Origin of the sequence: Rhodococcus sp. BP-316 (assembly GCF_019836105.1) — a bacterium.
Classification (GTDB): Bacteria; Actinomycetota; Actinomycetes; order Mycobacteriales; family Mycobacteriaceae; genus Rhodococcoides.
The window spans coordinates 230,687-287,582 of record NZ_JABUEE010000008.1; the positions used below are offsets into that span (position 1 = coordinate 230,687).

General features: G+C 68.6%; 52 protein-coding genes and 1 pseudogene (2 of these 53 cut by a window edge). 27 read left to right on the forward strand and 26 right to left on the reverse strand.

Annotation, left to right across the window (positions count from 1 at the left end; all coding sequences use genetic code 11):
- Positions 1 to 531: the 3' portion of an alpha/beta hydrolase gene (locus HQ312_RS16850; protein WP_222639424.1), read on the forward strand. It extends 81 nt beyond the left edge of the window; only the last 531 of its 612 coding nucleotides appear in the window; its start codon lies beyond the left edge, outside the window; its stop codon occupies positions 529 to 531.
- 2 nt (positions 532 to 533) lie between these two features.
- On the opposite strand, the gene HQ312_RS16855 is transcribed toward HQ312_RS16850, so the two are convergent.
- Both HQ312_RS16855 and HQ312_RS16860 read right to left on the reverse strand, forming a co-directional pair.
- Positions 534 to 2,108 carry a molybdopterin-dependent oxidoreductase gene (locus HQ312_RS16855; RefSeq protein ID WP_222639426.1) on the reverse strand — a complete coding sequence of 525 codons (1,575 nt, stop codon included), beginning with the start codon at positions 2,106 to 2,108 and terminating at the stop codon, positions 534 to 536.
- Positions 2,109 to 2,230: 122 nt separating this feature from the next.
- Positions 2,231 to 4,021, reverse strand: a complete 1,791-nt coding sequence (locus HQ312_RS16860; protein ID WP_027504699.1) for a long-chain fatty acid--CoA ligase — start codon at positions 4,019 to 4,021, stop codon at positions 2,231 to 2,233.
- A 146-nt stretch (positions 4,022 to 4,167) separates the two neighbouring features.
- On the opposite strand from HQ312_RS16860, the gene HQ312_RS16865 reads away from it, so the two are divergent.
- Positions 4,168 to 5,862 carry a DEAD/DEAH box helicase gene (locus tag HQ312_RS16865; protein WP_051613107.1) on the forward strand — a complete coding sequence of 565 codons (1,695 nt, stop codon included), beginning with the start codon at positions 4,168 to 4,170 and terminating at the stop codon, positions 5,860 to 5,862.
- Between the two features lie 42 nt (positions 5,863 to 5,904).
- On the opposite strand, the gene HQ312_RS16870 is transcribed toward HQ312_RS16865, so the two are convergent.
- Positions 5,905 to 7,191 carry an MFS transporter gene (locus tag HQ312_RS16870; protein ID WP_081821135.1) on the reverse strand — a complete coding sequence of 429 codons (1,287 nt, stop codon included), beginning with the start codon at positions 7,189 to 7,191 and terminating at the stop codon, positions 5,905 to 5,907.
- 431 nt (positions 7,192 to 7,622) lie between these two features.
- Here HQ312_RS16870 and HQ312_RS22250 point away from each other — a divergent pair, with 431 nt between their 5' ends.
- Complete coding sequence (locus tag HQ312_RS22250; protein ID WP_222639428.1) at positions 7,623 to 9,914, forward strand: bifunctional diguanylate cyclase/phosphodiesterase; 2,292 nt, start codon at positions 7,623 to 7,625, stop codon at positions 9,912 to 9,914.
- Between the two features lie 4 nt (positions 9,915 to 9,918).
- Here HQ312_RS22250 and HQ312_RS16880 read toward each other — a convergent pair whose 3' ends face one another.
- Positions 9,919 to 10,530 carry a histidine phosphatase family protein gene (locus HQ312_RS16880; RefSeq protein ID WP_056441939.1) on the reverse strand — a complete coding sequence of 204 codons (612 nt, stop codon included), beginning with the start codon at positions 10,528 to 10,530 and terminating at the stop codon, positions 9,919 to 9,921.
- Positions 10,531 to 10,628: 98 nt separating this feature from the next.
- On the opposite strand from HQ312_RS16880, the gene HQ312_RS16885 reads away from it, so the two are divergent.
- Positions 10,629 to 11,804 carry an acyl-CoA dehydrogenase family protein gene (locus tag HQ312_RS16885; protein ID WP_027504702.1) on the forward strand — a complete coding sequence of 392 codons (1,176 nt, stop codon included), beginning with the start codon at positions 10,629 to 10,631 and terminating at the stop codon, positions 11,802 to 11,804.
- 11 nt (positions 11,805 to 11,815) lie between these two features.
- The gene (locus tag HQ312_RS16890; RefSeq protein WP_222639430.1) at positions 11,816 to 12,946 is read left to right on the forward strand and encodes an acyl-CoA dehydrogenase family protein; all 1,131 of its coding nucleotides are present in this window, start codon (positions 11,816 to 11,818) and stop codon (positions 12,944 to 12,946) included.
- Positions 12,947 to 13,004: 58 nt separating this feature from the next.
- On the opposite strand, the gene HQ312_RS16895 is transcribed toward HQ312_RS16890, so the two are convergent.
- From HQ312_RS16895 to HQ312_RS16930, 8 genes are all read right to left on the reverse strand, one after another.
- Entirely contained in the window at positions 13,005 to 13,979 is a 975-nt protein-coding gene (locus HQ312_RS16895; protein WP_222639433.1) for a 2-hydroxyacid dehydrogenase, read from the reverse strand.
- The gene (locus HQ312_RS16900; RefSeq protein ID WP_222639589.1) at positions 13,976 to 15,289 is read right to left on the reverse strand and encodes an enolase C-terminal domain-like protein; all 1,314 of its coding nucleotides are present in this window, start codon (positions 15,287 to 15,289) and stop codon (positions 13,976 to 13,978) included. The genes HQ312_RS16895 and HQ312_RS16900 overlap by 4 nt, the downstream gene beginning before the upstream one ends.
- Before the next feature lie 268 nt (positions 15,290 to 15,557).
- On the reverse strand, positions 15,558 to 16,274 hold the full coding sequence (locus tag HQ312_RS16905; protein ID WP_222631617.1) for a sulfite exporter TauE/SafE family protein: 717 nt from the start codon (positions 16,272 to 16,274) through the stop codon (positions 15,558 to 15,560).
- 10 nt (positions 16,275 to 16,284) lie between these two features.
- Entirely contained in the window at positions 16,285 to 17,316 is a 1,032-nt protein-coding gene (locus HQ312_RS16910; RefSeq protein ID WP_308123919.1) for a dipeptide ABC transporter ATP-binding protein, read from the reverse strand.
- The gene (locus tag HQ312_RS16915) at positions 17,288 to 18,307 is read right to left on the reverse strand and encodes an ABC transporter ATP-binding protein (RefSeq protein WP_027504708.1); all 1,020 of its coding nucleotides are present in this window, start codon (positions 18,305 to 18,307) and stop codon (positions 17,288 to 17,290) included. The genes HQ312_RS16910 and HQ312_RS16915 overlap by 29 nt, the downstream gene beginning before the upstream one ends.
- Positions 18,304 to 19,287, reverse strand: coding sequence for an ABC transporter permease (locus HQ312_RS16920; protein WP_231476222.1), 984 nt, complete (start codon positions 19,285 to 19,287; stop codon positions 18,304 to 18,306). Before HQ312_RS16920 ends, HQ312_RS16915 begins: the two co-directional genes overlap by 4 nt.
- Before the next feature lie 11 nt (positions 19,288 to 19,298).
- Complete coding sequence (locus HQ312_RS16925; RefSeq protein ID WP_027504709.1) at positions 19,299 to 20,225, reverse strand: ABC transporter permease; 927 nt, start codon at positions 20,223 to 20,225, stop codon at positions 19,299 to 19,301.
- Positions 20,226 to 20,297: 72 nt separating this feature from the next.
- Entirely contained in the window at positions 20,298 to 21,845 is a 1,548-nt protein-coding gene (locus HQ312_RS16930) for an ABC transporter substrate-binding protein (protein WP_222639436.1), read from the reverse strand.
- Positions 21,846 to 22,215: 370 nt separating this feature from the next.
- On the opposite strand from HQ312_RS16930, the gene HQ312_RS16935 reads away from it, so the two are divergent.
- Both HQ312_RS16935 and HQ312_RS16940 read left to right on the forward strand, forming a co-directional pair.
- Positions 22,216 to 23,235, forward strand: coding sequence for a 2-hydroxyacid dehydrogenase (locus HQ312_RS16935; RefSeq protein ID WP_222639438.1), 1,020 nt, complete (start codon positions 22,216 to 22,218; stop codon positions 23,233 to 23,235).
- A complete protein-coding gene (locus tag HQ312_RS16940; protein ID WP_027504712.1) occupies positions 23,232 to 23,618 on the forward strand; it encodes a universal stress protein in 387 nt (128 codons plus the stop codon). Before HQ312_RS16935 ends, HQ312_RS16940 begins: the two co-directional genes overlap by 4 nt.
- A 31-nt stretch (positions 23,619 to 23,649) precedes the next feature.
- On the opposite strand, the gene HQ312_RS16945 is transcribed toward HQ312_RS16940, so the two are convergent.
- From HQ312_RS16945 to HQ312_RS16965, 5 genes are all read right to left on the reverse strand, one after another.
- Positions 23,650 to 24,543 (reverse strand): LysR substrate-binding domain-containing protein, encoded by an 894-nt coding sequence (locus tag HQ312_RS16945; protein ID WP_027504713.1) that lies wholly within the window; start codon positions 24,541 to 24,543, stop codon positions 23,650 to 23,652.
- 33 nt (positions 24,544 to 24,576) lie between these two features.
- Positions 24,577 to 25,839, reverse strand: a complete 1,263-nt coding sequence (locus tag HQ312_RS16950) for a glucarate dehydratase family protein (protein ID WP_222639440.1) — start codon at positions 25,837 to 25,839, stop codon at positions 24,577 to 24,579.
- A complete protein-coding gene (locus tag HQ312_RS16955; RefSeq protein WP_222631604.1) occupies positions 25,836 to 26,789 on the reverse strand; it encodes a 5-dehydro-4-deoxyglucarate dehydratase in 954 nt (317 codons plus the stop codon). The genes HQ312_RS16950 and HQ312_RS16955 overlap by 4 nt, the downstream gene beginning before the upstream one ends.
- Positions 26,790 to 26,853: 64 nt before the next feature.
- A complete protein-coding gene (locus tag HQ312_RS16960; protein ID WP_222639442.1) occupies positions 26,854 to 28,452 on the reverse strand; it encodes an aldehyde dehydrogenase (NADP(+)) in 1,599 nt (532 codons plus the stop codon).
- 184 nt (positions 28,453 to 28,636) lie between these two features.
- A complete protein-coding gene (locus HQ312_RS16965; protein ID WP_051613111.1) occupies positions 28,637 to 29,434 on the reverse strand; it encodes a TspO/MBR family protein in 798 nt (265 codons plus the stop codon).
- Between the two features lie 450 nt (positions 29,435 to 29,884).
- Between HQ312_RS16965 and HQ312_RS16970 the strand changes: the two genes are divergently transcribed.
- The 5 genes and pseudogenes from HQ312_RS16970 to HQ312_RS22325 form a co-directional block, all read left to right on the forward strand.
- Complete coding sequence (locus HQ312_RS16970; RefSeq protein WP_222639444.1) at positions 29,885 to 30,433, forward strand: alternate-type signal peptide domain-containing protein; 549 nt, start codon at positions 29,885 to 29,887, stop codon at positions 30,431 to 30,433.
- A gap of 63 nt (positions 30,434 to 30,496) precedes the next feature.
- Positions 30,497 to 31,048: a hypothetical protein gene (locus HQ312_RS16975; RefSeq protein WP_222639446.1), complete on the forward strand. Its 552-nt coding sequence runs from the start codon at positions 30,497 to 30,499 to the stop codon at positions 31,046 to 31,048.
- Entirely contained in the window at positions 31,045 to 31,602 is a 558-nt protein-coding gene (locus tag HQ312_RS16980) for a signal peptidase I (RefSeq protein WP_222639448.1), read from the forward strand. The genes HQ312_RS16975 and HQ312_RS16980 overlap by 4 nt, the downstream gene beginning before the upstream one ends.
- Entirely contained in the window at positions 31,599 to 32,150 is a 552-nt protein-coding gene (locus HQ312_RS16985) for a SipW-dependent-type signal peptide-containing protein (RefSeq protein WP_222639450.1), read from the forward strand. Before HQ312_RS16980 ends, HQ312_RS16985 begins: the two co-directional genes overlap by 4 nt.
- 85 nt (positions 32,151 to 32,235) lie before the next feature.
- A pseudogene (locus tag HQ312_RS22325) lies at positions 32,236 to 32,583 on the forward strand (signal peptidase I); the annotation flags it as partial.
- 533 nt (positions 32,584 to 33,116) lie between these two features.
- On the opposite strand, the gene HQ312_RS16990 reads toward HQ312_RS22325, so the two are convergent.
- On the reverse strand, positions 33,117 to 33,608 hold the full coding sequence (locus HQ312_RS16990) for a hypothetical protein (RefSeq protein ID WP_222639605.1): 492 nt from the start codon (positions 33,606 to 33,608) through the stop codon (positions 33,117 to 33,119).
- A gap of 200 nt (positions 33,609 to 33,808) precedes the next feature.
- Here HQ312_RS16990 and HQ312_RS16995 point away from each other — a divergent pair, with 200 nt between their 5' ends.
- From HQ312_RS16995 to HQ312_RS17005, 3 genes are all read left to right on the forward strand, one after another.
- Positions 33,809 to 34,315, forward strand: a complete 507-nt coding sequence (locus tag HQ312_RS16995; RefSeq protein ID WP_222639451.1) for a DUF664 domain-containing protein — start codon at positions 33,809 to 33,811, stop codon at positions 34,313 to 34,315.
- Between the two features lie 62 nt (positions 34,316 to 34,377).
- The gene (locus HQ312_RS17000) at positions 34,378 to 34,929 is read left to right on the forward strand and encodes a hypothetical protein (protein WP_222639453.1); all 552 of its coding nucleotides are present in this window, start codon (positions 34,378 to 34,380) and stop codon (positions 34,927 to 34,929) included.
- Between the two features lie 46 nt (positions 34,930 to 34,975).
- Complete coding sequence (locus HQ312_RS17005; RefSeq protein WP_222639455.1) at positions 34,976 to 35,443, forward strand: phosphoribosyltransferase; 468 nt, start codon at positions 34,976 to 34,978, stop codon at positions 35,441 to 35,443.
- Positions 35,444 to 35,453: 10 nt separating this feature from the next.
- On the opposite strand, the gene HQ312_RS17010 is transcribed toward HQ312_RS17005, so the two are convergent.
- Both HQ312_RS17010 and HQ312_RS17015 read right to left on the reverse strand, forming a co-directional pair.
- The gene (locus HQ312_RS17010; RefSeq protein WP_222639597.1) at positions 35,454 to 36,764 is read right to left on the reverse strand and encodes an MCE family protein; all 1,311 of its coding nucleotides are present in this window, start codon (positions 36,762 to 36,764) and stop codon (positions 35,454 to 35,456) included.
- A 66-nt stretch (positions 36,765 to 36,830) separates the two neighbouring features.
- A complete protein-coding gene (locus HQ312_RS17015) occupies positions 36,831 to 37,859 on the reverse strand; it encodes an NADPH:quinone reductase (protein ID WP_222639457.1) in 1,029 nt (342 codons plus the stop codon).
- A gap of 99 nt (positions 37,860 to 37,958) precedes the next feature.
- Here HQ312_RS17015 and HQ312_RS17020 point away from each other — a divergent pair, with 99 nt between their 5' ends.
- Genes HQ312_RS17020 through HQ312_RS17030 form a run of 3 tightly spaced genes read left to right on the forward strand, consistent with a single transcriptional unit; the run spans position 37,959 to position 41,383 of the window.
- On the forward strand, positions 37,959 to 39,605 hold the full coding sequence (locus HQ312_RS17020; RefSeq protein ID WP_222639459.1) for an alkaline phosphatase: 1,647 nt from the start codon (positions 37,959 to 37,961) through the stop codon (positions 39,603 to 39,605).
- 45 nt (positions 39,606 to 39,650) lie between these two features.
- Positions 39,651 to 40,499 (forward strand): rhodanese-related sulfurtransferase, encoded by an 849-nt coding sequence (locus HQ312_RS17025; protein WP_222639461.1) that lies wholly within the window; start codon positions 39,651 to 39,653, stop codon positions 40,497 to 40,499.
- The gene (locus HQ312_RS17030) at positions 40,496 to 41,383 is read left to right on the forward strand and encodes a pseudouridine synthase (RefSeq protein WP_222639463.1); all 888 of its coding nucleotides are present in this window, start codon (positions 40,496 to 40,498) and stop codon (positions 41,381 to 41,383) included. Before HQ312_RS17025 ends, HQ312_RS17030 begins: the two co-directional genes overlap by 4 nt.
- A 58-nt stretch (positions 41,384 to 41,441) precedes the next feature.
- Here HQ312_RS17030 and glsA read toward each other — a convergent pair whose 3' ends face one another.
- Complete coding sequence (gene glsA / locus HQ312_RS17035; RefSeq protein WP_222639464.1) at positions 41,442 to 42,635, reverse strand: glutaminase A; 1,194 nt, start codon at positions 42,633 to 42,635, stop codon at positions 41,442 to 41,444.
- A complete protein-coding gene (thiM, locus tag HQ312_RS17040) occupies positions 42,632 to 43,462 on the reverse strand; it encodes a hydroxyethylthiazole kinase (protein WP_222630550.1) in 831 nt (276 codons plus the stop codon). Before thiM ends, glsA begins: the two co-directional genes overlap by 4 nt.
- A 254-nt stretch (positions 43,463 to 43,716) precedes the next feature.
- Between thiM and HQ312_RS17045 the strand changes: the two genes are divergently transcribed.
- The 8 genes from HQ312_RS17045 (at position 43,717) to HQ312_RS17080 (ending at position 51,616) form a co-directional block, all read left to right on the forward strand.
- Positions 43,717 to 43,917 (forward strand): cold-shock protein, encoded by a 201-nt coding sequence (locus HQ312_RS17045; RefSeq protein WP_027504730.1) that lies wholly within the window; start codon positions 43,717 to 43,719, stop codon positions 43,915 to 43,917.
- A gap of 306 nt (positions 43,918 to 44,223) precedes the next feature.
- A complete protein-coding gene (locus HQ312_RS17050) occupies positions 44,224 to 45,168 on the forward strand; it encodes a BMP family protein (protein ID WP_231476226.1) in 945 nt (314 codons plus the stop codon).
- Between the two features lie 2 nt (positions 45,169 to 45,170).
- Positions 45,171 to 46,748 (forward strand): ABC transporter ATP-binding protein, encoded by a 1,578-nt coding sequence (locus tag HQ312_RS17055; protein WP_222639467.1) that lies wholly within the window; start codon positions 45,171 to 45,173, stop codon positions 46,746 to 46,748.
- Positions 46,745 to 47,944 carry an ABC transporter permease gene (locus HQ312_RS17060; protein WP_231476227.1) on the forward strand — a complete coding sequence of 400 codons (1,200 nt, stop codon included), beginning with the start codon at positions 46,745 to 46,747 and terminating at the stop codon, positions 47,942 to 47,944. Before HQ312_RS17055 ends, HQ312_RS17060 begins: the two co-directional genes overlap by 4 nt.
- Positions 47,944 to 49,209 (forward strand): ABC transporter permease, encoded by a 1,266-nt coding sequence (locus HQ312_RS17065; protein WP_222639469.1) that lies wholly within the window; start codon positions 47,944 to 47,946, stop codon positions 49,207 to 49,209. Before HQ312_RS17060 ends, HQ312_RS17065 begins: the two co-directional genes overlap by 1 nt.
- A 97-nt stretch (positions 49,210 to 49,306) precedes the next feature.
- Positions 49,307 to 49,954: an SDR family oxidoreductase gene (locus HQ312_RS17070; protein WP_027504733.1), complete on the forward strand. Its 648-nt coding sequence runs from the start codon at positions 49,307 to 49,309 to the stop codon at positions 49,952 to 49,954.
- Between the two features lie 39 nt (positions 49,955 to 49,993).
- Positions 49,994 to 50,857: an HAD hydrolase family protein gene (locus HQ312_RS17075; protein WP_308123920.1), complete on the forward strand. Its 864-nt coding sequence runs from the start codon at positions 49,994 to 49,996 to the stop codon at positions 50,855 to 50,857.
- A gap of 15 nt (positions 50,858 to 50,872) precedes the next feature.
- Complete coding sequence (locus HQ312_RS17080) at positions 50,873 to 51,616, forward strand: siderophore-interacting protein (RefSeq protein ID WP_222639472.1); 744 nt, start codon at positions 50,873 to 50,875, stop codon at positions 51,614 to 51,616.
- A 22-nt stretch (positions 51,617 to 51,638) separates the two neighbouring features.
- Here HQ312_RS17080 and HQ312_RS17085 read toward each other — a convergent pair whose 3' ends face one another.
- The 3 genes from HQ312_RS17085 to HQ312_RS17095 form a co-directional block, all read right to left on the reverse strand.
- Positions 51,639 to 52,199 (reverse strand): hypothetical protein, encoded by a 561-nt coding sequence (locus tag HQ312_RS17085; protein WP_051613116.1) that lies wholly within the window; start codon positions 52,197 to 52,199, stop codon positions 51,639 to 51,641.
- Between the two features lie 61 nt (positions 52,200 to 52,260).
- Entirely contained in the window at positions 52,261 to 53,097 is an 837-nt protein-coding gene (locus HQ312_RS17090; protein ID WP_222639474.1) for an ESX secretion-associated protein EspG, read from the reverse strand.
- On the reverse strand, positions 53,094 to 54,500 hold the full coding sequence (locus tag HQ312_RS17095) for a WXG100 family type VII secretion target (protein ID WP_222639476.1): 1,407 nt from the start codon (positions 54,498 to 54,500) through the stop codon (positions 53,094 to 53,096). Before HQ312_RS17095 ends, HQ312_RS17090 begins: the two co-directional genes overlap by 4 nt.
- Positions 54,501 to 54,655: 155 nt before the next feature.
- Between HQ312_RS17095 and HQ312_RS17100 the strand changes: the two genes are divergently transcribed.
- Positions 54,656 to 55,852: a metallophosphoesterase gene (locus HQ312_RS17100; protein WP_222630557.1), complete on the forward strand. Its 1,197-nt coding sequence runs from the start codon at positions 54,656 to 54,658 to the stop codon at positions 55,850 to 55,852.
- Here the strand turns inward: HQ312_RS17100 and HQ312_RS17105 are convergent.
- Positions 55,815 to 56,896 carry the 3' portion of a helix-turn-helix domain-containing protein gene (locus HQ312_RS17105; protein WP_222639479.1) on the reverse strand. Its footprint extends 235 nt past the window's final position, so the window shows 1,082 of its 1,317 coding nt (coding positions 236-1,317); its start codon lies beyond the right edge, outside the window — the gene reads right to left on this strand; it ends in the stop codon at positions 55,815 to 55,817. The two genes, HQ312_RS17100 and HQ312_RS17105, sit on opposite strands and share 38 nt — an antisense overlap.

Sequence of the window (56,896 nt, forward strand, 5' to 3'; positions counted from 1 at the left end):
TTCCTGCACGGGCGGGGACAGCACACCGGCCAGTACCACCGGTTCGGCGCTGCCCTGGCAGCACACGGCATCGCCACCTGGGGCCTCGACCACATCGGCCACGGCTTGTCCGAAGGAGAGGCGGCCGACGACGCCGCCTACCTCGACGCGCTGGCGGAGAACGCACGTCATCTCCTCGACGTCGTGGTCGAGGCCGGCCACCGACCTGCGGTGATGGGCCACTCGCTGGGGTCCGCGACCGCGGTGCGGATGCTCGCGACCGGCGGGGGCGCGCCCGCCGTGGTGCTGGTGGCGATGCCGCCGCGCGCGATCTCCCGCGAGGATCTGACGGCAGCGACCCGGTCGCCCACCCTGGCACTGCACGGTGTGGACGACCGCATGGTGCCGATCGACGGCGTCCGAGACCTCGTGCGCGGCATCCCGACGATCACCCTGCGCGAGTACGCCGACGCCGGACACGACCTGCTGCACGAGAAGATCCACCGCACCGTGACCGACGCGGCCGCGGACCACGTCCTCGCGAACGCCTGACGTCAGCTGACGATGATGGTGCGGGTGTGCCACCCGGTCGAACCACCGGGGATCGGCGGGGTGCGCTCCTCGACCTGCGTGTTCCCGTCCTGATCCGTCGCGCGGACCTGGATGTTGTGGTTGCCCGCAGTGGCGTCCCAGTCCCAGAACCACTGGCGCCAGGTGTCGATCGTGTACTGCTCGGCGAGCGTCGCCTCCTGCCACGGTCCGTTGTCGACACGGACCTCGACGCGCTCGATGCCACGCTGCTGCGCCCAGGCGGTACCTGCGACACGGACGGGACCGGGTGCGACGGGGGCGAAGGCGGCCGGCACGTCGATGCGTGACGCCGTCTTGATCGGTGCCTTGTCGCCCCAGCCGCGGTCGGTCCAGTAGGCCGTCGCCTCGTCGAAGCGCGTGAGTTCCCAGTCGACGACCCACTTGGTGGCGGAGACGAATCCGTACAGACCGGGCACGACCTGACGCACCGGGTAGCCGTGCTCGACGGGCAGCGGCTCGCCGTTCATCGACACCGCGAGCATCGCGTCGCGGCCGTCGGTGAGGGCCTCGACCGGCGAACCGATGGTCATGCCGTCGATGCTCGTGGACAGCAGCATGTCCGCGTCGGCCTGCACACCCACCTCGTCGAGGATGTCCTTGATGGGGAACCCGATCCAGGTCGCGTTGCCGGCGAGCGGTCCGCCGACCTCGTTGGACACGCACGTCAGCGTCACGACGCGCTCGATCGGAGTGCGAGCCATGAGGTCGTCCCAGCTCAGCGTCATCTCGCGGTCGACCTTGCCGTGGATCTTGAGCTGCCACTCGGCGGTGGTCAGCTGCGGGACCTGCAGAGCGGTGTCGATGCGGTAGAAGGTGTTGTTCGGCGTGACGAAGGTGGTCGCGCCCTCGACACCGATGTCGGTACCGGCCGGAATGGCGGCGGCTTTCTCGCCGGTTGCGACCGTGGGGAGGCGGAAGTTCTTGATGTCCTCGGCGACGCCGGCGACACGATCGCCGAGGTACCGGCCGACCGTGCCGGCTGCGACGGCCACCGCGGCGGCAGCGCCGAACAGGACGAGGAACTTGCGACGCGGCATGAACCCGTCGACCGTGCCCGCCGGCACCTCGAGCGCTCGCGTGAGGGCTTGCAGGACCGCGATGCCCAGGACGACGCCCACCACGGTGGGGATGACATCACTGAGCGAGGACGTCGGCCGCTGCAGCACCGCGTAGACGCCGACGGCACCGAGCACCAGCAGGATCACCGATCCGATGGGACGGGACGGGCGCTCGAGCAGGCCGGCGATGGCGGCGATGATCGCGATGCCGATGGACATGCCGACGAACAGGGCGGCCTTGTCGTTGGTGCCGAAGGTGTCGATCGCGAACTCGCGGGCGAACGCGGGCGTGCGGTCCACGGTGGTGGAGCCGACGGCGAAGAACGGTGACGACGCCGAGCTGAAGAGGAGCGAGAGGATCTCGCCCACGCCGAGCACGACGCCGGCGGCGACCACTCCGCTGAGCATGCGTGCGAAGGGGTGGACGCGCGTACGCGCGGAGTCACCCGAGGTCTGGCGTTCGGTGGTCGTCGTGGTCATGACTGCTATTCGTCACGATGGCAGTGTCGGCTTGCTCCGGTGGGCGTGTTGACGAGCCACAACGAGCGAGGCGCGCCCGTGAGGAGTTCTCACGGGCGCGCCTCGGGTGGGTCGGACGAGTGTCAGCCGCCGTAGATGTCGGCCACCTCGGTGGCGTGCGACTCCAGGATGACGTTGCGCTTGAGCTTCATGGTCGGCGTCAGTTCTCCCGACTCGATCGTGAAGTCACCGGGCAGGATCGTGTACTTCTTGATCTGCTCGGCCTTGGAGACCTTCGAGTTGGCCGTGTCGACGGCCTTGTCGATCTCGGCGATCAGGTCGGCGTTGGTCGTCAGATCACTCGCGGACGTGCTCTTGTCGAGACCGTGACGCTCGAGCCAGCCGGGCAGAGCCTCGGGATCCAGCGTGATGAGCGCCCCGATGAACGGCTTGGCGTCGCCCACGACGAGGCATTGGCTGACCAGCGGGTGCGACCGGATGGAGTCCTCGAGGCCGGCGGGCGCGACGTTCTTGCCACCTGCCGTCACGATGATCTCCTTCTTGCGACCGGTGATCGAGAGGAAGCCCTCGTCGTCGAGCGAGCCGAGGTCACCGGTGTGGAACCAGCCGTCGCGGATCGATTCCTCGGTGGCCTTCTCGTTGTGCCAGTACCCCGAGAACACGACGGGACCCTTCACCAGGATCTCGCCGTCCTCCGCGATCTTCACGGCGTGTCCCGCGAGCGGGCGGCCGACGGAACCGATGCGCTGCTTGTCGGTGGTGTTGACCGTGACGGCGGCGCTGGTCTCGGTGAGTCCGTAGCCTTCACGCACCGGAACGCCGATGCCGCGGAAGAAGTGGCCCAGTCGAGCGCCGAGGGGGCCGCCGCCGGACAGCGCACTGGTGCACCGTCCACCGAGCGCGGCGCGGAGCTTCGAGTAGACCAGCTTGTCGAACAGGGTGTGCTTCGCCTTGAGCACCAGGCCGGCGCCGCCCTTGTCCTGCGCGATGCTCCACTCGATCGCGACGTCCGCGGCCTGATCGAAGATCTTGCCCTTGCCGCCGTCGTGCGCCTTCTGCTTGGCCGAGTTGTAGACCTTCTCGAACACGCGGGGGACCGAGAGGATGAAGTCGGGCTGGAACTCGGCGAACTGCTCGACGAGCGTCGTGGTGTCGGACGTGTGCGCCACCGTGACCTTGGCCTCGAAGGCGCCGAACGACACCGCGCGAGCGAACACGTGCGCCATCGGGAGGAACAGCAGGGTGCGCTTGCCCTCGGTCATCTGGTCGTGCAGCGCCACCTGGGTGGCCGTCGTCTCGGCGTAGAAGTTCGAGTGCGTGAGCTGGACACCCTTCGGGCGGCCGGTGGTCCCCGAGGTGTAGATGAGCGTGGCGGCCGACGACGCGGACACCTGCTGACGACGGGCGTGCAGATCGTCGTCGGACACGGAGGCGCCGCGGGTGGTGAGCTCGTCGATCGCACCGCCGTCGAAGCTCAGCGTCTCGCGGAGATCCGCGGCGCTGTCGGTGACGTCCTTCATGCGGGTGAGGTGTTCGGAGGTCTCGACGACGAAGAGCTTGGTCGCGGAGTCCTCGAGGATCCACTGCGCCTGATCGGCTGCGGACGTCTCGTAGATGGACACGGTGCAGCCACCGGCGGTCCAGATCGCGTAGTCGAGCACGACCCACTCGTAGCGGGTGCCGGCCATGATGGCGACGCGGTCACCGAACTCGATGCCGGAGGCCATGAGGCCCTTGGCCACGCCCGCGACCTCGTCGGCGAACGTGCGCGCCGTGACGTCCTTCCACGAGCCGCCGACTCGCCGTTGGAACGCCACCCACTCCGGGGTCTCGCTCGCGTAGCGGAACACGGTGTCGGCCATCGAGACGTCGTCCGGGATCGTGTAGGACGCGGGTACCGAGTATTCGTGCACGGTGTCTGTACCTTCCAGTAGCAGCAGGTTTGTTGTGTATTGGATCACATGAAGCGATGCTGCGGTGATCGTAGTGCCGTATCCGCTTTGTCCTGTTCGAACAGTTGTCGTTCTGCAGGTGGTCGCTGGACTAGACTCTGGTGCACATGAGCACTTCCGAGTCGGAAACGGTGTCCACCGACACCCCCTCGTTCGTCGATCTCGGTATCGACGAGCGTGTGCTGAAGGCCCTCGCAGACGTCGGGTACGAGACGCCGTCGCCCATTCAGGCAGCCACCATCCCGCCGTTGATGGCCGGGAACGACGTCGTCGGCCTCGCGCAGACCGGCACCGGCAAGACCGCCGCGTTCGCCGTGCCGATCCTCTCGCGCCTCGACGTCGCCAACCGGGTGCCGCAGGCGCTGGTCCTCGCGCCCACCCGCGAGCTGGCCATCCAGGTGGCCGAGGCGTTCGGCAAGTACGCCACCCACATCGAGGGCCTGCACATCCTGCCCATCTACGGCGGGCAGGCGTACGGCATCCAACTCTCCGGTCTGCGGCGCGGCGCCCACATCGTCGTCGGCACGCCCGGTCGCGTCATCGACCACCTCGAGAAGGGCACGCTGGACCTGTCGCACCTCGAGTACCTCGTGCTCGACGAGGCCGACGAGATGCTGAAGATGGGATTCCAGGAGGACGTCGAGCGCATCCTCGCGGACACCCCCGAGTACAAGCAGGTGGCGCTGTTCTCGGCCACCATGCCGTCGGCGATCCGCAAGATCTCGCAGCAGTACCTGCACGATCCGGTCGAGATCACGGTGAAGACGAAGACGTCCACCGCCCCCAACATCACGCAGCGGTACGTGCAGGTGGCGCATCAGCGCAAGCTCGACGCGTTGACGCGGATCTTCGAGGTCGAGGACTTCGAGGCGATGATCATCTTCGTCCGCACCAAGCAGGCCACGGAGGAGCTCGCCGAGAAATTGCGGGCGCGGGGCTACTCGGCCGCCGCCATCAACGGTGACATCGTGCAGGCCCAGCGCGAGCGGACCATCGGTCAGCTCAAGAACGGTGCGCTCGACGTGCTCGTCGCCACCGACGTCGCGGCCCGCGGTCTCGACGTCGAGCGGATCTCGCACGTCGTCAACTACGACATCCCGCACGACACCGAGTCTTACGTGCACCGCATCGGGCGGACCGGTCGCGCCGGGCGCGCGGGCGAGGCGCTGCTGTTCGTCGCGCCGCGGGAGCGTCATCTGCTCAAGGCCATCGAGAAGGCGACGCGGCAGCCCATCACCGAGATGCAGCTGCCGAGCGTCGACGACGTCAACGCGCAGCGCGTGGCCAAGTTCGCCGACTCCATCACCCAGTCGCTGTCCTCGACGTCGCTCGGGCTGTTCCGTCGACTCATCGAGGACTACGAGCGCGAGCACGACGTGCCGCTCGCGGACATCGCCGCGGCGCTGGCGACGCAGTCGCGGGACGGCGACGCGTTTCTCATGTCGCCCGAGCCGCCGCCCCCGCCGCGGGAGAAGCGCGAGCGCCCCGAGCGCAAGTTCGACGATCGGGACGCACCGCCGTTGCGCAAGTCTCGCAAGGGCGATCAGGATCTGGCGGTGTACCGGATCAGCGTCGGCAAGCGGCACAAGGTGGCGCCCGGTGCCATCGTCGGTGCCATCGCCAACGAGGGCGGGCTGCGGCGCAGCGACTTCGGGCACATCAGCATCCGGCCGGATCACAGCCTGGTCGAGCTCCCGGCGGATCTCGCGGACGAGACGTTGGAAGCGTTGCGCCGCACCAGGATCAGCGGCGTGCTCATTCAGCTGCAGCGCGACGGCGGACCGCCCCGCGGCAAGCACTGACACCAGCGCACCCCCGCGAGATTCTCGCGGGGGTGCGGTGCATCAGCTCTTCTGCAACGCCGAGGGATGCGCGTCGGTGTCGACGCCGGGGACTCCGCGGCCGCGGATCGACGCGCCCGCCGTCTCGGCGACGAAGAGCAGTGCGATCAGTCCGACGACGCAGGCGCCCATCATGTAGAACGCCGGGACGAGATCGTTGCCGGTCCGTTCGACGAGCCACTCGTTGGCCGCCGGCGCCGTGCCACCGAACAACGAGGTCGACACGTTGTAGGCGATGGCGAAGCCGGCGAACCGGACGTGCGTCGGGAACATGGCCGGGAACGTCGCCGAGATGGTCGAGAGCTGCAGGACGTAGAGCAGGCCCAGCACGGTGAACGCGACGATGGCCCAGCCGAAGTTGACCGTCATCAGCATGTACATCGGGATCGCGAAGATCAGCAGTCCGACCATCGAGACGAGCCACAGTGGCTTGCGCCCCACCTTGTCCGACAGTGCTCCGGCGAACGGAATGACGAGCATCATGGCGAACTGCCCGATGACGACGAGGAACAGCGACGACGTGCTCGACAGGCCGATCCGGCTCTCCAGATAGGTCGGCATGTAGCTCAGCAGGGTGTAGTTGCAGACGTTGAGCGCGACGACGAGGCCCATAAGCGTGAGGATCGGTCGCCAGTAGGTGGCGATCAGTTCGCGGAACTGGGTGGACGTCTTGTGCTCCACCGCGTCCTCGTTCTCGAGTTCACGGAACACCGGGGTGTCCTCGAGCTTGGACCGCATGTAGAGCCCGATGAGCGCCAGCGGCCCGGCGACGAAGAACGGCAGGCGCCAGCCCCACGTGTCCATGAACGCGTCGGTGGAGAGCAGGTCGACGGCCAGCACCACGAGGGCGCCGAGGGAGAAGCCGCCGAGTGTGCCGAACTCGAGGAAGCTGCCGTAGAAGCCGCGCTTGCGGTCGGGGGAGTACTCGGCCATGAAGGTGGCTGCGCCGCCGTACTCACCGCCGGTGGAGAAGCCCTGGATCATCCGCAGGATCACCAGCAGAACCGGTGCCCAGAAGCCGATCGAGGCGTAACTCGGGATGACACCGATGAGGAAGGTCGCGGTGCCCATCAGGATGATGGTCAGTGCGAGGACGTGCTTGCGGCCGAGACGGTCCCCCAGTGGTCCCCAGACGAGGCCGCCGAGCGGACGCACGAGGAAGGACACCGCGAAGATGCCCAGCGTCAGCAGGGTGGCGGACTCGAGGTCGTCCGGGAAGAACGCGCGGGAGATGTACGTGGCCGTGTAGGCGTACACGCCGTAGTCGAACCACTCGGTCGCGTTGCCCATCGCCGAGGCGCCGATCGCGCGCCGGAGAACCCCGGGCGGAGCGTCCTTCAGCGCCGGTGTCGGGTTGTCGACAGAACCTGATTCGGAAGTACTCACTCACCCAGACCTACCGAAGTCGTGGCCGAACCTCAGCATCGAGAGGGGCGATCGGTCTCTTCGTTATCGAGTCGTTACGGCGCCCGGGTTGCCGCGACAGTGGCCGTTCGGCACCGGAAACCACCTCTCACCTGGTCCTCGCACGGACCGTCGTCGTCAGTGTCGCGGCGCGGGAGCGGCGGCATCCGATCTCGGGCACTGTCGGCAGCCTCGGCGCCGTCCGCGCAGGCATGACTGCTGCCTCGGCGCTGCTCGTCTTTCCACTGCTCAGCTAGGTTGTGGACGGATAGATTGTGGTCGGACAGGTCGTGGTTCGGGGGACACGCTCACGCGCGGTGGTCGAGGAGGACGAGTCGATGGTGTCGACGCCCGTTCCCCCACGACTGACCGCTGCGGCGCTGGACCGATCGCGCCTCGGTGGGCCCGTCCGGTCGCCGGGGCGCTACCTGGCGGCGTCGTTCACGGTGGCCGCCGTGGTGCTGGCCGTCTACCTGATCGTGCCCGCATCGATCCGGACCGGCGTCTTCGCGGTGGGCGCCATCGGCTGCATGGTCGTGGTCCTGGTCGGCCTGCGGCGCAACAGCCCGACCGACACGTACGCCTGGCGGTGCATGCTCGGCGCGGCGACGTCCTTCCTGGTGGGCCTGTCCGCGCGGAGCGTGCGCGCGGACCTGCCCTCGGCGATCCGGCTGCTGCCGGAGGTACTGGTGTTGCTCGGCTACCTGCTGCTCGTCCTCGGCATCGTCGGCTGGTCGCGGCGAGGGGGCAACTCGCGGCCCACCCCGACCATCATCGACGCGGTCCTGGTCACGCTGGGCATGACGTTCGTGTCCTGGGTGCTGCTGGTGGCTCCGGTCCTCTCGACCACGCGGGACGTGCCGTCCGTGGTGCTCAACGGGCTGTTCCCCGCGATCGACGCCGGCCTGTTCACGATGGCGTTCTTCCTGCTGTTGTCGAAGAGCCGCTTCAACGTGTCCCTGGTTCTCCTCGTCGCCGCACTGCTCGTCACCATCGTCGGCGATCTCGGCTACGCGATCGCGACGGCCCGCTCGGTCGCCCCGCCCGCGGTCGTCCTCGACGCGATGTATCTGCTCGCGTTCGTCCTGCTGGCCGCCGCGTCGCTGCATCCGTCGATGGCGTGGGTGGGTCGCGCGGGAGGTGTGACGGCCGCGCTCACCCGGCAGCGGATGACGGTGTCCGTCGCGCTCGTCGCCACCTGCGCCGCGCTGCCGCTCGTCGGCGACGCGGTGGGGACCGCGGACGTGGTGGTCCGCTCGACCTTTCTGGCCGTGATCCTGGTGGGAATGTTCGTCCGCGGTGAGCGGGCGCTGAGCCGGGTGCAGCGCAGCGAGGACAAGGCCCGCCACGACGCCACCCACGATTCGCTCACCGGTCTCCCCGATCGGTCCATGCTCGAGTCGATCCTGGAACGCGCTGCGCGGAGGCCGTCCTCGTCGGCGTCGGCCACCACCGTGCTGTTCGCGGACCTCGACAACTTCAAGGTCGTCAACGACTCGTACGGCCACCGCGCGGGCGACGAGCTCATCCAGGCGGCGGCGCAGCGCATCCGGCGCGTGGTCTCCGCCGACGAGGACGTGGTGCGGTACGCCGGCGACGAGTTCGTGGTGGTGGCGCACTGTGACCGGGCCCGTGCCGAGGAACTCGCGGAACTGCTCCTGGCCGCGTTCGCGGAACCGTTCGAGTTGAGTGTGGCGTCGCTGTACGTGAGTGTCAGCATCGGCATCGCGACGTCCTGCGGTCCCGCCGGGCTCGCGGACGATCTGGTCCGCGAGGCCGACACGGCGATGTACGACGCCAAGTTCCGCGGGCCGGCGGCCTACGCGTTCTTCGACGAGTCCCTGCGCACCGCGGCGACCCGGTCGGTCGAGCTGGGCAGCGCGCTGCGCGGCGCGGTCGCGCGCGGGGAGATGGCGGTGCACTACCAACCCATCGTGTCGCTGCGGACCCACGACGTGCTGGTCTACGAGGCCCTGGTGCGGTGGAAGCATCGCGGCCGCTGGGTGGGGCCGGACGAGTTCATCCCGGTCGCCGAGGCCACCAACATGATCTCCGAGATCGGGACCTGGGTACTCGACACGGCTCTGGGCGATCTGGTGCGACTGCGGGCGGCGGGAGCGCCGCGCATGTCGATGTCGGTGAACCTCTCCGTGCTGCAGCTGCGTGACGAGCGGCTCCCGGAGGTCGTCGCGGACCTGCTGGCGTCGCACGGTCTGGACGGGTCGGTGCTCGGGCTCGAGGTGACCGAGAGTGCCCTCATCGCCGATCCGGTGGTGGCCAATCGGGTCCTCGCGCGTCTCGCCGAGCAGGACATCGTGCTGGTGCTCGACGACTTCGGGATGGGGTACTCCTCGCTCGGTCGCCTACGAGATCTGCCCATCACCGTCATCAAGATCGACAAGTCGTTCATCGACCGCGTCCCGGTCGACGACGCGTCGGTGTCCATCGTGACGGCCATCGAGGCCATGGCCACCGCGCTGACCATGCGCACCGTCGCCGAGGGCGTGGAGACGACGGAGCAGGAGCGCATCGTCACCGAACTCGGCTGCACGTACGCGCAGGGGTACCTCTACGGCCGCCCCGCGCCCGTGGAGACGTTCCTCTCCTGACGCGTCAGCGGAGCCGTCGGCCGTGGCGGACCGGGATCGAGTTGACGGTGCGGACCGACCAGCCGTCGTCGTCGCGGACGACGACGCTCACGCCGGCGTTCGCGATGCGCGGCGCAGGGTGGCCGGTGATGGACCTCAGCACGGCCCGGATGATGCCGCCGTGTGCCACGGCGACGAGGGACCTGCCGGGGTTCTCGTCGGCCAGCAGGTCGAGTCGACGACGCCCCCGCTCGGCGAGCGCCTCGTGCGACTCGGCGCCCGGGTAGTCACCGTCGGGCCAGTACGCCCACGCCTCGTAGCCGGTCATGCCCTCGGCACGTCCGAAGCGACGTTCCATCAGGTCCTCGTGGTCGGCCGAGCGGGTGAGCCCGATGACGTGGCCGATGATGTCGGCGGTCTCCGACGCCCGCGAGAGCGGCGAGCTGACGAGGGTGTCCCACGAGTCGTCGGCCAGCGCGGCGGCCGCGGTCCGGGCCTGGCTGCGCCCGATGTCGTTGAGCGGGATGTCGGAGGAGCCCTGCAGACGCCCCTCGACGTTCCAGTCGGTCTCGCCGTGGCGCACGAGGGCCACTCGGACAGAGGTGCTCCGCGCCCGGGAGTCGAGGTGATCGGTCATGGTCGGGCCCAGAATATCGGTCGACGGCACCCCTGTCCGAGCCTGGTTACCGGAGAGTACGGTGCTAGAGATCAGCGAAGGACTTCGAAAGGTCACAGATGAACCTGGCACTCACCGATGAGGAAGCTGCGTTCCGCGACGAGATGCGAACTTTCTTCCGTACCGAGATCCCTGCCGATATCCGCGAGCGCAACGCGGCAGGCGAGGAACTCGAGCGCGAGGACATGATCACGACGCTGCAGATCCTGAACAAGCACGGCATGGCGAGCCCGCACTGGCCCGTCGAATGGGGTGGCAAGGACTGGACCCCGATGCAGCACCACATCTGGTTGGACGAGCTGCAGCTCGCGTCGGTGCCCGAGCCCCTGGCCTTCAACATCTCGATGGTGGGGCCCGTCATCGCGACCTTCGGCAGCGAGGAGCAGAAGCAGAAGTTCCTCCCGCCCACGCAGAACCTCGACATCTGGTGGTGCCAGGGCTTCTCCGAGCCCGAGGCGGGATCGGACCTCGCGTCGCTGCGCACGGTCGCTCTGCGCGACGGTGACGAGTACGTCATCAACGGTCAGAAGACGTGGACCACGCTCGGCCAGTACGCCGATTGGATCTTCGTGCTGGCGCGCACCAACCCGGACGCGCCGAAGAAGCAGGCCGGTATCTCGTTCATCCTGGTCGACCTGAAGACCCCCGGCATCACCGTGCGCCCGATCAAGCTGATCGACGGCGGCCACGAGGTCAACGAGGTCTGGTTCGAGGACGTCCGCGTCCCCGTCGAGAACCTCGTCGGCGAGGAGAACGCCGGCTGGACCTACGCCAAGTTCCTGCTGAGCAACGAGCGCACCGGCATCACGCGACTCGGCTTCACCAAGACCAAGCTGGCGCAGGCCAAGGCGCTCGCGGCCGAGACCACGGTCGGGACCGGCACGCTGCTCGACGATCCGGTCTTCGCCGCTCGGTTCGCCGAGCTCGAGAACCAGGTGCTCGCACTCGAGCTCACCCAGCTGCGCATCGTCTCCAGCTACGTCTCCGGCAAGGAGAACCCGGCGTCGTCGGTGCTCAAGCTCCGGGGCAGCGAGCTGCAGCAGCTGGCCACCGAGATCCTCACCGACGTGGCGGGACCGGACTCGCTCCCGTTCGCGGCCGGAGAGGACTCGCCGACACCGGTCTGGGCGCAGCGTGCGACCCCGACCTACCTGAACTTCCGCAAGACATCCATCTACGGCGGCTCGAACGAGGTGCAGCGCACCATCATCGCGTCCGGCATTCTCGGTCTCTAGGAGCGCACGACATGCAGTTCGAACTGGACGAAGAACAGAAGCTGCTGCGCGACACGGTGCGTGACGTGCTCGCCCGCAGTTACGACAACGAGAAGCGCAAGGCAGCGGTGGAGAGCGAGCGCGGCTGGACCGAATCGGTCTGGAAGCAGTTCGCCGAGCTGGGCCTGCTCGGCCTCAGTTTCGCCGAGGACGACGGCGGCATGGACGCCGGACCGGTCGAGACCTTCGCGGTCATGACCGAGATCGGTCGCCGCCTCGCACCCGAGCCGCTGCTGGACTGCGTGCTGATTCCGGGTGGTCTCATCACCGAGGTCGGATCGACCGATCAGCGTCAGCGCATCCTGCCGGGCGTGGCGGAGGGGCAGACCCTTCTCGCATTCGCGCATTCCGAGCCGGGCACCCGCTGGCCGGCGGCCGAGGTGTCGACGTCGGCCACCGAGGACGGTGGCTCGTGGGCACTCTCGGGTGTGAAGAACCCTGTGCTGCACGGTGACTGCGCCGATCACTTCGTGATCAGCGCGGCGCTGCCCGGCGGCGGCGTGGGCCTGTTCCTGGTCGCGGCCGATGCCGAGGGACTCACGCGCAAGACCTACCGCACCCACGACGGACTGCGCGGCGCGTCGCTCGAGCTGTCGGACGTCGCGGGCGAACCGCTCGGTGACGGCGGCGACGCCAGTGCCGCCATCGTGGCGTCCAACGTCCGTGCGCAGGCGGCTCTCGCTGCCGAGGCGCTCGGTGCGATGGAGGAGTCGCTGCGACTCACCACGGAGTACCTGAAGCAGCGCAAGCAGTTCGGTGTGCCGCTCGCCAAGTTCCAGGCACTGACGTTCCGCGCTGCGGACATGTACGTGCAGCTCGAACTGGCACGCAGCATGGCGCTCTACGCGACGATGTCGCTGGCCGACGGATCTCCGGATCCCACGGTCGCGTCGCGGGCGAAGCTGCAGATCGGACGCTCCGCCCGGCAGATCGGCCAGGAGTCGATCCAGCTGCACGGCGGAATCGGGGTGACGGACGAATACCCTGTGGGACATTACTTCTCGCGTCTCACGGCCATCGAGCACACGCTCGGCGGGGTCGATGACCACCTCCGGGTGATCACGTCGTCGCTGAAGGATCACGAGATGCTCGGCGTCTCCTAGCACCGCCTCGACGAAGGCCGGTCGCCCGCGTGGTGACCGGCCTTCGTCCTGTTCGGGGTCAGCCGACCAGGTTGATCAGCGGGGTCCCGCCGGCGAGATGCCGGATGTTGGCGACGATGTCGCGGCAGCGGCCCTCGAACGTTCGGCGCGTGATGCCGGACGAGTGCGGCGTCATCAGCACGTTCGGCAGGCTTCCGAACGGGAGTGCACTCGGCTCGCCTCGCCCGTCCGGGCCGGGGTAGCTGTACCAGACGTCGATGGCCGCGGCGCCGAGCTCGCCGGTCGCCAGCGCGTCGTGTAGCGGCCGCTCCTGCACCAGCGGCCCGCGGCCGACGTTGATCAGGACTCCCGCCGGCCCCAGCGCGCGGAGCTCGTCCGCGCCGATCATGCCGGTCGTCGCCGCGGAGAGAGGTGCCGAGACGACGACGATGTCCGACTCCGCCATCAGCCGCGGAAGTTCCGTGGCATCGCCGGCCCAGTCCAGGCCGTGAGCGGCCACGTCGACGGCTCCGCGTCCGGTCACGGCGGCGCCGAAGCAGCCGAGGGTGCGCAGCAGCGACCACGAGCGCTGCCCGATGTGGCCGAAGCCGACGAGGCCCACGCGGGCGCCCGCCGTCGCGGACGGCTGGGGCAGCGTGTCGTCGTACACCGAGGTCGACCAGACACCCTGTCGCAGTGCGTGATCCTGCGTCAGGAAGCCACGCCGCAACAGCACCGCAGACGCGAGCACGTACTCCGCGATGGAGTCCTCGTGGTGGAACGTGTTGGCCAGCAGTGTGGTCGATGGAAGGGCCGCACGGGCGACGTTGTCGACGCCGGCTCCCGCGACCTGGACGAGTCGCAGGCCCCGGCCCGCCTGCGCCATGGCCTCGGTGACCCGGCCCCCGACATGGACGTCCGCATCGGCGAGGTCGGCGACGAGCGCGTCCTCGTCGAAGCGTTCGTGCCACGACACGACGGTGACGTCCGGCATCCCCGCCTCGACGGCGTCCCGATGCGGGAGGAGGTTGCGGTCCGCGACGACGACCTTCATGCGCGCTGCAGGCAGGGGCGCTTGCTGTCGAAGGTCCAGTTCGGCACCAGGTACTGCATGCCGACCGCATCGTCTCGGGCCCCGAGGCCCTCGCGCTGGTACAGCTCGTGTGCGGCCTCGACGCGCTCCATGTCGAGGGTCACTCCGAGACCCGGCACGTCGGGGACGGTGAGGTACCCGCCCACGATGGGGAACGGATTCGTCGTGATGCGCTGGCCGTCCTGCCAGATCCAGTGCGTGTCGATGGCGGTGATCTCACCGGGAGCGGCAGCTGCGACGTGCGTGAACATGGCGAGCGAGACGTCGAAGTGGTTGTTGGAGTGCGATCCCCACGTCAGACCCCAGGCGTCGCACAGCTGCGCGACGCGGACCGATCCGTTCATCGTCCAGAAATGGGGATCCGCGAGCGGGATGTCGACGGCGCCGGATCGAATGGTGTGTCCCATCTCGCGCCAGTCGGTGGCGATCATGTTGGTGGCGGTGGGCAGGCCGGTCGCGCGCTTGAACTCGGCCATCACCTCGCGCCCGGAGAATCCGCCCTCGGGCCCGACGGGATCCTCCGCGTAGGCGAGAACGTCCCGCAGACCACGGCACGTCTCGATCGCGTCCTTCAGGAGCCATCCGCCGTTGGGGTCCAGGGTGATCCGCGCAGAGGGGAATCGTTCCGCGAGCGCACGGACCGCGTCGGCCTCCTGCGCTGCGGGGAGTACGCCGCCCTTGAGCTTGAAGTCCTGGAAGCCGTACTTCGCCTGTGCGGCTTCGGCCAACGCCACTACGGCGTCGGGCGACAGTGCCTCCTCGTGGCGCAGACGGGACCAGGCGTCGGCGGAACTGCCCTCGTCCGAGGGTGCGCGGTACGCGAGATCCGTCTTGTTCCGGTCGCCGAGGAAGAAGAGATACCCGAGCGCCTGCACTCGGTCGCGCTGGCGGCCGTCGCCGAGCAGGGCCGCGACGCTCACACCCAGGTGCTGGCCGAGCAGATCGAGCAGTGCGCTCTCGACGGCCGTCACGGCGTGCACGGCGATCCGCAGATCGAAGGTCTGGGCGCCGCGTCCACCGGAGTCGCGGTCCGCGAACGCGCGGCGCATCGCGTTGAGCACGGAGTGGTAGTTGCCGACCGAGGCGTTCTCGACGAGGACGCGGGCGTCCTCCAGGCAGCGGCGGATGGGCTCGCCACCCGGCACCTCGCCCACACCGGTGCGCCCGTCGGAGTCGGTCAGCACGACCAGGTTCCGGGTGAAGAACGGTGCATGGGCGCCGCTGAGATTCAGCAGCATGCTGTCGTGGCCGGCGACGGGAACGACGCGCATCGCGGTGACGACGGGCGTGGCATGGGAGGTTCGGACCTCGGTGACGGTGCTCACGTCGACGAGCCTAGGACGGGTGATTCATTCCCGTCCAACACCATTTGTGGATGCAGCGATGCAGGGTGAGTATTGATCGAGTGTGCCGGTGCCGAGTGCGCACATCTGCCATGAAGCGCACACCCCGTCCAGTCTGCTGTAGCGGGTGTGCGCTCATCAGAGGGTGTGTGCGCTCCCGGAAGCGCCAGCGCTGCACCCACCGCAACCGCACACCTCACACCACCGCATCGACCAGCAGCACGAGCGCACCACCCGCCGAGACGACGATGGACACCCATCGCAGCCGACGACGGTCGAGTACGCGGTTCACCCAGCGCGAGGCCACGTACCCGAGTGCGACGACGGGCAGGAGCAGGGCGCCGGTCGCCAGGGAGTGCGCGTCGAGGGAGCCGGTGACCCCCAGCGCGGCGAGCGACATCAGGGAGCCGATCAGGAAGAAGCCGCTCATGGTGCTGCGCAACGCGGCGCCGCTGCTGCCGCTCCAGATCAGCGCCATGGGTGGCCCGCCGATGGAGGTGGCCGTGCCGAGCAGTCCGGACGCGGCGCCCGCGGTCATGAGCGATCCGCGTCGCGGTGTCGGCGACCAGCCGATCGCCGTGGCCACGACGCCGAACAGCACCACTGCGCCGAGCATGATGGAGACTCCCCGCTCGGGCAGCACGACGAGCAGCGCGGCGCCGGCGATCACGCCGGGCACCCGTCCCACCAGTGCCCAGCCGGCCCCGCGCACGTCGATGCTCGTGCGCTCCCGCACCACCACCAGCGCGGTGAGCGCGGTGGCGAGCAGGATGATCGTGCCGGGCACCATCCGCGGATCGATGATGGCCAGGACGGGCGCCGCGACCATCCCCATCCCGAAGCCGATCGACGACTGGAGACACGACGCCGTGAAGATCGCGACGCCCACGACCAGCCATTCGAGGCCGGTCACGCGAGCACGGTCATACGACCACGGCGTCCGATCTCGGGTGGTGGCACTCGGCGATGTGCAGGTTCCCGAGACGCCCGACCGACGGGGGGATGCCCGTGGCGCAGACGTCCGTCGCGTGCGCGCAGCGCGTGCGGAAACGGCAGCCCGACGGCGGGTTCAGAGGCGACGGTACCTCGCCCTCCAGGAGGATGCGCGAACGCCGGGTCGAGGGATCCAGCGTCGGGGCTGCCGACATCAGCGCCTCGGTGTACGGGTGCGTGGGATGGTCGAAGACGTCGTCGGTCGGCCCGGTCTCGATGATCCGGCCGAGGTACATCACGGCGACCCGGTCGGCGACGTGTCGCACCACCGACAGGTCGTGCGAGATGAAGACGTAGCTGATGCCGAGCTCCTTCTGCAGATCCGAGAGCAGGTTCAGCACCTGCGCCTGGACCGAGAGGTCGAGGGCCGAGACGGGCTCGTCGCACACCACGACACTCGGGTCGAGTGCCAGGGCCCGGGCGATGCCGAGACGCTGGCGCTGACCACCGGAGAACTCCTGCGGGTAGCGGTGCTCGTCGCTGGGACGCAGACCGACGAGGTGCAGCAGCTCCCGGACGCGGGCGGCGCGGTCGCGCTTGGTCTTGTACATCGTGCGATGCGTGTGCCACGGCTCCGAGATTATCTCCGCCGCCGACATCCTCGAGTTGAGCGATCCGTACGGGTCCTGGAAGACCATCTGGATCCGACGACGCCACGCGAGCAGTTCCTTGCCCTTGAGGCCGAACGGGTCGACGCCGTCCCACGACACGGTGCCCGTGTCGGGTCGTTCGAGCATCATCAGCGTGCGCGCGAGTGTGGACTTGCCGCAACCGGACTCACCGACGAGGCCGAGGGTCTCGCCGCGTCGCAGCTCGAGGTCGATGCCGTCGAGTGCCCGCAGTTTCTTGTGGCCGCCGCTGCCGGCGGCGACGTCGAACGTCTTGGAGACTCCACGGACCTGGAGCAACGGTGCGGCCTGCGTGGCCGCGGCCTCACTCGCCACTGTCGTCGTAACGGACACCGGACACCTCCTCGGGGAAATGGCATGCGGTCGCACGGCTGGTGCCGGCGACACTGCGGAGCTCGGGGCGCTGCGCGACGCAGACGGCGCGCGCGATGGGGCATCGGGCCTGGTACACGCATCCCGGCGGGATGGAGTGCAGATCCGGCGGGGTGCCGCCGATGGACTTGAGGTGCTCGCCGCGCACGGTGGCGACGGGGACCGAGTCGAGCAGTCCCTTCGTGTACGGATGCTGCGGCGAGCCGAACACCTCGGCGACGGGTCCCGTCTCGACGACGGTGCCGGCGTACATGACGGCGACGTCGTCGGCTTCCTCCGCGACCAGCGCGAGGTCGTGTGTGATGAGGATGACGGCCATGTCGTGCTCGGTGCGCAGGTCGCGCAGCAACGACATGATCTGCGCTTGCACGGTGACGTCGAGAGCGGTGGTGGGCTCGTCCGCCAGCAGCACGGTGGGCCCCAGGGCGACGGCCATCGCGATGAGCAGGCGCTGACGCATACCGCCCGAGAACTGGTGCGGGTAGGAGTCGGCGCGCGACTCGGGCTCCGGGATGCCCACCCGCTCCATCAGCGAGATCGCCTCGACACGTGCAGCTTTCGCCGACATGCCGCGGTGGATGCGGAACGGTTCCGCCAACTGTGTGCCCACGGTGTAGACGGGGTTCAGTGCCGTCAGCGCGTCCTGGAAGACGATGGCGAGCTCGGTGGCGGCGATGCGGCGTCGAGTCCTGGAGTTCGCCGTCACCAGATCGGTGTCGCCGAGCATGACGGTGCCGTCGACGATGTCGGCGATCGGCTCGAGCAACCCGACGAGGGCCTGGGCCGTCATGGACTTGCCGCAGCCGGATTCGCCCAGCAGTGCGAGTGTGCGGCCGCGCTTCGCGCTGAACGACACTCCGTCGACGGCACGCACGGTGCCCGACGGGGTGCGGATCTCGACGGTCAGACCGTCGACCTCGAGCGCGGTGCGGGCGAGAGCGGGAGCACTCATCGACGTGCCTTTCTCTTCGAACGCGGGAGGGTGAGGCGCCAGCGCTGCGCCGGGTCGGTGGCGATGCGGGCCCACGCGGCCAGCACGGTCGCGGACACGGTGGTGATGACGATCGCGAGTCCGGGGAAGAACGACAGCCACCAGGCGCTCTGCAGGTAGGTGCGGCCCTGGGACACCATGAGGCCCCAGCTGATGTCGGGTGGCTGGATCCCGATGCCGAGGAAGCTGAGCGACGACTCGGCCAGCATCACGAAGCAGAAGTCGAGCGTGGCGACGGTCAGCAACGTGGGCAGCAGAATCGGCACCACGTGGCGACGGATCACCGCGCCGCTGCCGGCGCCGAACGTGCGGGCCGCGTCGACGAAAACTCGCGATCGGAGTTCCGCGCTCTCGGCGCGGGCCGTGCGGAGGTAGATCGGGATGCGGGTGATGGTCAGGATCAGCACGATGTTCGCGGCGCTGGGGGAGAAGACGTACAGCACGACGACGGCCATCAGCAACGACGGGAAGCTCATGATGACGTCGGCGACGCGCATGGCGGCGGTCTCGCGCCAGCCGCGGTGGTAACCGGCCCACATGCCGATGATCGAGCCGATGATGCCGGACAGGATGACTGCGGGGATCGCGACCGACAGCGTGGTCCGGCTGGCGAGGATCAGGCGGGCGAGCATGCTGCGGCCGAGCGGATCGGTGCCGAGGATGTTCATGAAGCCGGTGTCGAGGGAGAACGGTGCCAGGTTGGATCGATCGAGGTCCTGACGGGTGGCGGCGTCGCCGACCAGCATGGGACCGAAGATCGCGGTGAGGAAGACGAGCACCAGGATGCTCGCCGCGATGGTGGCGACGCGGTCCCGCAGCAGCAGACGCCACAGCGGCATGGAGGTCGTGCGCGAGGGCGCCGCGGACGCGGCGTCCGGGGTGGGCGGCAGCACCGGGGGAACCGGAACGCCCGAGCTGTCCTTGCTTGCTTCGAGTGTCATGGGTGTACCTCTCAGACCTTGGCCTTGTCGCGAACCCGTGCGTCGAGCAGCGCGTAGCACGCGTCGATCACGATGTTCAGAACGAAGATGCTCACGGCCGTCAGGAGGACGGCTGCTTGGAGGACGGCGAAGTCGCGCTGCAGGATCGCGTCGATCATCAACTTGCCGATGCCGGGCCACCCGAAGATGGCCTCGACCACGACGGCGCCGTTCACCAGGCCGACGGTGAGGTCGCCGGCGACGGTCAGCGCGGGTGCCGCGGCGTTGCGCAGCGCATGGTGGGTGACGACGCGCAGGTCGCCGGCACCCTTGCTGCGAGCGAGGCGGACGTACGGGGCGGAGAGGGCGGAGACCATCGCGCCGCGGACCACCTGGGTGAGCACGCCGAGCGGACGGATGAGCAGTGTCGCGATGGGGAGCACCCATGCGACGGCGCCCCCGGTGCCGGAGGTCGGCAGGACACCGAGCACCACGGCGAAGATCCAGACGCCGGTGATGGCGAACCAGAAGTCGGGGATGCTCGCGGCCGTCATGGACAGCAGGCTCGAGAACCGGTCGGCGAGAGAGTTGGGACGGTACGCGGCCCAGCAGCCGATGACGATCGAACCGATCACGGCGAGGAGCATCGTGACGAACGCGAGCTGCAGGGTGGCGGGGAAGGCGCGCAACGCCATGGTGGACGCGGCTTCGCCCGTCCGGAGCGACTCACCGAAGTCGAGGTGCAGCACGCCGCCGAAGTAGTCGGCCATCTGTGTCCACACGGACTGGTCGAAGCCGTTCTGGGCGGCGAACGCCTCGCGCTGGGCGGGTGTCGCCGACTCGGGAAGGTAGAGGCTGGTCGGATCACCGGTCAGACGAGCGAGGAAGAAGACGCCGATGAGGACGACCAGAAGTGGGACGAGGCTGGTGTAGACGCGGCGTCGCAGAAAGGCGAACATGGCGGTCACTCCCTTCCGGAGGAGGGGCTGGTCGGCCTCTCGGTCGAGGTGGGCTGCTGGTCGGGGTCGTGATCAGTCGGTCGCATCGGAACTCCGGGTCATCTCGGCCAGTCGCATCTCGTCGACGGTGGCGGAATCGGGGGTGTAGTCGATGCGCGGGTCCTTGGCCAACACACCGTTCATGTGCGCGATGTACGCCATCTGCGTGATCTCCTCGGGTTCACGGGCGAAGAGATCGGCGAACGCGGTCTGTCGCTCCTCGTCGGTCAGCGATTCGGCCTCGTCGATTCCCTCGTCGAAGTCGGTTGTGCCGTAGGAGCTCTGGAAGCCGTCGCTGCGCATGTACTGATCCATCGTGAACGCGGCGTCGCCGGCCTGATTGCCGTGCTGGATCACCAGCAGGTAGGGCCCGACGTTCGGGAACGGCCGTTCCTGGAACTCGGCGGTGGCCGCCGTGTCCTTCATCTCGATCTTCACGTTCAGGCCGATGCCGGCCAGCGCGTTCTGGATGACCTCGACGGTCTCGTTGATCTTCGGGAACTGCCCGGTGCGGCCGATGAGGCGGATCTCGGTGTCGACGGGAACACCGTCGGCGCGAGCCTCGTCGATGAGGGCCTTGCCCTTCTCCATGTCGTACGGCCACGGGGTGAGCTCGTCGTTGTAGCCGACGACGCCGTCCGCGATGAGTTGCGCAGCGGGCGCTCCCATTCCGCGGAACAGAGCCTTGACGATGCCCGCGCGGTTGATGGCGTAGTTGATCGCCTCGCGCACGCGCTGATCGTCGAGTGGCGGTGTGGTGGCCTGCATCCGCAAGGCGGTGGTCTCGTTGTTCGGGAAGGCGACACCGAGGTCGCCGGCTCCGTCCTCGGGGCCGAGGCCGGTCGCGATGTCCGCCTCGCCGTTGGTGACCATGGCGGCGCGGACGCTGCCCTCGGTACGCCACTGGTAGACGGCCCGCGTGAATTCCGGTGCGTCGCCCCAGTAGGTGTCGTTGCGCACCAGGGAGAGTCGCTGGCCGTAGTCCCACGAGTCGATGCGGTACGGGCCGGTACCGATCGGCTCGCGGGTCCGCTCGGCGCTACCGACCTCGCTCTTGACCATCTCGATGAACGAGAGCCGAAGCGGCAGAATCGGATCGGGAGTCGGCGAGGCGACGGTCAACGTCGTCGGATCCACGGCGCGGACGGTGAGGTCGTCGTCGCCGAAGACGTATCCCTCGACGTTGCAGGCCAGATCGGAGTTCACGGCGCGATCGACCGACACGGCGGCGTCCTCGGCGTCGAACGGTGTGCCGTCGCTGAAGGTGACGTCGTCGCGCAGGCGGATCGTCCACTCGGTGTCCGACGTGCGCTCCCACGACGTGGCGAGCTTCGGTTCGAGGTCACCCGTGGTGGGGTCACGCTCGATCATGGGTTCGGTGATGTTGGACCGCGTGACCACGCCGATGGCCGTCAGCGAGACATCGCACGGCTCCAGGGTCGGTGGTTCCTGCGGCAGCACGATCCGGACGGTGTCGGGACTCGCGGCGTCTCCGCTGTCCGAGTTCGCGACGGTGCATCCGGTGAGGAGTGCGGTCGCGGCGATCACCGACACCAGGGATGTGGCGCGGGTGGATCTCATGGATTCCTCCAAGCTGAGGGGGCTTCACCGGGTGCGAGGTGTCGGGGCTGACGACGCACGCCGAGTGGAGCCGATGGACCGCCTGTGACGGTAGACACACGGTAGGAGTGGGGGGAGTGACCGTCAACAGGCGATCGGCCGGGAAATCGCAGTTCGGGGCCGATTTCGGGCTCGCCGTGACGGCGTCGAGCGGTCCGCATCACACTGCCGAGGCTCTGACCTGCTGCGTCACGGGAAGACACGATATCAATACCGGAAGAGTATGGATCCATGCTAATTGCGTGTTGGACCGGTATTCGTCGGCCGACATACGATCACCGCAGACGATGGCCGTCGCTCCCGGTGGCCGTCGCACGGTGAAGGAGGCGGCATGACCGACGGTGGAACGCCGAGCTCGAACGGATCGGCATCGAGTCCCGATGAGGCGCAGCGATTTTCGCGCGTTCTCCGGGTCGGCGGACTCAAGCCTTCGCTCATGGAGACACTCGAGGCCGGCGGCGCGCTGGTGCTGCCGGACGACGATCGCGACGAAGTGCTCGGCCGGCACGCCGACGAGATCGTCGCCGTCGTGACGTCCGGCCGTGTCGGCGTCAAGGCGGACCTCATGGACCGCCTGCCCGCGCTGCGCGCGATCGTCCACTTCGGAGTCGGGTACGACGGCACCGATGCCGAGGAGGCCCGCCGCCGCGGCATCGGTGTCAGCAACACGCCGGACGTCCTCACCGACGCCGTCGCCGACACCGCCCTCGGGCTGCTCATCGACACCCTCCGCGGCTTCTCCGCCGCCGACCGCTACGTGCGCGCGGGCGAGTGGACCACCAAGCCCATGCCGCCGTTGGCGCGGCAGGTCAGCGGATCTCGGGTCGGCATCCTCGGTCTCGGGCGCATCGGCGGCGCCATCGCGCACCGCCTCGAGGCCTTCGGCTGCACCATCGACTACCACAACCGCAACGTCGTCGAGTCGAGTCCGTACCGGTACCACTCGTCTCCGCGCGAACTCGCTGCGGCAGTGGACGTTCTGGTCGTGGCCGCAGCCGGCGGACCGGAGACGCAGCAGCTCGTCGACAGGGAGACGCTGGACGCACTGGGGCCGGACGGCGTCCTGATCAACGTGGCTCGCGGCAGCGTCGTGGACGAGGACGCCCTCGTCGAGGCGCTGCAGAGCGGACGGTTGGCCGGCGCCGGGCTCGACGTCTTCGCCCACGAACCCGAGGTGCCGGACGCGCTTCGCGCCCTCGACACCGTGGTGCTGCTTCCCCATGTCGGGAGTGCCACGGTGCAGACTCGCGCCGCGATGGAAGCACTCACCCTCGAGAACCTGAACTCGTTCCTCGCCGACGGCACGCTCGTGACGCCGGTCTTCCAGCCCGATCAGAAGGAGACCCGATGAGCGTCGTCGTGGGATATGCGGACACCGTCGAGGATCGCAACGCACTGCCGTTCGCGTTCCGCGAGGCCAAGATGCGCGGTACCGACGTCACCGTCGTGGTCGACGGTGATCGCAGTGCGGTCGACGAGCTGATCATGGCTGCCCGCACCGACTCCGGCGCCGACGGCGTGGCGGCACGGGTGGCGGAACCGGTACCCGGCCGCTCGCACGCCGACAACCTCGTCGACATGTCCTACGAGCCGGACGTCGAGCTCCTCGTCATCGGCGTGCGTCGCCGCTCACCCGTCGGAAAGCTGTTGCTCGGCAGCCTGTCTCAGCGTGTCCTGCTCGACGCACACTGCCCGGTCGTGGCCGTCAAGCCGCCGGTCGAGGTCGCGCACTAGTTCGCGGACGCAGCAACCGCCGGCCGTGATCTCACTGCAGTGAGGTCACGGCCTTCACGTCCGTCAGCACACGGTGCAGGGCGGGGTTGGCGGCGTCGTGACGCCACGCGGCGTTCAGTCGCACGGGTTCCTCGGTGCTGGAACGGATCTCGCGGAACACGACACCCTCGGTGTGCATCGTGCGTGCCGAGGCCGGCACCAGTGCGCAGCCCAGGCCGGAGCTCACGAGCATCAACATGGTGTGTACCTGCGTCACGTACTGCACGTATCGAGGCGTGACCCCGGCGACGGTGAAGGTGCTGATGAGGAGCTCGTGGAAGTAGCGGGCATCCACCGGCGAGTACATGATCACGGGTTGATCGTCGAAGTGCGTCACGCTCAGACGCTCCACGTCGAGGAGTTCGTGCCCCTCGGGAAGCGCAGCGACGAGTGCCTCGCGGTGGATGGGCCGCGTCAGAATTCCCGGTCGCGTGACGGTGGGACGGACCAGACCGAGATCAAGTTCTCCGCTCGCCAGGGCGTCGATCTGAATCGACGACACCATCTCCCGCAGCACCAGTTCGACGTCCGGCAGAGCCGCGCGCACGTCCGAGAGCAGCCGAGGCAGGACGGCGTGCGCGGACGCCGCGGTGAAGCCGATGACGACGGTGCCCAGATCACCGGCGGGGACACGCTTGACGGTCAGTGCGGCGCTCTCGGCCAAGCGGACTATCCGGCGGGCGTCGGGCAGGAACGCCACGCCGGCGGCCGTGAGGGTCACCGAGCGTGACGTCCGATCGATCAGCTGCACGCCCAGTTCACTCTCGAGCTGCTGGATCTGCCTGCTGAGCGGGGGCTGGGTCATGTGGAGCCGCTCTGCGGCTCGGCCGAAGTGCAGCTCTTCCGCGACGGCGATGAAGCACGTCAGGCGCGAGAGCGAGAACATCGGCTCAAGATAGCCGACCGTGTGAACGGCCGGTCACCATCGCGGCGAGGAGTTGACGAAGTCGGGTTCGAGACTCTGCCGGTAGCCGGTGTCGTCACGGTCCCTGATCCCGCAGTCGAGGTACTGCTGGTGCAGCCTCGCCAGCGCGTCCTCGTCGAGTTCGACGCCCAGCCCCGGTCCCGTGGGTACCGCGACGGCGCCGTTCTCGATGCGCAGAACGCCCGGGACCACGACGTCCTGGGTCTTCCACGGCCAGTGTGTGTCGCAGGCGTACGTGAGATTCGGCGTGGCGCCGGCGAGGTGCACCATCGCGGCGAGCGAGATGCCGAGATGGGAGTTCGAGTGCATCGACAGGCCGAGTCCGAAGGTGTCGCAGATGCCGGCGAGCAGCCGTGAGCGTTGCAGTCCACCCCAGTAGTGGTGATCGGACAGCACGACCCCGACCGAGTCGCGTCGGACCGACGGCTCGAGCTGATCGAACGCCACGACACACATGTTGGTCGCCAGCGGCATGGCGGCCTTGCGGGCCACCTCCGACATTCCGTCCAGGCCCGGTGTGGGGTCCTCGAGATACTCGACGACACCGGTCAGGGCCGACGCGACCTCGAGGGACGTGTCGACGGTCCACGCCGCGTTGGGATCCAGCCGCAGTGGGAGATCGGGAAACGCCCCGCGCAGCGCGTGCATCGCGGCGATCTCCTGCTCGGGTGGGAACACCCCGCCCTTGAGCTTGATCGCGCCGAAGCCGTACCGGTCGATCATCCGTCGGGCCTGCGCGACGATGCCCTCGGGATCGAGCGCGGCACCCCACTCGTCGTCCGCGGAGCCGGGGTGCCCGGCCCACTTGTAGAAGAGATAGGCACTGAACGGTACGGCCGTGCGCACCAGGCCACCGAGAAGATCGGAGACGGGCCGCCCGAGGATCTTGCCCTGGATGTCGAGGCACGCCACCTCGAACGGCGAGAACACCCGATCGGTGGTGCTGGCCGTCGTGATCATGCCGGCCACCCCGTCACCACCCGTCACCGTCAGGCCACCCAGGCACTCGTCCACGACGGCGCGCAGCGTGTGGAGTGCGAAGACGTCCACCCCGACCATGGCCTCGGCAGCAGCGTTCAGGCGAACGAGATGCGCGGTGTCGGCGTAGGTCTCGCCCAGACCCACGGCGCCGTCGTCGGTCCGGATCTGCACGATCGCGCGCAGAGCGAACGGCTGATGGACTCCGACGGTGTTGAGCAGCGGCGGGTCGGCGAAGGCGACGGGGGTGACGGTGACGGAGGTGATACGGGCGCTCACGAGTGCACGGCCTCCTTGGTGACCGAGTCGGCTGCGAGGGAGTCGGCGAGCACGGCGCGGCCGGCTGCGATGATCGCGGTGAGGGCCTCCACGTCCGCGGGGGCGGCGTCGATCAGCGGTGCCCGAACGGGGCCGGCGGCAACACCTTCGAGGGTGACGCCCGCCTTGATCAGGGAGACGGCGTAGCCGGGTACCGAGTCGCGCAGACGCACGAGTGGGTGGAAGAACTCGCGCAGCAGGGCGTCGGTGAGCGTGACGTCGTCGTTCTCGAGCGAGGTGTAGAACGCCAGGGCCAGCTCCGGGGCGAAGGCGAACGTGGCCGACGAGTAGAGCGTGACGCCGATGGCGCGGTAGGCCTGCTGCGAGACCTCGGCCGTGGGCAGTCCGTTGAAGAACTGGAACGCCTTGCCGGTGGGCGCCAGGGAGTCCTCGACCGCGCGTACGATACGCGAGACGCGATCCAGATCGCCAGTGCCGTCCTTGAATCCGACGACGGTGGGGAAGTGGGCGACCTCGACGGCGGACGCCTCGTCGTAGCGCGCGTTGCCGCGGTTGTAGACGATCACCGGCAGGTCGGTGACGGAGGTGACCTCGCGGGTGTACTCGACCAGGCCGGCCTGCGGCATGGTCACCAGGTAGGGCGGGAGCAGCAGGATGCCGTCGGCACCGTTGTCACGAGCGGATCGGGCGAAGATCTTCGCCTGGGCCACCGAACCACCCGCGCCCGCGTAGACCGGGACGCGGCCGGCGACGGTACGCACCGCGGTGGCGACGATCTCGCCGAACTCGACGGCCTCGAGAGCGTGGAACTCACCGGTGCCACAGGCGATGAAGACACCGCCGGGGCCTGCGTCGACACCCTTCGCGATGTGCTCGGCGAGAAGTGCGTGGTCCACCTCGCCGGAGTCGGTGAAGGGGGTGACAGGGAAGAAGAGGACGCCGTCGAGCATGAGATCTCCTGGTGTACGAGGGGGGTGGTGCGGCCGGTGTGGAGCAGGGAGGTGAGTGGCGGGGTCAGTTGCGGGAGAGTTGGCCGTCGACACGCCGCCAGATGCCGTCGGGGTTGCCGTCGGCGATGGCGCTGGGGAGCAACGCGGCGGGAACGTCCTGGTACGCGACAGGGCGCAGGAACCGCTCGATGGCGAGCGAGCCGACCGAAGTCGAGCGTGAGTCGGACGTCGCCGGGTAAGGGCCGCCGTGGACCATCGCGTGGCCCACCTCGACGCCCGTGGGCCACCCGTCGAAGAGGATGCGTCCGGCCTTCAGCTCGAGGACGCGGAGCAGGCGTCCGGCGTCGGCGTGATCGGCGGCGTCGGCGTGGATCGTCGCGGTGAGCTGACCTTCGAGAGCGCGGGCCACGGCGGCGACCTGCTCGGCCGAGGTGCAGCGGACGACGAGCGCGGATGCGCCGAACACTTCGGCCTGCAACACGTCTCGGTCGAGGAACGTCGCGGCGTCGGTGCTGAAGAGTGCCGCGCGGCCGGCGTTGGGTGCGTCGGTGACGGTGCCGCGGGCGACCTCGTCTGCGGCGGCGCTCAGCGCGTCGACACCCTTGCCGTAGCTGTCGGCGATGTTCGGCGTCAGCATGGTGGTCGGGGTGCTGGCCGCGACGGCGTCCGCAGCGGCCGCGACGAAGGCGTCGAGTTCCGGTCCGTCCTGCGCGATGACGAGGCCGGGATTGGTGCAGAACTGTCCGGAGCCGAGCGTCAGGGAGGCGACGAAGGCGCGGCCCAGATCTGCGGCCCGCGTCTCGAGGGCGTGCGGGAACAGGAACACCGGGTTGATGGAGCTCATCTCGGCGTACACCGGGATCGGTTCCGGTCGACCGGCTGCGGCGCGTACCAGAGCGGTTCCGCCGGAACGGGATCCGGTGAAGCCGACGGCCTTGACACGCGGGTCGGTGACCAGAGCGGTGCCGATGGTGCGGCCGTCGCCGTAGACGAGCGAGAACACTCCTGCCGGCATGCCGGTCGACGCGGCGGCCTCGGTGATCGCACGGCCGACGTATTCGGACGTACCCGGGTGGGCGTCGTGGGCCTTGACGATGACGGGGCATCCGGCGGCGAGTGCCGATGCGGTGTCGCCGCCGCCGACGGAGAAGGCGAGCGGGAAGTTGCTGGCGCCGAACACGACCACCGGTCCGAGTGAGACCTTGCGCTGGCGGATGTCGGCGCGGGGAAGGGGTGCGCGATCCGGCTGTGCGGGGTCGATGCGGGCACCGTTCCAGCTGCCCTCGCGGAGCACCGAGGCGAACAGGCGGAGCTGTCCGCTGGTGCGGCCGACCTCGCCGGTGATCCGACCGACGGGCAGGCCGGACTCGGCCACCGCGCGCTCGATGAGCGTCTCGCCCAGCGCCTCGATGTTCTCGGCGATGGCGTCGAGGAAGTCGGCGCGCGCCTCGGACGTCGTGGAGCGGTAGGCGTCGAAGGCCTCGTCCGCCGCCGCGCAGGCCGCGTCGACGTCGGCCATCGTGCCGTGCCGGTAGGCGGGCTCGAGATCCGCGCCGGTGGACGGATCGATGCCGTGGACGGTCGTGCCGGTGCCGGGGACGGTGGACCCGGCGATGATCAGCTCCCCGGTCAGAGGAGCGGTCGTCGTCACCGTTGCAGTCATCAGTGCATCAGCCCTTCTCGCAGTGCGTGGTTGTACAGACGACGCTAAGGCGCCGTGTCATACAAGTCCAAGTCAAAATTGCACTGCAGCGATGCACTGTCGGTATCGACAGGGGTGACGCCTCGGTTCCCGCGGGCGTTGTGTGTTCCCGTGGTGGTTGCAGCGGCCGCGGGAGCACGGAACGTCAGCGGGAGCGCACTCGCACGGCGACCGTGCCCACGAGAACGACGACTGCCGCCGTCGCGGCAGTCCACCCGACGGTGGTGTTCAGGACCTCGCCGGACAGGCGCCCCTGCGCGACCCACCCGAGTCCCCACGCGAGAGACAGTGCGGGCGCGATCCGTCCGGCGGAGACGGTGGCCAGGAACAGTCCGACGAGCGCCGCGACGACGAGAACGAGAACGGCCCACAGGGTGGCCGCCGACTCGACGCCCGTCGACGCGAGCCATGCGCTGACGTTCGCGACCGTCGCGATAGCCACCCAGCCGAGGTAGAGGCCCATCGTCCCGTCGGTGATCAGCGTGTCGACGGCGGTGGTCCGCGGGGCCGCGATCAGCCGCGCGAACACGAACGCCAGGCTCGCGAGCAGCGCGACGATCACGACGACGCTCAGCAGTACCTGCCCGAACTGCACCACGGTGATCCACGCGGCATTGAGCAGCATCGTCACGGCGATGGGTACGCGGAGTGCTCGTTGCCGCTCGGACCGGCGCTGGGCGGGCAGTGCCTGCCACACCGCGTAGGCGATCAGTCCGAGGTAGATGACCGACCAGATGGAGAATGCGGGCCCCGCCGGGGCGACCAGGGTGGCGGTCGCGCTGAGGGCGCCGTCGGCTGCTTCGGCGATCGGTGTGCCGACCACGGCGCCGGAGCCCAGAAATCCTCCGACCACGGCGATGATCGCGCTGACGACGACCAGGAGAACCTGGCCCGACGATGCGGGCTCGGTGCGCTGCCGAGGTGTGGCCGTGTCATGGGTCATGGGAGTCCTTCGCGTACTCGGGTGGGGACTGTCGGGTGCCCGATCGAAAGTTTTTTGAAACAAAACCAAAGTATGTTTAACCACTTGAATGGGGCGTCGGAAGAGGTGTCGACGATGGAAACCATTCTTGTGCGACGGTCACGCCAATCCGGTCCAATCGGTCGAAGCGGGCGTAAGTGCAGGTGGAAGCCATTTCGGTCATGCTTGCAGGGCTAGTAATGAGCCGGACGAAATACCTGTTCAGCAGAGCGCTCGACCGCACAGGCGCCGCCGAATCGAGTCTTGGCCAGGGAACCTGTAACGGCCAATGAGGGAATGGCGAATAATTGGCAGAGCGCGCGCATCGCATCCGCGACTGCCGTTCCACGCCTGCCCGAACATCTCGGTAGTGGGCACCATCCCGACAGCGGGCATCGCCGAGGGCACATTCGAGATCGACGGAGCAGTCATATGAACAAGGCAACCAAGGGCGCGATGGCGGCAGGCGCGGCAGCTCTTCTCCTCCTCGGTGGGGCGGGAAGCTTCGCCTTGTGGCAAGACAGTGAGTCGGTCGACGGCGCAACGATCACCGCGGGCAACCTCGACATCTCCCCGTTGGACGCGGGGGTGTGGACCGATGTCTCTCCCGGACCGGTGAACTCGGGCCTCATTCCGGATATCGCCGCGTTCCGTATGGTGCCGGGCGATGTGCTGGAGTACACGGCTTCCTACACGGTCACAGCCGAGGGTGAGAACCTCCGAGCAGTGCTGACTGCCGATCCCGACAGCGTGGACTACACGGGCGAACTCAATGCGACCATCGTTCCGGTCGAGGTCGTCGCCAGTGTCGACGGGGTCGCGCTGGACGGCAACGCGATCACCGAGGACGAGGACGGCACCGTCGTTGACGTCGTCGCCACGGTGACCTTCGATGCCATGACCCCCGACCAGGTCGGTACTCTCGACACCGTCGACCTGTCCGGGTTTCTCATCACCCTGCAGCAGTCGCCCCGCACCTGACGCGCCGTTCTGTATAAAGATGCTCGACAGTCGATGATGAGGTGAGTTCTGTTGTCCCGCAGGGTGAGGCTCGCGGCAGCCGCCGTTGGCGCCGCCATGCTGGCGTTCGGCTCGGTGCATAGTACCGGCGCCCTGTGGAACGACAGTGTGACGGTGGCCGGCGCCACCGTCACGGCCGGTTCGTTGTCCTTGGCCACGGGCAGCGGGGCTGGCACAGCGTTCACGTTCGACGCTTTGAAGAAGGACCCTGTCACGGTCGGGCAGATCGTGCAGGCCCCGCTGATCATCACTAATACAGGGACCACGTCATTGAAGTTTCAGTTGGTGAACGCGGGACCGAAGGTGGTCGCCCCTGCGGGTGCCGCCGTTACGGTGTCGCTCCAGGGTGCCGTCCTGACTGGCTCGACGGTGTGTGACGGGACGACCCCGATGGGTAGCGCCTTTCCGAACGTCAGTGCGTCTGCCGCGGCAACGGTTGTGGCAGGCATTCCGCACACATTGTCCGCGGGCGAAAGTCAGACTTGGTGTGTCCGTTCGATACTGACGGCGGCACCGTCTGCACCGTCGGTCACTTACCGCCACGATTTCTCCTTCACGGCAGTGCAGGCAGAATGAGCGCCACCGACACTTCCGAAGAGAGCACCGGTCTGCGGTGGTGGGCCGGAAGAATTCTGTCCCTGCTCGTTCTCTTCGTGATGACGGCGGGGCTTGTGGCAACAGTTGTAGTTCCCAAACTGGCGGGCGCACAGCCGTACACAATACTGACGCAGTCGATGGAGCCGAGTTACCCACCGGGGGCACTGGTCATAGTTCGCCCCGGCGAGTCCTATGGGGTAGGCGAGGCCATCACCTACCAGATTCGCTCCGGTGATCCCGAAGTGGTCACTCACCGCATCGTTTCCACCGGGGTCGGGCGCGACGGTGAACGCGTTTTCGTCACGCAGGGGGACAACAATCCCCGGCCGGACGCGGGGAAGGTGGAGCCCGGCCAAATCCGCGGGGCAGTGTGGTACCACGTGCCGTACCTCGGGTACGTGAACAACTGGTTGACGGGCAGCACCCGCACACTTGTCGTCGGTATCGCTGCCGGCGCGCTGTTCCTTTACGCAGCAGTTCAATTTTCCTTGGCCGCCCGCGATCGTCGTTCGAAGGGCAGGCACACGGTATGAACGCGGTCGTCGCGACGCTGCGCAGCATCCGCCTGCGCGCCCTACTCGCTCTTGGAATGGTGTTGGGTCTCGGAACTGTTGGCACCCTTGCGGCCTGGTCGGCCACAACCACGACCGCCTCTGGCAACTTCGTCACCGGAACCGTTGACATCACCGTCGACAACTCGGATGGCGCCCCTCAACCATTCGTGCTCGCAGTACCCACTGGAGCCTTGTTTCCGGGCCGTTCGGCGGCCGTTCTTGTCTCGGTGCGCAACGCCGGAACCTTGGGCTTCACGTACACCACAGCGGTAGCCACAGCGGGTCAACTCGGCAGCAACGTCGTCGTGACGGGACGTGCGGGCGCAGGAGTTGCGGCGACGGGCGGCACCACATGTGCCGGGGCTGACACCGGCGTCATTACGTCGACCCGCGCCATTGCCCGCAATGCCCTGCCCGATGTCCTCTGTTTGCAGTTCACTCTCGCAAACCTTGCGCCGAATTCGTCGCAGGGGCAATCGGGCACCGCCACCGTCACGTTCCAAGCGACGGGACAACCCAGTGCCTGACATCGGACGGGACGACCGCGGACACAAGCAGCCTGCTTCCGAAGCGGAGCGCACGCGGCACCGTGGCCTCGACGCGGCGCTGTCCATGGGCGCCGTGCTCGGCACCCTGTGCATCCTGTTCGCACTGTGCGCGACCCTGTTCTCGTTGACTCCATTGGTTTTCCGATCCGGGTCCATGGAACCGGCGATACCCACAGGATCCCTGGCGCTTGCTCGCGATGTTCCTGTGGGTGAGATCGTCGAGGGCGACGTGGTCAGCGTGCTGCGTACCGATGGCTCCCGCATCACGCACCGCGTTCAGCAGGTCGACGGTGTGTATGGGGGGACCGCCGTCCTGATACTGAAGGGCGACGCCAACTCCGAGGCAGACCCCGAGCCGTACATCGTGGCCGACTCGTCCCGTGTGATCGGACATGTGCCGTACTTCGGCTACGCCGCGTCATGGCTGTCGACGCCGTACGCCTGGATCACAGGCGGGGCATTGGGACTGGCCCTGTTGTACCTGGTGTTCCGTCCAGGAGTAGTGACAATTCCACGCGAGCGGACACCGACAGGGCGGCATCGCGCGGCTCCCGTCGCCGCCGTCGCTCTCATCGCGGTGGTTGTCGTTCCCGGGTTCGGGGGAACAGAATCAACCCTCGCACAACAGGGTGACGTCGCGCGCGTGAGCGGAGCCGTCAACGCAGCGACGCTTCTGCCGCCGGCGACCTTCCGCTGCGATAACCTCACGAGCAATTCGGTTCGATTCACCTTTCCCCGACGCCTTGTCGCAGGAGAAACATTCGGGTACCGCATCGGTCCGCGGAACGGGACGTCAACGAACATCACTCCGACGACGGATCCTGTGGTCTTCGACATGAGCCGGACCTTGCTCGGTGGTCTTCTGACGTCCGGCACCGTGCAGATCGACCTGTTCACGACTCGGGGAACCTGGACGTCACCGACCGCGATCACGCAGTCCGTGAATTACCCGCTCATCACCGGGCTGTCGTGCTCAACGAACCAAAGCGTGGTCACGCTCGGCACCCCCGCAGCCCGCTCCTTCGGAGCCCTGTCCGCACCGGCTGAGACCGCACTCACCGCTCCGGGGCCGACGCAGTCGCAGCCTGTATCCACTAGCGCTGCAGCTTCGAGCGCTGTTTCCGGAACCACCGCACCGTCCGCCACAGTTTCCAGCGGCCCGACGCCGACAACTGAATCGACCAGCAGCACTGCGACGAGCAGTTCCGTACCCAGCGTCGACGCGATGCCTCCACCGCCCCCGCCGACGACCACCACCCCACCGCCCCCACCGGCGAGCGCGTTCGTCGCCGACGGCGGTTCGGCGACCAGCGGCACGACAACCGCCTCGGTCTCGGGGAACACCCTCACCATAACGGGACAGGACGGTGCGCCCCTGTACTCCCGCACCCTCACACCGAGTGCGCGGTACGGCTCGGGCGTCGTCTTCTCGACCACGGGTGACCTGTACGTCCTGGCAGATTCCGGGGTGTCGCGCATCGTCGTGGCGAACGGTGTCGCCACCGAGAGTGCCGCGTCGACGGCCGAACTCCCGGCTGACATCGGCGCCCTTCTCTGACCTCTCGCGAGAGAGGTCCGGCGTTTCCGTGTCCGGGGGCGCGGGCACACTGGGGCCACCGACACGAAGGAGATCACCGGTGGACCACAGAGGCGTGCTCATCGACGCGTACGACCGCATCAAGGAGACCGTGCACACGACGCTCGACGGCCTGGATCGGGAGGCGCTGACCTACCGCATCGATCCGGAGGCCAACACCATCGCCTGGCTGGTGTGGCATCTCGCGCGGGTGCAGGACGATCACGTCGCGGGTGTGGCGGGCAGCGAGCAGGTCTACACCGCGGACGGATGGAACGCCCGCTTCGCACTTCCGTTCGACGACGACGCCATCGGGTACGGGCAGTCGACGGAGGACGTGGGCAAGGTCGACGTCGACGCTGAGATCCTCGCCGGATACGTCGATGCCGTTCATGCGCGCACCGTCGAGTACCTCGACACCCTCACGGCAGAAGACCTCGACCGGGTGATCGACGAGAACTGGGATCCGCCGGTCACTCTCGCGGTCCGTCTCGTCAGTGTCGTGTCCGATGATCTGCAGCACATCGGCCAGGCGGCGTTCATCCGTGGAGTCGTCGAGCGGCGGTGAGAAGGTCCCGTGTCGGACGGCCGTGACATCGTGACGGCACTCAGCACGAGAGGACCCGAACGATGACCACCACCACCTGGCCGCTGCGTTGGCCGGCGTCCGCACGCGATGTCGCCGACGGCATCGTCCGACTCTCCGCGGCGCTGCGAGAGCCCGATGCCGACGCGGTCGACGATGCTGTGTCGGAACTGGCCTCGCAGAACGGTGTTCGCGTCGAGGACGTCTACGCCGCGATCCTGCGGATGCTCCTCGAGGCTGCTCATCCCGACGGCCTCGACGGCGACGACGTGGGCGCCGTCGTGCGCGAGGCAGCCGCGAAGGACACCGGGTCGGATCCGTCCGACGTCGTGGCCGTGGTGCTCGGCACCCTGGGGGTCCATCCGGAACCGGAGCGTCGGACGAGCGGGTCGAGCGCGGAGGACGAGAGTCAGGACCCCGACGATCGTCGAGACGACGGTCAGGTGGTCGTGGCCAGGATGGCGGCAGCGCCTGCGATCCGTGCGTCGGCGGCGGTCACGGACGTGCTCCTCGCCCGCATCGGGTCACCGATCGAGGCCGTGGTGACCATGGTCGTGGACGACATCGCCGCCGCGGAGACCATCGAGTGGCCGTGATTCCTCGTCCGGTCTGGTGTCGTCCCTACGGGTAACGTGAGCCTCCATGCGCGAGACACTGACGTGGGACCTGTTCGGCACGGCGTCGCGTGAGCTCACACGCACCATCGTGGACAGTGGCTTCCGGCCGGACATCGTCATCGCCATCGCACGCGGCGGACTCATCCCGGCCGGGGCTCTGGCCTACGCGATGGGCGTGAAAGCCGCCGGCACGCTCAACGTCGAGTTCTACACCGACGTCGAGGAGACGCTGCCGGATCCGGTGGTGCTCGCGCCATTGCTCGACACCGATGCACTCGTGGGCAAGAAGCTGCTCGTCGTGGACGACGTCGCCGACTCCGGGCGCACTCTCGCGCTGGTCGTGGGCTTGCTGAAAGAGCATGCAGCAGAGGTGAAGTCCGCCGTCGTCTACACCAAGCCCCGCACCATCATCACGCCGGACTTCTCGTGGCGGGAGACCGATCTGTGGATCGAGTTCCCGTGGTCCTCGGAGCCGCTCATCGAACAGGATTGACCTGCTGCCCTCAGCGGATCGCCACCTCGGCGCCGCGGAGTGCGGGTGCGCCGATCAGAGTCGTCCAGTACGGGACCGCGGTGGGCTCGACGCCGCTGCCCTGTCCGTAGATGACGGCCAGCGTGTCTCGCTCGGCGTCCGATCCGGCGTACGACGCGTCGGCCGGAACGGGTGACTGCTGTGGGAGCGATGCGTACTCGATGTCCTGTGGGCCGGGATTGCGAGAGGGCACCTGGTACGACCCGTCGTTGAGTCCACTGCCCGGGTACTGCGGGAAGAACCGTCCGGGTGCGGTGACGTCCTGATAGCAGGCGGCCGGCCTGTCGTCGAAGAGGCGCGGTTCGTCCTGGTTGGGGAGGTAGCCGCCGCGCGGGTTGACGAAATTGATCGTGGCGCGCGCACCGGGGTACGGATCACCCACTCCCAGAATGCGTCTCGCCTCCCCGATCAGGCCCGCGAACTTGGGCAGCATGCACCCGAACGTGGGGGAGAACTCGGCCAGCAACTCCAACGTCTCTCTGCTGCCGTCGGCGATGGTGATGATCGACTCGGCGTTCGCCGCGAGCAGGTCCGCGGTGCTGCCGGACGACGCGGTCGCCGACGTCAGAAGCGTGTCGACGGCGGGACGTCGCTCGACGAGCGTGTTGCCCGTGACGGTGAGGTTGTCGAGCGCGTCGAGCAGATCCGGAGCCGCGGTGGAGTAGGTCTCCGTCAGGGCGGCGAAGTCGACGAGATCCTGCTGCAGCGCGGGCAGTTCACGGCTGAGGCCGGTGACGATCTCGTCGAGTCGGTCGAGGGTGCGACCCAGGGCCTCGCCCCGTCCGTCGAGAGCCTGCGACAGCGCGCCCAGAGTGGTGGCCAACTTGTCCGGGGGAATGGCGTCGAGCAAGGGCAGCAGGCTGTCCAGTAATTGGCCGACCTCGATGGCGTTGCCGCTCGTGTCCTGCTCGATGACGTCGCCTTCCGCGATGGGAGTGCCCGTCCCTCCCCGCGGAATCTGGAGTGCGACGTAGCGCTCGCCGAACAGCGTCTTGGGCAACAGACGCGCCGTCACGGACGCCGGAATCATCGGTGCCGAGTCCTCCTCGAGCGCGATGCGGGAGATCACGACACCGTTCTCCGTGGTCGACGATCGCACCTGGCCGACGATGACTCCCCGCACCTTGACGTCGGCATCGGGTGGCAGCGCGTTTCCCACCGAATCGGTGCGCAGTTCCACCGTCACCACGGACTCGAATGTCCGGGCGTACACCGCGGTGGTGAAGCCGACGAAGGCCACCACGGCCAGAAAGAACGCAAGACCGGCCAGGCGGCGTGCCATCATCCGGGAATGGTGACCGCGATCACACCATTTGTCAATGGCCTCTCGACCGTTGACACGAAAGGATCACGGGGCGCTGATGTCGATGAGCACCTTTCCGGTCACCCCGGACTCGACGGCGGCATGAGCGTCGGCCGTGGCACCGAGAGAAAAGCGGTGCAGCGGCAGCCCGTGCGACTCACCGACCGGAAGTGCACCGGCCCGAACAGCCTCGGTCACGTCGTGCTTCGCGGCCTCGAGAGCGGCGGTTCCCACGGTGTACAGCAGCACGAACTGGTACCGGATGTTGCCGACCATGCTCGGGCGGATGTCGATGGAGACCGCGTCGCCGCCGTTGTTCGCGTAGATCGCGACCGACGCGCGGGGTGCGGCGACGGCGGCATCGAGCTCCGCGTTCTGGGCGGGAGCCACCTCGACGATGATGTCCACACCGTGCGGAGCCAGTTCGCGGATGCGAGCCACAGCGTCGCCGGACTTGTAGTTGACGATGTGGTGCGCACGGGCTGCGGTGGCCAGACCTGCCTTCTCCGGGCCGCTCACCGTCGTGATGACGGTGGCGCCGGCCCAGCGGGCCAGTTGGATCGCGGCGTGGCCGACCGCACCTGCACCGCCGGCGACCAGGACGGTCTTGCCGTCCAGTGCGCCCGGATGGAGACGGGACGGTCCGTCCTCGGACACGGTGAGCGCGCGATGGGCGGTCACCGCCGGGACGCCGAGCGAGGCGCCGAGGTCGAAGTCGGCGTTCTCGGGCAGCCGGACCACGCGATCCGCCGGGACGACGGTGAACTCCTGGGCGGTTCCGGTGGGGCGCTCGTGCTGGGCGAGCAGCAACCACACCCGGTCACCGGTGGCGATGCCCTCGACCTCCGGGCCGACCGCGTCGACGACACCGGCCCCGTCCTGGCCCGGAACCACCTCGTCGAACGCGGGCTTCTGCCCCGGACCCGCGCCCGTCCGCGACTTCCAGTCGGTGGGATTGACCCCCGCGACGACGAGGCGCACCCGCACCTCGCCGACGCCGGGCTCGGCGATGTCGCGGTCGACGACGGTCAGGACGGAGGGAGCACCGGTCTCGGTGTAGACGATTGCCTTCATGTGCGGGTCAACGACTCGACCGGGGGATCCTGTTCCTGAGCCGTGCCGACCGAGAACGTTCACTTGACCGATCGGCCCCCATGGCATGGACTCACGGGCGTGCACGAGACTTCCCTGAACCGCCGCGGCTTCCTTCGGACCACCACCCTCGCCGCAGGGGTGGGCGCTGCGGCGACACTCACCGCGCGGACCGCGGCGGCGCAGCCGTCGTCGGTCTTCCGTCACGGACTCGCGTCGGGCGACCCGCTCGAGGACGCGATCCTGCTGTGGACCCGCATCACGCCGACTCCCGACGCGACGCCCGGATCAGGCCGCGGACCGGCCACCACGGTGACGTGGGAGCTGGCGCGGGACCCCGCGCTGACGGATGTGGTGCGCTCGGGCAGTGTCGTCACCTCTGCCGACACCGATCACACGGTCAAGGTCGACGTCACCGGTCTGGCTCCGGCGACCACGTACCACTACCGCTTCACGGCGGCAGGCGAGTCGTCACCGGTGGGCACCACCCGCACCGCCCCGGCAGCCGAGGCCGACGTCGCACGCCTGCGCTTCGGCGTCGTCTCGTGCGCCAATTGGGAGTCGGGGTACTTCTCCGCGTATCGCCATCTCGCCGCCCGCCAGGATCTCGATGCGATCATCCATCTGGGCGACTACATCTACGAGTACGAGACGGGCGGGTTCGAGGGCAAGAACGGCGTCGTGCGAGTGCACGATCCACTGCACGAGATCGTCTCTCTCGCCGACTACCGAATCCGGCACGGCCAGTACAAGTCCGATCCGGATCTCCAGGCCGCTCACCGAGGTGTTCCGTGGATCTGCACGTGGGACGACCACGAGTCGGCGAACGACGCCTACGCCACGGGCGCCGAGAACCATCAGCCGGACACCGAGGGGGACTGGGCCTCGCGCAAGGCCAACTCGGTTCAGGCCTACTACGAGTGGATGCCCGTGCGCGCTGCGGGAACCGCGAACAACCGGCACCTGTACCGCCGACTGCGGTTCGGGACGCTGATGGAGCTGTCGATGCTCGATCTCCGCACCTACCGTTCGAAGCAGGTGCTGCCGTTCCAGGGCCCGGCGGTGGACTCGCCGGATCGCACCATCACCGGCGCCGACCAGATGGCGTGGCTGACGGCAGGTCTGACGTCGTCGCCCACGCAGTGGCGCATCATCGGCAACCCGGTGATGATCACGCCGACTCTGATTCCGCCTCTGGACCCCGAGGCGGCGCGAGGTGTCACCCAGCTGCTCGGGCTCCCGGCCGCCGGAGTGTCGTACAACGCCGATCCCTGGGACGGGTACACGGCCGACCGGCGCAGGCTGCTCGACGCGATCCGTACCGCGGGAGTCGACAACACCGTGTTCATCACCGGCGACATCCACTCCTCGTGGGCGTGCGACATCCCGGTCGACGCCGCGGCGTACCCGGCGGCGGGAACGGTGGCGACCGAGCTGGTGGTCACGTCGGTCACCTCGGCGAACATCGACGACTTCCTGAAGGTCCCGGAGCACACGGTAGGACGGGTGGCGGAGGAGGCGTTCAAGGCCTTCAACCACCACGTCAAGTACGTCGACCTCGACACGCACGGGTTCGGTGTCTTCGAGGTGACGCCGTCGGGCGCGCAGATGGATCACTGGTACGTCACCGCCAAGGAGGATCCCGCGTCGACGGCCTACTTCGGTGCGGGTTTCCGCGTCGGGTCGGGCACGCAGACGGTGGCTCCGGCTCCGCGCCTGGCTCCCTGACTGCCCTGACGTACCCCCGGCTCGGGGAATCTAGACTGTCCCTCCGTGTCGACGCCCAAGATCGTGCTGTTCTACGTGTTCACGCCGCTTCCGGACCCCGAGGCGGTCCGGCTGTGGCAGCACACCCTGGCGTCCGCACACGGGCTCACCGGCCGGATCATCGTCTCCCCGCACGGCATCAACGCGACGGTGGGCGGCGACGTCCGCGCGGTCAAGAAGTACGTCCGCGGCACTCGTGAGTACGCGCCGTTCGCGGCCGCGGACGTGAAGTGGTCGGACGGCCGCGGCGACGACTTCCCCAAGCTCAGCGTCCGGGTGCGTCCAGAGATCGTGACCTTCGGAGTACCGGACGAACTCCACGTGACCGCGGACGGCGTCGTGGGAGGTGGCCGGCACCTCGCACCCGAGGAGGTGCACGACCTGGTGGCCGAGCGGGGGGACGACGTCGTCTTCCTCGACGGCCGCAATGCCTTCGAGGCCGCGATCGGACGTTTCGACGGCGCTGTGGTTCCGGACGTCGAGAACACGCGAGAGTTCCTGGCGCAGTTGGATTCCGGGGTGTTCGACCATCTGAAGTCGAAGCCCGTCGTCACCTACTGCACCGGGGGCGTGCGATGTGAGGTGTTGTCCTCCTTGATGCGCTCGCGCGGCTTCGAGGAGGTCTACCAGCTGGACGGCGGCATCGTGCGGTACGGCGAGCGGTACGGGGACGACGGGCTCTGGTCCGGGTCGCTGTACGTGTTCGATCAGCGCGGCACCGTCTCGTTCTCCGACCAACCGGCCGTCATCGGAACCTGTTCACGCTGCGATGTTCCCACCTCGCGGTACCTCGACACGGACGACGGCCACGGTCGTGGGTTGGCTCTGGTCTGCACCGAGTGCGTCCCCACGTGACCGTGCCGTTGCCGTTCCGGGACGGGCTCGCACCGCTGCGGCATCGGTTGCCCCACGGCGAGCATCCGGCGACCACGCTCGAATATCTGGAGAGCGTGCTGCCCGGCGACGCGTGGCGGGCGACGATGGCGGCGGGGGAGGTGGTCGACGAGCGCGGCCGCCCGTACAGCGAGGACACGGCCTATCGCGCCGGTGCCGTCGTGCACTTCCACCGGATCCCGGAGCCCGAGGTGCCGGTTCCCTTCGAGATGGAGATCCTGCACGTCGACGACGCGATCGTCGTCGTCGACAAGCCCCACTTCCTCGCGACCATCCCGCGCGGGCGTCACATCACCGAGACCGCGACGGTGCGGCTGCGGCGGCTCTTCGACGAGCCGGACATCACGCCGGCCCATCGGCTCGACCGCGCCACCGCGGGAGTCCTGATGTTCACCAGAGCAGCCCAATTCCGTCGGGCGTACCAGGACCTCTTCGTCGACGGGAGCGTGGACAAGGAGTACGAGGCCGTCGCCGGATTCGACCCCGGCCTCACCTTCCCGCGCAGTGTCGAAAGCCGGATCGTCAAGGAACACGGCGTCATGACCGCGCACGAGGAACCGGGTGAGCCGAACAGCGAGACACGGGTGGAGATCATCGAGAGGGTGGGCGACGCGGCGCGCTACCGGCTCTTCCCTCGCACGGGCAAGACGCATCAGCTGCGCCTGCATCTCTCCTCGCTCGGCATCCCGATCCACGGCGACCCGTACTACCCGACGTTCACGTCCGTGGCGCCCGACGACTTCTCGACACCCCTGCAGTTGCTCGCGCGCCGGTTGAGCTTCACCGATCCGCTCACCGGCGACCCCCGCACCTTCCGCTCACGGCGAGAACTCCGGCTCGTCTGATTCCGGCCGGCCTCCGGCCTTCCCGCTTTCCGACCCCGGCCGGCCTCCGGCCTTCCCGCTACATGAGCCCGTTGGGGTCGTCCACCTCGACGTCGTGGCCGTCGCCGCGCAGTCGCTCGATCAGCTCACCGAGCAGCCGCACCGCAGCTCCGTTGACCGCTCGGGCGGGCTCGAGCTCGAAGCCGATGCGTGTCGGCTCGTCCGGAAGGTCTGCCAGGACGCGGCTCATGATGTTCTCCGCGCCGGCGAACCGGATGTCGCCCTGCAGCTCGTACACCGTGCGGCCGTCCTCCTCACGGGCCCGGCGCACCGCGGAGTGACCGGACGGGGCGATGTCCATCATGTGCAGATCCATGTCCCGCGACAGTCGCTCGAACACCTCGACCCCGCGCACGCTGTTGCCCCGGTCGTCGAGTCGTGGGGAGTGGACGGCGATCCCGAGCTGACCGGGCAGCACCCCGATGATCGCGCCGGACACACCGCTCTTCGCGGGAATGCCGACGTTCGCGATCCAGTCGCCCGTGCCGTCGTACATCCCGCACGTGGTCATGGTCGAGAGCACCTGTCGCACGACGGCGGACGTCGCCACCCGCTCGCCGCTCTCGGGATGAACACCGCCGTTCGCCATCGTCGCGGCGAGCATCGCGAGATCGGGTGTGGTGACGTCGATGCTGCACTGCCTGGCGTACCCGGTGACGACCTCGTGTGCATCGCACTCGAGGACCTTCACCGAGGCGAGCATGTGGGCGAGCGCCAGGTTCCGGTCGCTCGACTCCATCTCGGCGTCGAACACGTCGTCGTCGATCGAGAGGTCGCGGCCGACGAACGCGGAGTGCAGCGCGAGCGTCCGGTCGACGCGATGCTCGACGTCACGCCCCTCGACCAACGAGTGTGCCGCGATGGCACCGGCATTGATGAGCGCGTTGCGCGGGCGGCCGGTGTCGCGTTCGAGCGAGATCTCGTTGAACGCGTCGCCCGACGGCTCGACGTCGATCTTGCGGTGCACGGCGTCGAGCCCACGGTCGGCCAGCGCGAGGGCGTAGGTGAGTGCCTTGGAGATGGACTGGATCGAGAAGGACGAGTCCACGTCGCCGGCGCAGTAGACCGTGCCCTCGACGGTGACGACGGCGACCGAGAACACGTCGGGGTCGGCTTCCGAGAGGATGCGGTCGCCCGTGAGGACCTCGCCGCCGTCCGAGTTCCGGCAGTCGCGCAGCACGGCCTCCAGGTAGTCGGTGATCGGTGACGTCACCGTGGCAGCCACTCGACGTGCGCGCGCCGGAGGATGTCGTCGGGAGTGACGGCGTGCAGTGCGTCCAGGTAGGCGACCGCGAACGAGCCGGGCGCGGTGGCGGTCTCGGCCGCGATGTCGGCGGCGACCGTCGCGTGCGTGTGGGCCGCGATCGTCGCGACTCCGTGGTCGTCGACGGCGGCGCAGTACGCGGCGACGAGAGCTCCGAGCGAACACCCGGTTCCGGTCACCTTCGTCATGAGGACGCTGCCGCCGTGCACCGTCGCGAGTCCGCCCTCGTGGGCGATGTGGTCGATCGCCCCACTCGCGGACACCGCTGTCGAGTAGGCGAGCAGGCCACGTGCGGCGTCGACAGCGTCCGCCGGATCGTCCGAGCTGTCCACGCCGCGTCCGGACCCGTTCCGCTCGTCGGTGTCGAGTCCGGTCAGGCGGTGGAGACCGATGATCTCGGACGCGTTTCCCCGCACGGCTGCGGGTCGGTGCTCGAGAAGGTCGCGGGCGAGTGCGCCGCGCCACGGCAGTCCACCGGCAGCGATGGGGTCCAGCACCCACGGGGTGCCCGCAGCCGCGGCGGCCGCCGCGGTGGCCAGGTACACCTCACGCAGCTGCGGCTGGGGCGTGCCGAGGTTGATCAGCACCGCGTCGGCCACCCCGGCGAACAGCGCCGCCTCGTCCTCGTTGTCCACCATGGCCGCACTGGCACCGGCGGCGAGGAGCACGTTCGCGGTGAAACCCGCTGTGACGTAATTGGTCACGGCGTGGACGAGGGGCGCGCGGTCACGCAGCGCGACGAGCGCGTCGGCCACGGAGGTCGTCGGGTCGGTCATGAGACGGGTATACCCGCTCGGTGCTTCGCGTCACCTCACGCGGTACCGGTGGCGCATGGTCCCCGGTGTGTTGTAGCCTTATCGCAGCTGACAGGTCGTAGTTTTTGTGTGTTCGTGTTCATGCACGCTCGCTGGGAACTTGTAGTTGCGAGCGTGTGCGTTTTTCTGAGGAAACTCGGAGTTCGTCACGTTCAGTGCCGGCCCGGGTTTCACACGGTGTGAAACTCGAAGTATCAGCTGTAGGGAGCAACACCATGACTCAGGGCACCGTCAAGTGGTTCAACGCCGAAAAGGGCTTCGGCTTCATCGCTCAGGAAGATGGACCTGACGTGTTCGTCCACTTCTCCGAGATCCAGGGCACCGGCTTCAAGAGCCTCGAAGAGAACCAGCGCGTCGAGTTCGAGGTCACCTCGGGCGCCAAGGGTCCTCAGGCGAGCGGCGTTCGCGCGATCTGATTTCGGAGTAACCCACCGAAACTTCACACTGGGGCCGGACACCGACAGGTGTCCGGCCCCAGTGGCATGTCCGGGGGTGGGTCGCACACAGGTTTTCGGGCGGACGCTCGGCGCTCGTCCGACGCTCGGGTTAATGTTCCATCACAGCCACGAGCGAAACGGAGCACACCCGTGCCGAACACCCTTTCCAGAGCAACACTCTCCACCGTCGCAGTCGCGAGCGCGTTCACCCTGGTCACCGCCTGTGGGTCAGCGCCGGAAGACAGCGCGAGCGGCGGATCCGACTCGGGTGACTTCACCCCGTGCATGGTCTCCGACTCCGGCGGCTTCGACGACAAGTCCTTCAACCAGCTGAGCTACGAGGGCCTGCAGACCGCGGCCGGCGAACTGAACGTCGAGCCGATCACGGTGCAGTCGAACTCCCCGACGGACTACACGCCCAACCTGAACAACCTCGTCGATCAGGGCTGCGGACTGGTGGTCACGGTCGGTTTCGCGCTCGCGGACGCCACCAAGGAAGCCGCGGAGCAGAACACCGACGTCAACTTCGCCATCGTCGACGACTCGTCCATCGAACTGGACAACGTCAAGCCGCTGACCTACGACACGGCGCAGTCCGCGTTCCTCGCCGGCTACGCCGCAGCGAGCTACAGCAAGACCAACACTGTCGGTACCTTCGGCGGATCGCAGTTCCCCACCGTCACCATCTTCATGGACGGCTTCGCCGACGGTGTGAAGTACTTCAACGAGCAGAAGAACCGCGACGTGCGCGTCATCGGTTGGGACGTCGACGCCCAGAACGGCTCCTTCACAGGTGGATTCGAGGCAAACGAGGTCGCGAAGAACACCGCGCAGGGCCTCATCGACCAGAACGCCGACGTCATCTTCCCGGTCGGTGGTCCGATCTACCAGTCCGCTGCCCAGGCCATCCGCGACGCGAATCGTCCGATCGCGCTGATCGGCGCCGACGCCGACGTGTACGTCTCCGACCCGTCGGTGTCCGACCTGGTGCTCACGTCGGTGACCAAGGGCCTCGCCACCAGTACCGAGGAAGTGGTCAAGGCGGTCGGCGACGGCTCCTTCGACAACACCCCGTACGTCGGCACGCTCGAGAACGACGGTGTCGGCATCGCGCCGTTTCACGATTTCGAGTCGCAGGTCGATCCGGCTCTGCAGGGTGAACTCGACACGATCCGCGCGGGCATCATCGACGGATCGATCACGGTCACGTCGCCCTCGTCGCCCAACTGACGATGGCGTCGAACGACACCGCGTCCACGCTCGACAGCAGCCCCGCGCACGACCTGCCGAAGCTCGAACTCCGGGGCATCACCAAGCGTTTCGGTTCCCTGGTCGCCAACGACCACATCGATCTGACCGTCGAGGCGGGGGAGATCCACTGCCTGCTCGGTGAGAACGGTGCCGGGAAGTCGACGCTGATGAACGTCCTCAGCGGCCTGTACCGGGCGGAGGAGGGCGAGATCCTCATCGACGGGGAGCGGCGCACCTTCGCCGGCCCCGGCGAGGCGATGACCGCCGGGATCGGCATGGTGCACCAGCACTTCATGTTGATCCCGGTGTTCACCGTCGCCGAGAACATCATCCTGGGCAACGAGAAGACGACGTTCGGCGGTCGCCTCGATCTCGACGCGGCTCGTGCGCTGGTACGGGAGGTGTCGGCCCGCTTCGGATTCGACGTGGATCCGGACGCGACAGTGGGCGATCTCCCGGTCGGCGTGCAGCAGCGCGTCGAGATCATCAAGGCGCTCTCCCGCGAGGCCGACATCCTGGTCTTCGACGAGCCGACGGCGGTCCTCACCCCGCAGGAGACCGACGAGCTGATGACGATCATGCGTCAGCTCGCCGAGGCGGGAACGGCCATCGTCTTCATCACGCACAAGCTGCGTGAGGTGCGCGTGGTCGCCGATCGCATCACCGTCGTCCGCCTCGGGAAGGTCGTCGGCCAGGCCGAGCCGACCGCCACCGACGGCGAACTGGCGTCCCTCATGGTCGGTCGCGACGTGCAGTTGCGCGTCGCCAAGGACCCGGCGCAGCTGGGGGATGCCGCGCTGGTCGTGTCGAACCTGACGGTTCCGGGTGCTGCCGGCCCGGTGGTGAACGACGTGTCCTTCGAGGTGCGCGCCGGCGAGATCCTGGCGATCGCGGGCGTGCAGGGCAACGGTCAGACGGAGCTCGCCGAAGCACTGCTGGGTCTGCATCCGGCGATGACCGGTCAGATCACGCTCGACGGTGCCTCGCTGGTCGGTCGCGACGTGAAATCCGTGCTCGACGCCGGTGTGGGTTTCGTTCCCGAGGACCGCACCGAGGACGGACTCGTCGGCGAGTTCACCATCGCCGAGAACCTCATGCTCGACCGGTCGCACGGCGGGCCGTTCTCCGCTCGTGGCAGCATCGTGCGGTCCTTCCTCCGGTCGTTCGCGTCGGAGAAGGTGTCGGAGTTCGACATCCGCACGCCGAGCATCGACACGGCCGTCGGCAGACTCTCGGGCGGTAACCAGCAGAAGGTCGTGCTCGCACGGGAACTCGGGCGCGATCTGCGCCTGCTCATCGCGTCGCAACCCACGCGCGGAATCGACGTGGGATCCATCGAATTCGTGCACAAGCGCATCGTCGCGACGCGGGACGCGGGCACCCCCGTCATCGTGATCTCGTCCGAACTGGACGAGGTGTCGGCGCTGGCCGACCGCATCGCGGTGATGTACCGAGGCACCATCGTCGGCATCGTGTCCGGCGACGCCTCACGAGAAGAGTTGGGACTGCTCATGGCCGGAGGCCACTCCACCGACGCGAACACCGAGGGAGCCGCGTGACCGCGACGGACACCGCGACGCCGCCGTCCACGTCCGAGTCGGTGCTGCGCAAGATCGCCAGTGGCAGTGTGCTGCTGTCCCTGCTGTCGGTCCTGATGGCGTTCGTCGTCGGCGCGATTCTCATCGCCGTCACCGATCCGCAGGTGCGTGAGACGGCGGGCTACTTCTTCTCACGCCCCACGGACATGCTCTCCGCGATCTGGGACTCGGTCTGGGGCGCCTACTCGGCGCTCTTCCAGGGCAGTGTCTACAACTTCCGACGGCCTCGGTTCGCGGACGGTATCCGTCCGCTCACCGAGACCCTCACCTTCGCCACCCCGCTGATCGCCGCGGGTCTCGGTGTCGCGCTGGCGTTCCGGGTCGGCATGTTCAACATCGGCGGCCGCGGCCAGATGCTGATCGCCGCCGCGTGTGCCGGCTACGTCGGGTTCACCTTCGACCTGCCGCCCTACGTGCACCTCATCGTCGCGATCCTGGCCGGTGTCGTCGGCGGCGCGCTGTGGGGCGGCATCGCCGGACTGCTGCGAGCGCGGACCGGCGCGCACGAGGTGATCGTGACGATCATGCTCAACTACGTCGCGTTCTACCTGATCTCGTACCTGCTGCGCACTCCCGGCGCGCTGCAGGCACCCGGCTCCAACAACCCCAAGACGCCCGCGATGATGGACGACGCGATCCTGCCGTCGCTGTTCGGATCGAAGTACTCGCTGCACTGGGGCTTCGTCCTCGTCATCGCCGTGACCGCAGCTGTGTGGTGGTTGCTCGAGAGGTCGAGCGTCGGCTTCCGGTTCCGCGTCGTGGGGGAGAACGCCTCCGCGGCCCGCGTGGCCGGCATCAAGGTCGAGCGCGTGTACATCTACGCGATGGTCCTGTCGGGTGCCCTGGTCGGGCTCGCTGGTGTCGCACAGGTGCTCGGTACCGTCACCACGGGTTTCTCCGCTGACATCGACGCCGGCATCGGATTCGACGCCATCACGGTGGCACTGCTGGGGCGCTCGCGTCCGTGGGGTGTGTTCGCCGCCGGCATCCTGTTCGGAGCCTTCAAGGCGGGCGGCTTCGCGATGCAGGCCGCGGAGTCGATCCCCATCGACATCGTGCTCGTCGTCCAGTCGGTCATCGTCCTGTTCATCGCCGCGCCGCCCCTGGTGCGAGCGGTGTTCCGACTACCCGAACCTCGAGCGAAAGGGGTGAGCTGATGAGCACACTCGCCACGGCTCCTCCTGACGCCGGGTCCCGTCCCGCCGCCTCCTGGAAGCTTCCCGTCGTCCTGGGTGTCGTCACCGTCGTCGCGCTGCTGGCCTTCGGGCTGCGGGGCGACAGCGGCACCAGCACGTTCTCCCTGGCCAGTGACAGCGACTTCGTCAGGTTGCCGGACGTGGGGCTGCCCGCGCGCGCAACGTGCATCGCGCTCGTGATCCTGCTCGCCGCCCTCACGCTGGTCAGTGCGGTTCGCACCCGGGCGGGGCAGCGCACACCGGCGGCGGTCACCGCGGTGTTCGCCGTCGCGTTCGTCCTGCTGTTCCTCACGTGGTCCGCGGTGGGCGAGACCATTCCCGTGCCGGGGCTGCTCCTCGGAACCGTCGCCCTCAGCACGCCGCTGATCTTCGGTGCGCTCGGCGGCGTCGTCTCCGAGCGCGTCGGCATCATCAACATCGCCATCGAGGGCCAGCTCCTCGGCGGCGCGTTCGTCAGCGCGGTGGTCGCGACGCTCACCGGGTCGCCGTACGTCGGTCTCGCCGCGGCACTCGTCGCAGGAGCCTTGGTGGGCAGCGTCCTCGCGGTGTTCTCCATCCGGTACTTCGTCAACCAGGTCATCGTCGGCGTGGTGCTCAACGTGCTCGTCGTCGGGCTCACCAGCTTCCTGTACTCCAAGTTGCTGGTCCCCAGCGCCGCGACACTGAACACGCCGCCGCGCTTCCCCCGCATCGAGATTCCGCTGCTCTCGCAGATCCCGATCATCGGTCCGGTGCTGTTCCGGCAGACGGTCATCGAGTACGTCATGTACATCGCTGTGGCGGCCGTGTTCGTCGGCCTCTTCCGTACGCGGTGGGGCCTGCGGTTGCGCGCGGTCGGTGAGCATCCGCGCGCCGCGGATTCCGTGGGTATCGACGTCGCCCGCACCCGCTTCTGGAACGTCTGCCTCGCGGGCGCCATCGCCGGCATGGGCGGCGCGTACTTCACCCTGGGGTCGGTCGGTGCGTTCGGCAAGGAGATGACCGCCGGTGCCGGCTACATCGCCCTCGCCGCCGTGATCTTCGGACGCTGGGATCCCGTCCGTGCGACGTTGGCGGCCCTGCTGTTCGGATTCGCGTCCAACCTGCAGAACGTGCTGGGCATCATCGGCTCGCCGGTACCCAGCGAGTTCATGTTGATGCTGCCCTACGTGGTCACCATCCTGGCGGTCGCCGGGCTCGTCGGAAAGGTGCGTGGTCCCGCCGCGGCGGGCAGACCGTATCCCTGATCGGCGTCCGATGTTTGTCGGGCGCCGACAGCAGGGAACCCCTCTCCGTGGACGGTCGTACGGCCGCCCGTGCTCGAAGAAGGGACACCCGGAACTCATGTCACGCATCGCAGTCGTCGGCGGCCACGGCAAGATCGCCCTGAAGCTCGCGAAGATTCTGACCGAGAGTGGGCACCAGGTCACCTCGCTGATCCGCAATCCCGATCAGACCGCCGACATCGAGAAGACCGGCGCCACCGCCGTCGTCGCGGACGTCGAGGCGCAGACCACCCAGGAGATCGCCGGAACCGTGACCGGCCACGACGCCGTCGTCTTCGCTGCCGGCGCCGGGGGTGGCGATGCCGACCGCACGTACGCCGTGGACCGCGACGCCGCCATCCGCTGCATCGACGCTGCGTCCGCATCGGGCGTCCCGCGGTTCGTGCTGGTATCGTACTTCGGTGCCGGACCGGATCACGGTGTCTCCCCGGACGACTCCTTCTACGCGTACGCCGAGGCGAAGGCCGAGGCCGATCAGCACCTGAAGAACAGCGACCTGTCCTGGACCATCGTCGCGCCGTCCGGCCTCACCGACGACGCCGGCACCGGCTCCATCACCACCAAGGAGCAGGGAGCGACGGGCGCCTCGGTCAGTCGCGACGACGTGGCCGCAGTGATCGCCACCGTGCTCGACACCCCGTCCACCGCCGGCCGCATGATCGAGTTCGACCAGGGCGAGACGCCCATCGCCGACGCGCTGAGCTGACTCCCGGTCGGAACGGTCACCGGGTGAGAAGCTGGCCCGGTGACCGTTCGACTCTTCGCCACCGATCTCGACGGGACGCTGTTGCGCTCCGACCGGACCATCTCCGCGCGCACCGCTGACGCCATGGCGGCAGCGCGAGACGCGGGGATCGACGTGGTGTGGGCCACCGCCCGTGCGCGGCACTCCGTGCACGAGTTCGCCGAGCAGAGCGGTTTCCGCGGAATTGCGGTGTGCGCCAACGGCGCCGTCCTCATCGATCTCGCCGACGGGACACCCGTGATCACCCAGACGGTGGGGATGGACGTCGCCGTCGGTCAGGCCGCGGTCGACCGGGTGCGCGCCCTCGTACCGGGAACCGTGGTCGCCGCGGTCGGACCCACCTCGTTCGTCGCGGAGACGGGCTACGCCGCGTTGTGCGTGTTCTCCGACCATCACCGCGACCCGTCCACCATGGACACTGTCGTGGGTGGTGATTTCCCGTCCGACAGCGACCGGCCTCCGGCCTTCCCGTGGTTGCGGGAGGACATGGTGAAGATCGTCGCCCGCCACGCCACCGTGCCGAGCGTGGATCTCTACCGCGCGTTGCTCGCCGGCGGTGTCGACGATGTCTCGGTCACCCATTCCGGCGCGCCCTACGTGGAGATCGCCGCGCGCGGAGTGTCCAAGGCGACCGCTCTGGCGGCGCTGTGCGAGCGCCGCGGTATCGCTCGGCGGGAGGTCGCGGCCGCCGGAGACGCACGCAACGATCTGGAGATGCTCGCGTGGGCCGGCACCGCGATCTGTCCGTCCAATGCCATCCCCGAGGTGCAGGCTCTCGTCGATCGGGTGGTCGCCAGCAACGACGCCGACGGCATCGCGGAGTACCTCGAGGAGTTGGCGCACCCCCGCGTCGGTCAGGGTTAGGCTACCCTCAGCTGCATGAGCGACGCAGCGACCAGCGAGCAGACCAAGGGCTGGCAGGGCACGGTCCTCAAACTGATGGGCGGCTCGGACGTACTGCTCACCGTTCTCGCGGCGAAGGACGTCACCCCGCACTACCGTCGGCTGACGGTCTCCGCGGGTGGACTGTTCACGCGTAAGCCCGTGCATCCCACGATGTGGTTGCGCCTGTGGTTTCCCACCGACGACGGCAGTGCCTCGCTGCACCACCGTGCCTACACGGTCGTGAACCCGGACCCCGAGAACGACCGCTTCGACCTCGAGTTCGCGCTGCACGACGGTCCGGCCGCGCACTGGGCACGACGCGCCGCCCCCGGCGACACCCTCGAGGCGACCTTCCAGGGCTCGAAGTACGCAGTACCGGACCCCCTTCCCGCCGGGTACCTCATCGCGGGAGACAGCGCGGCACTTCCCGCGGTGAACTCGTTGCTGGCCGCACTGCCCGACGATCTTTCCGTCACTCTGTGGCTCGAGACCGTGCACGACAGCGACGACGCGCTCCCGCTCGCGGCGACGAGCGCCACGCAGATCCATCGAGTACGACGGCGTGACGACGGTGCCTCGATGGTGGAGGCCGTCTCGGCCGCAGCGTTCGACGCGTCCCGCCACGCCGCGTGGGTCGCGTGCGACACGGTCACGACGCGCTCGATCTCGTCGATCCTGAAGTCCGACTACCGCGTTCCGCGCAGGTCGGTCAAAGCTCAGGGGTACTGGATTCCCTGAGCGTCACGCACGACGGGGGCTGTCAGGGACGACCGTGATACGTCTTCGCCGCGGTGGTGGACAGCAGGGCCACGATGACGAACCCCATCAGGCCGTTGACGATCGCGGAGCCGAACGCAGCGGTGATCGCTCCCGCGGCGAGGAACGGCAGCACGATGATCGCGACGACCACCAGTCCGGCGATCCAGCTGAAGAACGTGTTCGGTGACGGCACCGCCTGGAACAGCAGGAGCATGAACGCTCCGGCGAGGATCGCGGCGAGGGCGCCGTACACACCGGCGATCCAGGGATCCTCCAGTCCGTACATCCAGAACACGCTGGTTCCGGTGCGGTTGTAGACGGCCTGGACGATCGCCGTGGCCACCCATCCTGCGATGAACGTGGTGATGGCGGTGGCGACGACTCCGCCGATGAACGGGCCGACGTCGAACTTCAGTCCGGACGATGCGGGCTTCTGCGGCGCGTAGCGCTGACCACCGGGCTCGGCGTAGGGCTCCTGCCGACCGTAGGCCCGAGTGCGGTCGTCGTAGCCGTAGTTGCCGACGTCGCGGTTGTCGGAGTCGCGCGGGTAGCGATCGCTCATCTGCCCAGTCCTCTCGATCGGCCGCGCACGCGTCAGCGCCGCAGCGTTCAATGGCCCAACCCTAGCTGCGTGTACCCGTCACCGGTGGTACCGCACCGGCCCGTCGGATCTCGTCGTCGAGCGCCGCCGCGATGGTCTGGGCCGTGGCGGGCAGCACCGCCACCACGTCGGTCGCGTGCACCAGGTAGCGCCCGTCACCGAGCGCGTCGATCCACCGTCTGCCTGCGATCGCCTCGAGCGGGCCGTCGCCGCCGTGTCCCACGACGATCTCACCGAGCCCCTCCCGTGGCCCGTCGAGGATGTGGATCACGCGATCGCGGTCGGTGTCGCCACGCGAATCGTGCAGGTGGGACGACGGAGCGCGGACCACGTCGTCGCGGGACACGGACGACGGCGTCACCCGTCCCGCGCGGCGGTGGGGCAGCGCCGCCGTGAGGGTGTGGGTCATGCGCTCCGGTGGTACGGCGTGGACGTGGACCGTGCCGCCGGTGTCGGAGGTCGGTCCCGGGTCCTGGACCACCACGACGGCGAGCGGGAAGGCCGGAGGCCGGTCGGAATGGGGCGGGAAGGCCGGAGGCCGGTCGGAATGGAGCGGGATCGCGGAGTACGAGGTTGCGGCTCGGATGCGCACGCGTCGATCGCCCGACTCCACCCCGCAGGCGGTGACCTGGAGTCCGGGTCCGCCGAGCAGGGACGCGGCGGCCAGCAGCGATCGGTCGCCGAGGCGGCGGCGGGCGGCCTCGCGTTCCGCACGCAGATCCGCGGCTGTGCGGACGCGCGTGGTCCAGGAGAAGGGGAACGGCACTCGATCGCGGCCGATCCGGTCGAGAAGTACGGCGAACTCGAGTGACGTGAGGTGCCACGAGGCGACCCCCGTGGGAGCCGCTCGAACGATCACCCGATCACCGGGGGAGCGACGAGTGGGAGCTCCCCGACCAGGCGGTCGCCGTTGTCCGCCGTGACCAGGTACCCCGCCGTGGTGTGGTCGCCGTCCTGGTCTCCACCGGCGCGGCTCCCCGGCATCATCGCGCCCGGTCCGTAGGCCGCCGCGCGGGTGCCCGCGCCGGAACCGCCCGCGCCGGCTGAGGTCGCGCTCTGCAGGACGGGGCCGGTGGTACCGCCCGAGGGGCCGCGCCCGGACGAGGATCCCGGACCGAGTGTCCGCGCGCCCGACCCACCGGATCCCGCCGACGACCGCTGCCCTGCCGTCCCGTACCCGGCGGGGGTCGAGCCGCGCCCGAAGCCCGCGGGTGAAGTCAGGGCAGGCCGGGATCCCGACGGGCCGACCGGTGCCGTGCTCACGGGTGCGACACCCGACGGCGGAGCTGCGCCGTTCGGGGTGCTGCTCGTGCCTGCTCCCGCGGAGTTCTGGGCGGCGGCCGCAGGCTGTGGCCCTGCGACGGGCGTCGAGTCGCCGACCGACGCCGCCGTGGTCGGTGCGGGAGTCGCCGCGAGCGACGAGAGTGCCGTCGAACCGAGCGATGCGGCATCGACACCTCCGCGCATGCCACCGGAGGCCGAGGACGAGGAACCCGACGCGGACCCGCTCGCCGGTTCTCCCGGCGGCGTGAGCACCGGCACGCCGTGATCGGCTCGGACGGCGGTGGGGACGTAGGTGCCGTTCATGACCGCCACGGCCTCGGCGCGCCGCTCCTCCTCCTCGGCCATCATCGCGGTGATCGACCCGGCGGCGCCGACGGGTCCGAGAAACGCGGCCGTCATCGCGGTGCGCGCCCAGTCCGACGGCGTGAACGACTGTGGGGCGGGCATGGTGGCGCGGGTGAGCGCGAACCCGTCGCGGGACTGCTCGAGCTTGCCCGCGACGATGTCCATGAGGTCGAGGGTGCGCAGCGACTCGGTGCGGTACGTCGTGATCGCGGCGAGTGCGGAGTCGGCCGTGGCGCCCTGCCAGTCGGTCCCGAGCACAGCGCCGAGGTCGTTCCACAGGGTCCACACCAGTGCGGTCGCCCGGGTGTGGGCCTCGCGCCACATCGCGGCACCGGAATCGAGGAGCTCCGGCGTGAGTTCGGTGGTGTGCGCGAACATCTCGGGGTGCGACATGCCGTCGAACGCCTCCGGGACCACGACGCTCGCGCCGCTCGCCGTGTCGCCCACCCTGGACCTGTCGACGGCCTCGCGGGCGACCCGGACGGCGTCGTCGGCGTGGAACTCCGCCGTCAGTCGTGCCGCGGACTCCGCCGCGTCGCTGTCGTGTCCCGTCGCGAAGTCGACCATCTCCGACGCCGCGTCCGAGATCGTCTCGCCCGCGGCACCGATCACCCCCGTGATGTCGAACCCCATGTTCGTGTCCTCCCCGACCGCGGTGCCACGATCCCCGTGACATTCGACGCGCGGACCGGCCGCACGGTTCCGCGTACGGTTGACGCGTCTCTCCCACGCGCGGCGATGCTCCTCGAGAGATCGCCGACGCTCCCGACACCGAAGGAACGTGCACCATGTCGGACCACTCAGTGCCGGGCGAGGTTCGCGAGAGCACTCCGTCCGGCGGGCCGCCCGTGGGCCGGCTCGCCGTCGTGACAGTCGTTCTCGCGATCCTGTTCGGGACGCCGCTGTGGACTCTCGCGTTCACCGGCGCGGACTGGCCGATCGCCGCGAGGATCATCGCGACGGTGGTCGCGGTCGGTGCTGCCGCCGCACTCGTGGTCGGCATGGCGAAGGGGCACGGCCGGGCACACTCCGACCGGTGGGCGCGCATCGGGGACACCCTGCTCGGACTGGTGTGGATCGCGTTCGTGTGGTCGATCATCGGGCTCGTCGTACGGCTCGGGCTCGGCGTCGTCGGGGTCGACGATCCGCTGCGATCGCGCATCGTCGCCGGCGCCGTGCTGGCCGTCATCGTCGCGTTGGCGGTGTGGGGACGACGCGAGGCGATGCGGCTGCCGCGCACGAAGCACGTGACGGTGACGCTCGATCGACTCGGCGCCGGACTCGACGGGCTCCGCGTCGTCCTGGTGACGGACACGCACTACGGTCCGATCGAACGGTCCGTCTGGTCCTCCGACGTCGTGGCGGAGATCAATCGCCAGGACGCCGACATCGTCTGTCACGTGGGTGATCTCGCCGACGGGTCGGTGGAGCGTCGACGCGAGCAGGTGGCGCCCCTGGAACGAGTGCACGCGAAGTCGGCGCGCGTCTACGTGACGGGCAACCACGAGTACTTCGGCGAGGCCCAGGAGTGGCTCGACCACATGACGTCACTGGGTTGGGACTCGTTGCACAACAGGCACATCACCGTCATGCGCGGTGGTGACAGGCTCGTCGTCGCCGGGGTGGACGACAGGACCGCGCGCGGGTCGGGCGAGGTGGGTCACGGCGCGGATCTGACCGCCGCGCTGGCGGACGCGGAACCGTCGCTGCCGATCTTCCTGCTGGCGCATCAGCCGAAGCAGATCGACGCGGCAGTGGCGGCGGGAGTGGATCTGCAGGTCTCCGGGCACACACACGGCGGGCAGATCTGGCCGTTCGGATTGCTCGTCCGACTCGATCAACCGGTCGTCCACGGCCTCAGCCGACACGGCGCCCGCACGCAGCTCTACACGAGCCGGGGCACGGGGTTCTGGGGTCCACCGTTCCGTGTCTTCGCACCGAGCGAGATCACCGTGCTGACGTTGCGGTCGAGCTCTCTGGTGTGACAGTCGCGGCGGCGCCGACGCCGGCCACCGCGTCCGCCCAGTGCCCGGAGCGGACCAGGGCAAGGGTGAGGAGGAGCCGGTCGTCCGGCGCGGTGATGGATCGGCCGGTCAGTTCCTCGACCTGATGAAGCCGATAGATCACCGTGTTCCGGTGGCAGTACAGCAGTTTGGCGGCGTTGGTGGGTGAACCGTCGGTGGCGAGGACGTGCGCCAGAGTTCGGAGCAGTACCTCCCGCTGCGCGGGCGGGTGTCCGTTCAGCGACCCGAGTGCGTGGGACACGACCAGATCCGAGATCTCGTCGTCGGCAGACATGACGATGTGGGGCAGTCGGTCCGTGGCCACCGCGGCAGGAGTGTCGCCGGCGCCGATGGTGGCCGCCGTGCGCGCGGCAGCTCGGTACGCGGCGGCGAAGGTCACGAGTCCGTCCGTCGACGCGGCGATGCCCACCGGTCCGACCGCGCGTGCGGCGAGAGCCTCCGCCACCGAGCCGAGGTCCGCCTTGGCCGGGCACACGACGCCGAACTGAACCCCGTCGCGAATGTGCCAGTGCGACAGTGATGTCACGCCGTCGACGGCGTCCTCCGGTGAGGTCAGGGGTGGGTCACCTCGCTCGGACAGCGGGCCCACCACGCACGCGATCCGATGCTGTGCGGTGAGCCCCAGTGTGTTCCGCGCATCGACGACGAACGCGGGATCGGCTCCGCGCCCGTCGCGCAAGCCGTCGAGAACGGCGAGGATCTTCGTGACGTCGCGCTGCTGCATCCGTGCGGTCTCACGCCGGTACGAGTCGACGAGAATCGTGTTCTGCGCATCGAGTGCGTGCCACAACCGTTGGCCGGCGACGAGAAGCAGTCGCGGCTCGAGCAGCCCGGGATTCGCGCCGCGAGCGTTGACGAGTTCCTCCCACAACGTTCGACTACCGAGGGTGTACGCCTTGAGCACGAGTTCCATGGGGATGCCCTGGCGCGCGCGTTCGCGACCCGTGCGCCGCCACACCTCGGTGTTGTCCTCGCTACCGTGCTGCGTGCCGCTGAGCTTGCGCA

Excerpts from the sequence above, each read along its gene's own strand:
- HQ312_RS16855 (WP_222639426.1), bottom strand. The coding sequence starts at position 2,108 with ATGACCACGACGACCACCGAACGCCAGACCTCGGGTGACTCCGCGCGT.
- HQ312_RS16865 (WP_051613107.1), top strand. The coding sequence starts at position 4,168 with ATGAGCACTTCCGAGTCGGAAACGGTGTCCACCGACACCCCCTCGTTC.
- HQ312_RS16870 (WP_081821135.1), bottom strand. The coding sequence starts at position 7,191 with ATGGGCAACGCGACCGAGTGGTTCGACTACGGCGTGTACGCCTACACG.
- HQ312_RS16880 (WP_056441939.1), bottom strand. The coding sequence starts at position 10,530 with ATGACCGATCACCTCGACTCCCGGGCGCGGAGCACCTCTGTCCGAGTG.
- HQ312_RS16885 (WP_027504702.1), top strand. The coding sequence starts at position 10,629 with ATGAACCTGGCACTCACCGATGAGGAAGCTGCGTTCCGCGACGAGATG.
- HQ312_RS16890 (WP_222639430.1), top strand. The coding sequence starts at position 11,816 with ATGCAGTTCGAACTGGACGAAGAACAGAAGCTGCTGCGCGACACGGTG.
- HQ312_RS16895 (WP_222639433.1), bottom strand. The coding sequence starts at position 13,979 with ATGAAGGTCGTCGTCGCGGACCGCAACCTCCTCCCGCATCGGGACGCC.
- HQ312_RS16900 (WP_222639589.1), bottom strand. The coding sequence starts at position 15,289 with ATGCGCGTCGTTCCCGTCGCCGGCCACGACAGCATGCTGCTGAATCTC.
- HQ312_RS16915 (WP_027504708.1), bottom strand. The coding sequence starts at position 18,307 with ATGAGTGCTCCCGCTCTCGCCCGCACCGCGCTCGAGGTCGACGGTCTG.
- HQ312_RS16920 (WP_231476222.1), bottom strand. The coding sequence starts at position 19,287 with ATGACACTCGAAGCAAGCAAGGACAGCTCGGGCGTTCCGGTTCCCCCG.
- HQ312_RS16925 (WP_027504709.1), bottom strand. The coding sequence starts at position 20,225 with ATGTTCGCCTTTCTGCGACGCCGCGTCTACACCAGCCTCGTCCCACTT.
- HQ312_RS16930 (WP_222639436.1), bottom strand. The coding sequence starts at position 21,845 with ATGAGATCCACCCGCGCCACATCCCTGGTGTCGGTGATCGCCGCGACC.
- HQ312_RS16935 (WP_222639438.1), top strand. The coding sequence starts at position 22,216 with ATGACCGACGGTGGAACGCCGAGCTCGAACGGATCGGCATCGAGTCCC.
- HQ312_RS16940 (WP_027504712.1), top strand. The coding sequence starts at position 23,232 with ATGAGCGTCGTCGTGGGATATGCGGACACCGTCGAGGATCGCAACGCA.
- HQ312_RS16945 (WP_027504713.1), bottom strand. The coding sequence starts at position 24,543 with ATGTTCTCGCTCTCGCGCCTGACGTGCTTCATCGCCGTCGCGGAAGAG.
- HQ312_RS16955 (WP_222631604.1), bottom strand. The coding sequence starts at position 26,789 with ATGCTCGACGGCGTCCTCTTCTTCCCTGTCACCCCCTTCACCGACTCC.
- HQ312_RS16960 (WP_222639442.1), bottom strand. The coding sequence starts at position 28,452 with ATGACTGCAACGGTGACGACGACCGCTCCTCTGACCGGGGAGCTGATC.
- HQ312_RS16965 (WP_051613111.1), bottom strand. The coding sequence starts at position 29,434 with ATGACCCATGACACGGCCACACCTCGGCAGCGCACCGAGCCCGCATCG.
- HQ312_RS16970 (WP_222639444.1), top strand. The coding sequence starts at position 29,885 with ATGAACAAGGCAACCAAGGGCGCGATGGCGGCAGGCGCGGCAGCTCTT.
- HQ312_RS16980 (WP_222639448.1), top strand. The coding sequence starts at position 31,045 with ATGAGCGCCACCGACACTTCCGAAGAGAGCACCGGTCTGCGGTGGTGG.
- HQ312_RS16985 (WP_222639450.1), top strand. The coding sequence starts at position 31,599 with ATGAACGCGGTCGTCGCGACGCTGCGCAGCATCCGCCTGCGCGCCCTA.
- HQ312_RS17000 (WP_222639453.1), top strand. The coding sequence starts at position 34,378 with ATGACCACCACCACCTGGCCGCTGCGTTGGCCGGCGTCCGCACGCGAT.
- HQ312_RS17005 (WP_222639455.1), top strand. The coding sequence starts at position 34,976 with ATGCGCGAGACACTGACGTGGGACCTGTTCGGCACGGCGTCGCGTGAG.
- HQ312_RS17010 (WP_222639597.1), bottom strand. The coding sequence starts at position 36,764 with ATGGCACGCCGCCTGGCCGGTCTTGCGTTCTTTCTGGCCGTGGTGGCC.
- HQ312_RS17015 (WP_222639457.1), bottom strand. The coding sequence starts at position 37,859 with ATGAAGGCAATCGTCTACACCGAGACCGGTGCTCCCTCCGTCCTGACC.
- thiM (WP_222630550.1), bottom strand. The coding sequence starts at position 43,462 with ATGACCGACCCGACGACCTCCGTGGCCGACGCGCTCGTCGCGCTGCGT.
- HQ312_RS17045 (WP_027504730.1), top strand. The coding sequence starts at position 43,717 with ATGACTCAGGGCACCGTCAAGTGGTTCAACGCCGAAAAGGGCTTCGGC.
- HQ312_RS17050 (WP_231476226.1), top strand. The coding sequence starts at position 44,224 with ATGGTCTCCGACTCCGGCGGCTTCGACGACAAGTCCTTCAACCAGCTG.
- HQ312_RS17055 (WP_222639467.1), top strand. The coding sequence starts at position 45,171 with ATGGCGTCGAACGACACCGCGTCCACGCTCGACAGCAGCCCCGCGCAC.
- HQ312_RS17065 (WP_222639469.1), top strand. The coding sequence starts at position 47,944 with ATGAGCACACTCGCCACGGCTCCTCCTGACGCCGGGTCCCGTCCCGCC.
- HQ312_RS17070 (WP_027504733.1), top strand. The coding sequence starts at position 49,307 with ATGTCACGCATCGCAGTCGTCGGCGGCCACGGCAAGATCGCCCTGAAG.
- HQ312_RS17080 (WP_222639472.1), top strand. The coding sequence starts at position 50,873 with ATGAGCGACGCAGCGACCAGCGAGCAGACCAAGGGCTGGCAGGGCACG.
- HQ312_RS17085 (WP_051613116.1), bottom strand. The coding sequence starts at position 52,199 with ATGAGCGATCGCTACCCGCGCGACTCCGACAACCGCGACGTCGGCAAC.
- HQ312_RS17095 (WP_222639476.1), bottom strand. The coding sequence starts at position 54,500 with ATGGGGTTCGACATCACGGGGGTGATCGGTGCCGCGGGCGAGACGATC.
- HQ312_RS17100 (WP_222630557.1), top strand. The coding sequence starts at position 54,656 with ATGTCGGACCACTCAGTGCCGGGCGAGGTTCGCGAGAGCACTCCGTCC.